The sequence below is a fragment of the Leucobacter chironomi DSM 19883 genome (genome assembly GCF_000421845.1).
Taxonomy (GTDB): domain Bacteria; phylum Actinomycetota; class Actinomycetes; order Actinomycetales; family Microbacteriaceae; genus Leucobacter; species Leucobacter chironomi.
Genome location: NZ_ATXU01000008.1, coordinates 56,725 through 114,089, shown reverse-complemented (window position 1 = coordinate 114,089; position 57,365 = coordinate 56,725). Strand labels below are relative to the sequence as shown.

Annotated in this window: 52 protein-coding genes (1 of these 52 running past the window's edge); 40 read left to right on the top strand and 12 right to left on the bottom strand. The window is 71.0% G+C overall.

Going from position 1 to position 57,365, the window contains the following annotated elements:
• The 3 genes from H629_RS0110300 to H629_RS0110290 all read right to left on the bottom strand — a co-directional run.
• Window positions 1-32, bottom strand: the beginning of a protein-coding gene (locus H629_RS0110300; protein ID WP_024357179.1) for a GNAT family N-acetyltransferase. The gene continues 493 nt to the left of window position 1, outside the view; 32 of the gene's 525 nt are visible here — the first part of the coding sequence; the start codon lies at window positions 30-32; its stop codon lies beyond the left edge, outside the window.
• 52 nt (window positions 33-84) lie between these two features.
• Window positions 85-372 carry a chorismate mutase gene (locus H629_RS0110295; protein ID WP_029746861.1) on the bottom strand — a complete coding sequence of 96 codons (288 nt, stop codon included), beginning with the start codon at window positions 370-372 and terminating at the stop codon, window positions 85-87.
• 76 nt (window positions 373-448) lie between these two features.
• Window positions 449-835, bottom strand: coding sequence for a hypothetical protein (locus H629_RS0110290; protein ID WP_024357178.1), 387 nt, complete (start codon window positions 833-835; stop codon window positions 449-451).
• 99 nt (window positions 836-934) lie between these two features.
• Between H629_RS0110290 and H629_RS0110285 the strand changes: the two genes are divergently transcribed.
• The 6 genes from H629_RS0110285 to ftsY all read left to right on the top strand — a co-directional run bounded on the left by H629_RS0110285 (window position 935) and on the right by ftsY (window position 7,993).
• Window positions 935-1,606 carry a DUF1345 domain-containing protein gene (locus H629_RS0110285; RefSeq protein WP_024357177.1) on the top strand — a complete coding sequence of 224 codons (672 nt, stop codon included), beginning with the start codon at window positions 935-937 and terminating at the stop codon, window positions 1,604-1,606.
• A gap of 78 nt (window positions 1,607-1,684) precedes the next feature.
• Window positions 1,685-2,254 (top strand): DUF6434 domain-containing protein, encoded by a 570-nt coding sequence (locus H629_RS0110280; RefSeq protein WP_024357176.1) that lies wholly within the window; start codon window positions 1,685-1,687, stop codon window positions 2,252-2,254.
• 9 nt (window positions 2,255-2,263) lie between these two features.
• Window positions 2,264-2,818, top strand: a complete 555-nt coding sequence (locus tag H629_RS0110275; RefSeq protein ID WP_024357175.1) for a hypothetical protein — start codon at window positions 2,264-2,266, stop codon at window positions 2,816-2,818.
• A 17-nt stretch (window positions 2,819-2,835) separates the two neighbouring features.
• A complete protein-coding gene (locus H629_RS0110270; RefSeq protein WP_029746859.1) occupies window positions 2,836-3,234 on the top strand; it encodes a DUF4260 family protein in 399 nt (132 codons plus the stop codon).
• A 128-nt stretch (window positions 3,235-3,362) separates the two neighbouring features.
• Window positions 3,363-7,079 carry a chromosome segregation protein SMC gene (smc, locus tag H629_RS0110265; RefSeq protein ID WP_024357173.1) on the top strand — a complete coding sequence of 1,239 codons (3,717 nt, stop codon included), beginning with the start codon at window positions 3,363-3,365 and terminating at the stop codon, window positions 7,077-7,079.
• 38 nt (window positions 7,080-7,117) lie between these two features.
• Window positions 7,118-7,993 carry a signal recognition particle-docking protein FtsY gene (ftsY, locus tag H629_RS0110260; RefSeq protein WP_024357172.1) on the top strand — a complete coding sequence of 292 codons (876 nt, stop codon included), beginning with the start codon at window positions 7,118-7,120 and terminating at the stop codon, window positions 7,991-7,993.
• 49 nt (window positions 7,994-8,042) lie between these two features.
• Here the strand turns inward: ftsY and H629_RS15735 are convergent, their stop codons facing one another.
• Entirely contained in the window at window positions 8,043-8,912 is an 870-nt protein-coding gene (locus H629_RS15735) for an O-acetyl-ADP-ribose deacetylase (RefSeq protein ID WP_024357171.1), read from the bottom strand.
• Window positions 8,913-9,057: 145 nt separating this feature from the next.
• Between H629_RS15735 and H629_RS0110250 the strand changes: the two genes are divergently transcribed.
• The 12 genes from H629_RS0110250 to H629_RS0110195 all read left to right on the top strand — a co-directional run bounded on the left by H629_RS0110250 (window position 9,058) and on the right by H629_RS0110195 (window position 20,254).
• Entirely contained in the window at window positions 9,058-9,912 is an 855-nt protein-coding gene (locus H629_RS0110250) for a 3-hydroxyacyl-CoA dehydrogenase (protein WP_017885025.1), read from the top strand.
• A 41-nt stretch (window positions 9,913-9,953) separates the two neighbouring features.
• Window positions 9,954-11,516: a signal recognition particle protein gene (gene ffh / locus H629_RS0110245; RefSeq protein WP_024357170.1), complete on the top strand. Its 1,563-nt coding sequence runs from the start codon at window positions 9,954-9,956 to the stop codon at window positions 11,514-11,516.
• Between the two features lie 446 nt (window positions 11,517-11,962).
• Window positions 11,963-12,568: a hypothetical protein gene (locus tag H629_RS0110240; RefSeq protein WP_024357169.1), complete on the top strand. Its 606-nt coding sequence runs from the start codon at window positions 11,963-11,965 to the stop codon at window positions 12,566-12,568.
• Between the two features lie 88 nt (window positions 12,569-12,656).
• Window positions 12,657-13,220: a CDP-alcohol phosphatidyltransferase family protein gene (locus H629_RS0110235; protein WP_024357168.1), complete on the top strand. Its 564-nt coding sequence runs from the start codon at window positions 12,657-12,659 to the stop codon at window positions 13,218-13,220.
• Window positions 13,221-13,290: 70 nt separating this feature from the next.
• A complete protein-coding gene (locus tag H629_RS0110230; protein WP_024357167.1) occupies window positions 13,291-14,589 on the top strand; it encodes an alpha/beta fold hydrolase in 1,299 nt (432 codons plus the stop codon).
• A gap of 269 nt (window positions 14,590-14,858) precedes the next feature.
• A complete protein-coding gene (gene rpsP / locus H629_RS0110225; RefSeq protein WP_017885030.1) occupies window positions 14,859-15,281 on the top strand; it encodes a 30S ribosomal protein S16 in 423 nt (140 codons plus the stop codon).
• 5 nt (window positions 15,282-15,286) lie between these two features.
• Complete coding sequence (locus H629_RS0110220; RefSeq protein WP_029746857.1) at window positions 15,287-15,583, top strand: RNA-binding protein; 297 nt, start codon at window positions 15,287-15,289, stop codon at window positions 15,581-15,583.
• Window positions 15,583-16,281 (top strand): ribosome maturation factor RimM, encoded by a 699-nt coding sequence (gene rimM, locus H629_RS0110215; RefSeq protein WP_051137877.1) that lies wholly within the window; start codon window positions 15,583-15,585, stop codon window positions 16,279-16,281. The genes H629_RS0110220 and rimM overlap by 1 nt, the downstream gene beginning before the upstream one ends.
• Window positions 16,278-17,075: a tRNA (guanosine(37)-N1)-methyltransferase TrmD gene (trmD, locus tag H629_RS0110210; RefSeq protein ID WP_024357164.1), complete on the top strand. Its 798-nt coding sequence runs from the start codon at window positions 16,278-16,280 to the stop codon at window positions 17,073-17,075. Before rimM ends, trmD begins: the two co-directional genes overlap by 4 nt.
• Window positions 17,076-17,107: 32 nt before the next feature.
• Window positions 17,108-18,478: a Mur ligase family protein gene (locus H629_RS0110205; RefSeq protein ID WP_024357163.1), complete on the top strand. Its 1,371-nt coding sequence runs from the start codon at window positions 17,108-17,110 to the stop codon at window positions 18,476-18,478.
• Window positions 18,479-18,534: 56 nt separating this feature from the next.
• Entirely contained in the window at window positions 18,535-19,263 is a 729-nt protein-coding gene (locus H629_RS0110200) for a type 1 glutamine amidotransferase (RefSeq protein ID WP_024357162.1), read from the top strand.
• A gap of 430 nt (window positions 19,264-19,693) precedes the next feature.
• Complete coding sequence (locus H629_RS0110195) at window positions 19,694-20,254, top strand: YceI family protein (protein ID WP_017885036.1); 561 nt, start codon at window positions 19,694-19,696, stop codon at window positions 20,252-20,254.
• A gap of 144 nt (window positions 20,255-20,398) precedes the next feature.
• On the opposite strand, the gene H629_RS0110190 is transcribed toward H629_RS0110195, so the two are convergent.
• A complete protein-coding gene (locus H629_RS0110190) occupies window positions 20,399-21,466 on the bottom strand; it encodes an FUSC family protein (protein ID WP_024357161.1) in 1,068 nt (355 codons plus the stop codon).
• A gap of 43 nt (window positions 21,467-21,509) precedes the next feature.
• The gene (locus H629_RS0110185) at window positions 21,510-22,562 is read right to left on the bottom strand and encodes an App1 family protein (protein ID WP_152424316.1); all 1,053 of its coding nucleotides are present in this window, start codon (window positions 22,560-22,562) and stop codon (window positions 21,510-21,512) included.
• Window positions 22,563-22,819: 257 nt separating this feature from the next.
• On the opposite strand from H629_RS0110185, the gene H629_RS0110180 reads away from it, so the two are divergent.
• The 4 genes from H629_RS0110180 to cydC all read left to right on the top strand — a co-directional run bounded on the left by H629_RS0110180 (window position 22,820) and on the right by cydC (window position 28,855).
• Complete coding sequence (locus H629_RS0110180) at window positions 22,820-24,271, top strand: cytochrome ubiquinol oxidase subunit I (RefSeq protein ID WP_017885039.1); 1,452 nt, start codon at window positions 22,820-22,822, stop codon at window positions 24,269-24,271.
• Window positions 24,272-24,284: 13 nt separating this feature from the next.
• The gene (gene cydB / locus H629_RS0110175; protein WP_024357160.1) at window positions 24,285-25,313 is read left to right on the top strand and encodes a cytochrome d ubiquinol oxidase subunit II; all 1,029 of its coding nucleotides are present in this window, start codon (window positions 24,285-24,287) and stop codon (window positions 25,311-25,313) included.
• A 189-nt stretch (window positions 25,314-25,502) separates the two neighbouring features.
• Complete coding sequence (cydD, locus tag H629_RS0110170; RefSeq protein ID WP_024357159.1) at window positions 25,503-27,191, top strand: thiol reductant ABC exporter subunit CydD; 1,689 nt, start codon at window positions 25,503-25,505, stop codon at window positions 27,189-27,191.
• Window positions 27,188-28,855 (top strand): thiol reductant ABC exporter subunit CydC, encoded by a 1,668-nt coding sequence (gene cydC / locus H629_RS0110165; protein ID WP_024357158.1) that lies wholly within the window; start codon window positions 27,188-27,190, stop codon window positions 28,853-28,855. Before cydD ends, cydC begins: the two co-directional genes overlap by 4 nt.
• Before the next feature lie 21 nt (window positions 28,856-28,876).
• On the opposite strand, the gene H629_RS0110160 is transcribed toward cydC, so the two are convergent.
• Window positions 28,877-29,683: an aminotransferase class IV gene (locus H629_RS0110160; RefSeq protein ID WP_024357157.1), complete on the bottom strand. Its 807-nt coding sequence runs from the start codon at window positions 29,681-29,683 to the stop codon at window positions 28,877-28,879.
• A 113-nt stretch (window positions 29,684-29,796) separates the two neighbouring features.
• On the opposite strand from H629_RS0110160, the gene H629_RS0110155 reads away from it, so the two are divergent.
• The 6 genes from H629_RS0110155 (at window position 29,797) to holA (ending at window position 39,579) form a co-directional block, all read left to right on the top strand.
• Complete coding sequence (locus tag H629_RS0110155; RefSeq protein WP_024357156.1) at window positions 29,797-31,242, top strand: anthranilate synthase component I family protein; 1,446 nt, start codon at window positions 29,797-29,799, stop codon at window positions 31,240-31,242.
• A gap of 71 nt (window positions 31,243-31,313) precedes the next feature.
• Window positions 31,314-33,911: a leucine--tRNA ligase gene (gene leuS / locus H629_RS0110150; RefSeq protein WP_024357155.1), complete on the top strand. Its 2,598-nt coding sequence runs from the start codon at window positions 31,314-31,316 to the stop codon at window positions 33,909-33,911.
• 943 nt (window positions 33,912-34,854) lie between these two features.
• Entirely contained in the window at window positions 34,855-35,433 is a 579-nt protein-coding gene (locus tag H629_RS15230; RefSeq protein ID WP_051137876.1) for an SLBB domain-containing protein, read from the top strand.
• Between the two features lie 3 nt (window positions 35,434-35,436).
• Window positions 35,437-35,550 carry a ComEA family DNA-binding protein gene (locus tag H629_RS15720; protein WP_276202541.1) on the top strand — a complete coding sequence of 38 codons (114 nt, stop codon included), beginning with the start codon at window positions 35,437-35,439 and terminating at the stop codon, window positions 35,548-35,550.
• Between the two features lie 221 nt (window positions 35,551-35,771).
• Window positions 35,772-38,255, top strand: coding sequence for a ComEC/Rec2 family competence protein (locus H629_RS0110140; protein WP_024357154.1), 2,484 nt, complete (start codon window positions 35,772-35,774; stop codon window positions 38,253-38,255).
• A gap of 316 nt (window positions 38,256-38,571) precedes the next feature.
• Window positions 38,572-39,579: a DNA polymerase III subunit delta gene (holA, locus tag H629_RS0110135; RefSeq protein ID WP_024357153.1), complete on the top strand. Its 1,008-nt coding sequence runs from the start codon at window positions 38,572-38,574 to the stop codon at window positions 39,577-39,579.
• Between the two features lie 203 nt (window positions 39,580-39,782).
• On the opposite strand, the gene rpsT is transcribed toward holA, so the two are convergent.
• The 4 genes from rpsT to H629_RS0110115 form a co-directional block, all read right to left on the bottom strand.
• Entirely contained in the window at window positions 39,783-40,043 is a 261-nt protein-coding gene (gene rpsT, locus H629_RS0110130; RefSeq protein WP_017885049.1) for a 30S ribosomal protein S20, read from the bottom strand.
• A 223-nt stretch (window positions 40,044-40,266) separates the two neighbouring features.
• Complete coding sequence (locus tag H629_RS0110125) at window positions 40,267-40,959, bottom strand: response regulator transcription factor (protein ID WP_024357152.1); 693 nt, start codon at window positions 40,957-40,959, stop codon at window positions 40,267-40,269.
• Window positions 40,956-42,050 (bottom strand): sensor histidine kinase, encoded by a 1,095-nt coding sequence (locus H629_RS0110120; protein ID WP_024357151.1) that lies wholly within the window; start codon window positions 42,048-42,050, stop codon window positions 40,956-40,958. Before H629_RS0110120 ends, H629_RS0110125 begins: the two co-directional genes overlap by 4 nt.
• 58 nt (window positions 42,051-42,108) lie before the next feature.
• Window positions 42,109-43,914: an APC family permease gene (locus tag H629_RS0110115; protein WP_024357150.1), complete on the bottom strand. Its 1,806-nt coding sequence runs from the start codon at window positions 43,912-43,914 to the stop codon at window positions 42,109-42,111.
• Between the two features lie 331 nt (window positions 43,915-44,245).
• Between H629_RS0110115 and lepA the strand changes: the two genes are divergently transcribed.
• From lepA to H629_RS0110055, 12 genes are all read left to right on the top strand, one after another.
• Window positions 44,246-46,099: a translation elongation factor 4 gene (gene lepA / locus H629_RS0110110; RefSeq protein ID WP_024357149.1), complete on the top strand. Its 1,854-nt coding sequence runs from the start codon at window positions 44,246-44,248 to the stop codon at window positions 46,097-46,099.
• Between the two features lie 10 nt (window positions 46,100-46,109).
• Window positions 46,110-46,943: a DUF1990 family protein gene (locus tag H629_RS0110105; RefSeq protein ID WP_024357148.1), complete on the top strand. Its 834-nt coding sequence runs from the start codon at window positions 46,110-46,112 to the stop codon at window positions 46,941-46,943.
• Window positions 46,924-48,162, top strand: a complete 1,239-nt coding sequence (gene hemW, locus H629_RS0110100) for a radical SAM family heme chaperone HemW (protein ID WP_024357147.1) — start codon at window positions 46,924-46,926, stop codon at window positions 48,160-48,162. The genes H629_RS0110105 and hemW overlap by 20 nt, the downstream gene beginning before the upstream one ends.
• Window positions 48,163-48,333: 171 nt before the next feature.
• Entirely contained in the window at window positions 48,334-49,371 is a 1,038-nt protein-coding gene (hrcA, locus tag H629_RS0110095) for a heat-inducible transcriptional repressor HrcA (RefSeq protein WP_024357146.1), read from the top strand.
• A gap of 69 nt (window positions 49,372-49,440) precedes the next feature.
• Complete coding sequence (gene dnaJ, locus H629_RS0110090; RefSeq protein ID WP_024357145.1) at window positions 49,441-50,541, top strand: molecular chaperone DnaJ; 1,101 nt, start codon at window positions 49,441-49,443, stop codon at window positions 50,539-50,541.
• A 5-nt stretch (window positions 50,542-50,546) separates the two neighbouring features.
• Window positions 50,547-51,323, top strand: coding sequence for a 16S rRNA (uracil(1498)-N(3))-methyltransferase (locus H629_RS0110085; RefSeq protein WP_024357144.1), 777 nt, complete (start codon window positions 50,547-50,549; stop codon window positions 51,321-51,323).
• 30 nt (window positions 51,324-51,353) lie between these two features.
• Window positions 51,354-51,704 (top strand): histidine triad nucleotide-binding protein, encoded by a 351-nt coding sequence (locus H629_RS0110080; RefSeq protein WP_024357143.1) that lies wholly within the window; start codon window positions 51,354-51,356, stop codon window positions 51,702-51,704.
• Between the two features lie 11 nt (window positions 51,705-51,715).
• On the top strand, window positions 51,716-52,741 hold the full coding sequence (locus H629_RS0110075) for a PhoH family protein (RefSeq protein WP_024357142.1): 1,026 nt from the start codon (window positions 51,716-51,718) through the stop codon (window positions 52,739-52,741).
• A complete protein-coding gene (ybeY, locus tag H629_RS0110070) occupies window positions 52,738-53,202 on the top strand; it encodes an rRNA maturation RNase YbeY (RefSeq protein ID WP_024357141.1) in 465 nt (154 codons plus the stop codon). The genes H629_RS0110075 and ybeY overlap by 4 nt, the downstream gene beginning before the upstream one ends.
• Window positions 53,199-54,095: a hemolysin family protein gene (locus H629_RS0110065; RefSeq protein ID WP_024357140.1), complete on the top strand. Its 897-nt coding sequence runs from the start codon at window positions 53,199-53,201 to the stop codon at window positions 54,093-54,095. The genes ybeY and H629_RS0110065 overlap by 4 nt, the downstream gene beginning before the upstream one ends.
• Window positions 54,092-55,063 carry a GTPase Era gene (gene era / locus H629_RS0110060; protein ID WP_240471091.1) on the top strand — a complete coding sequence of 324 codons (972 nt, stop codon included), beginning with the start codon at window positions 54,092-54,094 and terminating at the stop codon, window positions 55,061-55,063. Before H629_RS0110065 ends, era begins: the two co-directional genes overlap by 4 nt.
• 24 nt (window positions 55,064-55,087) lie before the next feature.
• Entirely contained in the window at window positions 55,088-55,474 is a 387-nt protein-coding gene (locus H629_RS0110055) for a DUF5684 domain-containing protein (RefSeq protein ID WP_024357138.1), read from the top strand.
• Between the two features lie 84 nt (window positions 55,475-55,558).
• Here H629_RS0110055 and H629_RS0110050 read toward each other — a convergent pair whose 3' ends face one another.
• Entirely contained in the window at window positions 55,559-57,364 is a 1,806-nt protein-coding gene (locus tag H629_RS0110050) for a DUF2207 domain-containing protein (RefSeq protein ID WP_024357137.1), read from the bottom strand.
• Window position 57,365 lies beyond the last annotated feature (1 nt).

The window sequence follows — 57,365 nt, the reverse complement described above, 5'->3', positions numbered from 1 at the left end:
CGAAGTTGCAGGCGCGGGGTTTCGAGACGCATCCGACCATTGTCGCAGGCGCCGGGTATGCCAGGGTTCGGGCCGCTAGCCTGCTCAGTGCTGCCGCAGTTCGAGATCGATGAAGGCTCCGCTGAGGGCACGGTACGCGGCCTCGACCACCTCGGGGGAGGCCCCGCGCTCCTCGGCGAGGCCCCGCGCCTTCTCGATGACCTGCTCCACCCTGGCGGGCGCCCGCACCTCGCCCTCGTTCTGCTTGAGGGAACCAGCCGTGAGCACCCACCGCTGCCGCTCGGCGATGAGTGAGACGATGCGCTGATCGATCGCGTCGATCTGCTCGCGCACATGGTCGAGGGTGAGGCTCTGAACCGGGTCGGTGCTCATCGCATCAATATAGTCGGGGTGCAGGTCTCGAGCCCCGGTCTCGGGGCAGGCCAGGCGCCTGCGCCGATACGTCGCGTCAGGCGGCGAACTGCAGGCGTCGCAGCGCGACGGCCTGGCTGGCGGCGAAGAGGGCGATATCGACGGCGATGGCGAGCACGGCGAGGGCGACCAGCACCGCGGCGCCCGTCGCCGAGACCGCAGCGACCGCGGCGGCGGCGAGCAGGTTCGCGATCATCACCAGCCGGAGCGCGGTGCGCAGCGGAAGTCTCGCGAGCATGAGCAGGATCAGGCCGGCCCAGACGACCACGGCGACGCCGACGGCGGCGACCAGCCATGCCGGCAGCGCGAGGGTGGGCGCGATCGCCGGGGCGGCGAGTGCGACGCCCGCGCCGAGCAACCCGCAGTACGCGGCATCGAGACGGAGGCTGAGGCGGCCGAGGCGTTCGCCGTTCCATGCGCGCATGACCTCATCCTACGCGGCACGACGCCGTTCCCCGGCCGGGGCAGCCACGAGCGCTGGCCCGCGCGTGTGCCGGCCGCCGCTTCGAAATAGACTGCGCGCATGGGCCCGAAAGTCTCCGCAGGCGCGCATGCGCACGCGCATCTGCGGCTGCGTTCCTGCGTCTCCATCCTGCTCGGCATCGGTGCGGGGGCCGTCGTGGCCCCCTCGCTCGGAGTCGCCGCGGGACTGCTCGCGGGCTGGGGGCTCGTGGCGCTCATCAACGTGGTCTGGGTGCTGCTGGTGGTCTGGCGGATGAACCCGCAGCAGACGAGGGCGCACGCGACCGCCGAGGATCCGGGGCGCGGGCTCGCGCGCGTGGTCGCCGTGGCCGGCAGCGTCGCGAGCCTCGTCGCCGTCGCGGTGGTCGCGGCGCAGGCGCAGCGAGCCGACGGGATCGAGGCATACCTGCTCGCGGGGATCGCGCTGCTCAGCGTTGCGAGCTCCTGGGCGCTGATCCACACCGACTACATGCTGCGGTATGCCGCGCTCTACTACGCGAGCGGCCCCGATGGCGCACCGCGGGGCGGTATCGACTTCAATCAGGCGGATCCGCCGCAGTACACCGACTTCGCCTACTTCTCGGTGGGGCTCGGCATGACCTATCAGGTGGCCGACACGAACGTGAGCAGTTCGGATCTGCGCCGGGTCGTGATCGCGCAGACGCTGCTCGGCTATCTCTTCGGCGTCGGCATCATCGCGAACGTCGTCAATCTCATCTCGGGTCTGGGATGACGGCCTGGGATGATGGCCCGGTGTGACCGCCCGGGCGCCGGTGCGAGCGCCGCGTGCGCCCATCGGTAGGGTGAGGGGATGACTCAGTCTTCGCCGGGCTCGGCCCGTCCAGCGCTCATCCCGGGGCTCTCCGGCGACGAGCTGCGACGCTGGTACTGGCTGAAAGACGAACTGAGCGACTTCGCGCGGTCGCTCGGCATCCGCGCCACCGGTGGCAAAGAACTGCTGACGGAGCGGATCGCTGCTCGCCTCGACGGCCGCGAGTTCGTCGAGCCGTCGCCGCGGAGGCGCACCGGTGGGCGTCAGCTCGCGGGTGAGCTGACGCCCGAGACCCTGATCCCGGAGGGTCAGCGGTGCAGCCAGACGGTGCGGGCGTGGATGGCTGAGCAGGCGGGGCCGGGTTTCCACTTCGACGCCGAGATGCGCGCCTTCTTCGCGGCCTCGGATGGCACGCAGACCCTGCAGCACGCCCTCGACCACTGGGTCGCGACGCGCGAGCAGGGGAAACGCGGCATCGACGCCCAGTTCGAGTACAACCGCTTCACCCGGGCCTGGCACACCGCCCACCCGGATGGCAGCCGCGAGGATCTGCTCGCCGCTTGGCGGGAGTACCGCGCACGCCCCGTCGACGAGCGCGGCCGAGCGTAGGGCGAGGGCATGGTCGACCTGCATCAGACCGAGCCCGGGCTGCCTCCGGATCACCCGTGGCTTCTGCTCTCGCGGTGGGGGATCGCGTGGCGCTCGGCGCTCGGGGCGATCGTCGCCGGGCTCTGCGTGGTGCTGGTGATCACGCTCTTCGGCCTGCTCGGTGACAGTCCCATGCCCCAGACCACGCTCAACCTGGTCTGGTTCGGAATCCCGCAGCTGCTCGTGATGATCGCGACCGCGGCGGTGCTCGGCCCCTGGCTGCGGCGCTTCTACCCGTTCGGGCAGGCGCTGCTGTTCAGCGGCATCGCGCTCGCCGCAGCGTTCGTGCTGGCGATCCTGGTCGAGGCGGCGAACCGGCTCCTCGACCCGAGCACGGGGGGAGTGGGGGTCTTCCTCGTGCTCTTCTTCGCGGGGTTCCCATACTTCCTGACCGGGGCGATCGGTTACGGCCTCGCGATCTGGTCGGTGACGCCGCGCGGCAGGCGGGTGTTCTGGACGCTACTGGCGGGGGTGATCCTGCTCTTCGCCGGGTGCTGGATCGCGGCCCAGCTGACCGCGGGGTGAGCAATAGCATTGACCCCATGAACTTCATGCGTGTGAGCTGGGGCATGAGCGCCCTCGTCTGGTTCGGTTTCATCGTGCTGGCGTGCGTGGCGCTCGGCTGGCCGGCCGTGGGGGTCACGGTGCTCTTCGCGGTGCTGCCCGATGCGTCGCTCATCGGCGGTTTCGCCGCGCAGGGTCGACTCAAGCCCGAGCGCGTGCGGCTCTACAACACCCTGCACTCGATGCCGGTGCCGCTCGCGATGCTCGCGCTCGGGGCGATCGCGTTCTTCGTCACGGGCGGCTTCGCAGGCGGCTTCTGGCCGCTCGCGCTCGCGGGCGCGGCCTGGTTCGTGCACATCGCGGCGGATCGCGCCTTCGGGTACGGCTTCCGCGACGCCGACGGCGACATCATCCCGGTGGGCAGCGTGCTGGGGTGAGCCCGGGGCGGACTTCGCCGCCGCGGTTCTCGTGCTCTCGCAATAGCGGGCAACCGGCCGTGGGCCGGGTACAGTCGTAGAGATCGACGGATCCCTGTCGGCCGAGCGAGAGACGGAAAGGCGGCGGCGTGCACCTCAAGAGCCTCACGCTCAAGGGCTTCAAGTCCTTCGCCCAGCCGACCACGTTCCAGTTCGAGCCCGGGGTCACCGCCATCGTCGGCCCGAACGGTTCGGGCAAGTCGAACGTGGTCGACGCCCTCGCCTGGGTGATGGGCGAGCAGGGCGCGAAGACGCTGCGCGGCGGCAAGATGGAGGACGTCATCTTCGCGGGCACCTCCACCCGCGGCCCGCTCGGCCGGGCGGAGGTGCGCCTCACGATCGATAACTCCGACGGAGCGCTGCCGATCGAGTACACCGAGGTGACGATCAGCCGCACCCTGTTCCGCAACGGGTCGAGCGAGTACGCGATCAACGGCGAGAGCTGCCGCCTGCTCGATGTGCAGGAGCTGCTGAGCGATTCGGGTCTGGGCCGCGAGATGCACGTGATCGTGGGCCAGGGGCAGCTCGACGCGGTGCTGCGCGCGACTCCGGAGGATCGCCGGGGCTTCATCGAGGAGGCCGCGGGCATTCTCAAGCATCGTCGTCGCAAGGAGCGCACGCTGCGCAAGCTCGACGCGATGGAGACGAACCTCACCCGGTTGAATGATCTCGCGGGTGAGATCCGCCGCCAATTGAAGCCGCTGGGGCGTCAGGCCGAGGTGGCGCGGCAGGCGCAGACGATCGCGGCGGAGGTGCGCGATGCGAAGGCGCGGCTGCTCGCCGACGATGTCGCGCGGCTGCGCGCCGAACTCGACGAGCTGGCGAAGGATGAGGCCGAGCGGCACTCGGAGCGGATCGTGCTGCAGGAGCAGGCGGAGCAGAAGCAGCTGCGCGTGCAGCGTCTGGAGCAGGAGCAGCAGAGCGACGAGCTCGATGCGGCGCGGCGCGTGACGATCGGCCTGGAGTCGGCGCAGTCGAAGCTGCGGGGCCTGTTCTCGCAGGCGCAGCAGCGGCTCACCTTCCTGGCGACCCAGGCGGAGGCCCCCGAGCAGGTGAACCGTGTGACGCGCGCGGCCGTTGAGGAGGCCGCCGAGGAGGTGCGCGCGCTGGAGACGCTGATTCCGGAGGCGGAGGCGGCGTGGCAGCAGGGCGGTGCGGTGACGCGGCAGGCGCAGCGCGCGCTCGACGCGATCGACGAGCACATCGCGGCGCAGAGCGCGCTCGTGTCGAGGCACGATCTGCAGCTGTCGCAGTTGCGGGGGCGGGCCGAGACAGCCGAGCAGAAGCGTGCGACCGTGGCGCAGGAGTTGGCGCGGCGGCAGCACGCGGTGGCGCAGGCCGAGGAGCGGGCTGAGGCTGCTCGCGGTGAGCTTGCGGGTTTCGAGGAGCGCGCGGAGGCTGAGGATCCGGGCGCGGCGACGGCCGGCGACGGCGACCGCATCGCCGACTGGGATGCCGCCTACCGTGCCGCGCAGGAGCGGCAGGGCGATGCGGAGCAGCGCCGCGATGAGGCGCGGGACCGGCTGCACGCCCTCGAGCAGGAACGGGCGGGCCTGGAGGCGCGGGTGAGCGCTCTCACCCGCTCGCTGGATCAGCGCGACGCGTCGGGGGCGCTGCTCGCCGATGCGCCGAACGGGATCGCGGGCCGCGTCTCCGACCATGTGCGGGTGCGCGAGGGAGCGGAGGCAGCGGTCGGTGCGGCGCTGGGCGTCTTCGGCGACGCGCTGCTCGCCGAATCGGCGGCGGCTGCGGGCCTCGCCGTTGCGGCGGCGCACGAGCGCGACCTCGGCCGGCTGCGGGCGGTGCTGGCTGGCGGTGCGCGGGGCGATGCGGATCCCGCTGCGGGTGCCGGTCCCGAGATCGACGGCGCGACCAGGGCCGTCGACGTGATCGTGGATGCGCCCGCCGGGGTGCGCGGTCTGCTGGCCCGCAGCTACATCGTGGAAGACCTGGCGTCGGCGATCCGCGTCTCCGATGCCCTGCGCGAGCGGTGGCCCGGTGGCGCCTACACCGTGGTCACCGGCGGGGGAGACGTGCTCACCGAGCACACGCTGAGCGGCGGATCGGGCCTGGCGCCGTCGCGCATCGAGCTCACCGCCGAGCTGGAGCAGGCGGAGCAGGCTCGCACCCGCGTGGCGGAGCGGATCGCCGAGACGGAGGCCGAGCTCGCTGAACTGCGTGAGGCGGCGGCGCGCGCCAAGACCGACGCCCAGCAGGCGTTCGCCGAGCTGCGTGCCGCCGACGCGCGTCTCGCGGAGGCCGCGAAGGAGCGCAATCGGCTCTCCACCCGGGCCGAGGCCGCGCAGGCCGAGACGGAGCGTGCCCGGCAGGCGCTCGTCGCCGTCGAGCAGTCAGTTGGCGAGGCCGCGGCGGAGGCGGATCGTGCGGCTCAGGCGTTCGAGGCGGCCGAGGCTGAGCCCCGGCCGATCCTCGATGCGAGTCAGCGCGACGAACTGCTCGCCGAGCTGGAGCGGGCGCGTTCGGCCGAGGTGGAACTGCGGCTCGCGCTCGAGACCGCCCGTGAGCGGGCGCGCGCCGCCGAGGCGCGCCGCAGCGCGCTCGCCGATCAGTTCGACGCGGAGCGGCAGGCCGCCGAGGAGGCTGCGCGCCGGGCCGTGCTGCGGTCGCGGCAGGTGGCGCAGGCCGAGCGGGTGGCCGAGTTGCTGCCCGCGATCCTCGACGCCTGCGACCGCTCGCTCACCGAGGCGCGGCTCGCTCAGCAGACCGCTGAGCAGCAGCGAGCGAAGCACAGTCAGGAGCTCACGCTGCTGCGCTCGGAGGAGTCGGAGCTGCGGCAGAAGCTGCAGACCCTCACCGAGCGCGTGCACGGCGCAGAGCTGAAGAGCTACGAGCGCAAACTGCAGCTCTCGGCGCTGCTGGAGCGCTCGGGCAACGAGCTGGGGCTCGTGGAGGATGTGCTCATCGCCGAGTACGGCCCCCTGGTGGGGATCCCGGCGCCGGCGCAGCACGACGACGAGCCCCGGGCCGCGGTGCAGCCGGATCCCGAACCCGCATACGCGAACGCGCTCGAGGCGGAGCTCGCGGCCGAGCTGGGGTTGCCCGGCGTGCAGCCCGCGGCGTCGGACGGGCCCGCAGCACCGGCGGATCCGCCCCCTGCGGCGAGCCCGCAACATGACACCGTGCCCTACGTGCGCGCGGAGCAGGAGCGGCGTCTCGCCAGGGCAGAGAAGCAGCTCGCGCAGCTCGGCCGCATCAATCCGCTCGCGCTCGAGGAGTTCGCGGCGCTGGAGCAGCGCCACCGCTTCCTCAGCGAGCAGCTGAAGGATCTCGCCAAGACCCGTTCCGACCTGCTGGCCATCATCGAAGAGCTCGACCGCAAGATGCAGGGCATCTTCGCGGCGGCCTTCGAGGACACGAAGGCGGCGTTCTCCGAGGTCTTCCCGATCCTCTTCCCCGGCGGCTCGGGCGAGATCGCGCTGAGCGACCCCGACGACCTGCTGAACACGGGCATCGACATGGCCGTGAAGCCGGCCGGCAAGAAGGTCGAGCGCCTGTCGCTGCTGTCGGGCGGCGAGCGCTCCCTCGCCGCGGTCGCCTGGCTCATCGCGATCTTCCAGGCGCGCCCCAGCCCGTTCTACATCGTCGACGAGGTCGAGGCCGCGCTCGACGATGCGAACCTCGGGCGCCTGCTGCAGGTCTTCGAGCGGCTGCGCGAGAACTCGCAGCTGATCGTGATCACTCACCAGAAGCGCACGATGGAGATCGCCGACGCGCTCTACGGCGTCTCGATGCGCCAGGACGGCATCAGCGCGGTCGTCGGTCAGCGCGTCGGCCGCGAGGAGTGACCGCGTGGCCGGTGGGCCGATCTCGATAGACTTGAGCAATGGCTGAGCGATCCTGGTCCTTCTCGAAAGCGTTCCGCACCCTGTTCACGGGCCCGGAGCTCATCACCGAAGAGACGTGGGACGATCTCGAGGCCGCGCTCATCACGGCCGATTTCGGCCCCGAGGTCACCGAGTCGATCCTCGACCAGCTGCGCGCCGACGTCGAACGCCACCGCGTCTCCGAGGTGAAGGACATGCGCCGCATGCTGCGCGACGCCATCGAGGAACGGCTCGCGGCCTACGACCCCACGCTGCACCTCTCGGAGCGGCCCGCGGTGATCCTCGTCGTCGGCGTCAACGGGGTGGGCAAGACGACCACCATCGGCAAGTTCGCGAAGTACCTCACCGCCTTCGACAAGAAGATCCTGGTGGGTGCCGCCGACACCTTCCGCGCCGCCGCGGTCGAGCAGCTCGGCACCTGGGCCGAGCGGGCCGGTGTCGACATCGTGAAGCCGCAGCAGCAGGGTCAGGATCCCGCGTCCGTCGCGTTCCAGACCGTCGAGCGGGCGAAGAACGAGAGCTACGACATCGCCATCATCGACACCGCCGGCCGCCTGCAGACCAAGGGCGGCCTCATGGACGAACTCGGCAAGGTGCGCCGCGTGATCGAGAAGCAGGCGCCCGTCGCCGAGGTGCTGCTCGTGCTCGACGCCACCACCGGGCAGAACGGGCTCGCGCAGGCCGAGGCCTTCATCGAGCACGCGGGGGTCACCGGCCTCGTGCTGACGAAGCTCGACGGCTCCGCGAAAGGCGGCTTCGTGCTCTCCGTGCAGCAGAAGACGGGCCTGCCGATCAAGCTCGTGGGGCAGGGCGAGGGCATCGGCGACCTCACCGGCTTCACCCCGCACGTCTTCGCTCAACAGCTGGTCGGCTGACGCCGCCCACGAGCTCAGCAGCTGGTCGGCTGACGCCGCCCGAGCAGGGTCAGCGGCGTGGGATCGCTGTAAGCAGCAGCGGCACACGCACCTCGCGCCACCAGCGGAGCGCGAGCATGCCCGCGGACATGCCATGGCCCGGGTTGAGCTCGGCCGCATGGGCGATGCCGTCGCCTTCGAGCCGGTCGAGCGAGACGCCGGCGATGCGTTCGATCTCGTGGTGCAGCGCCCGCCTGACCTCCACTAGCTCGAGGGAGGCGGGCGTATCAGCGAGGCGACCCCGCAGCAGTGCCTCCAGATAGATGTCGCCGCGATAGGGGCCCAGTTCCGAGCGCGGCGGATCCGTGCTCGGCGGCACCGCGTCGAAGAGGGCGCCGATCGATCCCTCTGCCGGGACGGGTGGGCGCAGGAGCCAGAGCATGGCCTGGAGTCGTGTGAGCATCGCTTCGTCAAACGCGATGAATCGAACCTCGTCGGCAGTGGTGAGGCCCGACTCCTCAGCCGAGATGACGGTGCGGATCGCCGTCTCGACCGCTTCCCCGAGCGGCCAGCCGTAGATGCCGGTGGAGAGCACGGGGAAGGCGATGCTGCGCGCGCCGAGACGCTCGGCGACTTCGAGGGACCGCCGGTAGCACGACGCCAGCGTCGACGCATCGCGCTCGCCGGCCCTGAAGTCCGGGCCGACCGTGTGCACGACCCACCGGGCGGGCAGCTCGCAGCCGGGCGTCCACCCGGCGTCGCCGGTGGCGAGGCCGTCGGGGAAGCGCTCGACGCACTCGCGCAGCAGCGACGGTCCCGCCGCCCGGTGGATCGCGCCGTCGACGCCGCCTCCGCCGCGCATGGCGCGATTGGCGGGGTTCACGATCGCGTCGACGCGCTGCCGGGTGATGTCGCCCAGTGCGATGGTGAGTGAGGTCATGGCCTCAATTATCACGCCCTGAGCGAAACTGACCGATCGGTGCAAAATAGGGGAGTAAGACTGAAGGTGAGGCCTGACGGCCGAGCCCCGCGCTGCGACCGCCGGACCGTATCACCGCCCACGAGGCGGATCATTCGAGAAAGGCATGACATTGCAGAACCTCACCGTACTCGGAACCGGCGTACTCGGATCCCAGATCATCTTCCAAGCCGCGTACTCCGGCAAGAACGTGGTCGCCTACGATCTGAGCGACGAGATCCTCGCGAAGCTGCCGGCCCGCTGGGAGTACCTGAAGCCGCTCTACCTGCGCGACCTGCCGGACGCGACGCCCGAGAAGCTCGACGCCGCCGTGGCGCGCATCCGCACGAGCTCCGACCTCGCAGACGCGGTGCGCGATGCCGACATCATCATCGAGGCCGTGCCCGAGCGTCTCGACATCAAGCAGCAGACCTGGGAGAAGGTCGCCGCGGTGGCCCCCGAGCGCACGATTTTCTGCACGAACTCCTCGACCCTGCTGCCGAGCGACATCGCTCCGTTCACGGGGCGGCCCGAGAAGTTTCTCGCGCTGCACTTCGCGAACGAGGTGTGGGCGAAGAACACGGGCGAGGTGATGGGGCACGCGGGCACCGACCCCGAGGCCTTCGAGGCCGTCGCCCAGTTCGCCGAGCAGATCGGCATGGTGCCGATCCGCATCCGCAAGGAGCAGCCGGGGTACGTGCTGAACTCGCTGCTCGTGCCCTTCCTGAATGCGGCCTCGCGGCTGCTGGTGCGCGGCGTGGCGACCCCCGAGGACATCGACCGCACCTGGAAGATCGCGACCGGGGCGCCGGCCGGGCCGTTCGAGATCTACGACGTCGTCGGCATGATGACCCCCTACAACCTGGGCAAGGACAGCGACGATCCCGAACAGCGCCAGTTCGCCGAGTACATCAAGCGCGAGTACATCGACAAGGGCTACCTGGGCAAGGGGTCGGGCCGGGGCTTCTACTCCTACGAGTGAGGTCCGAAGGCCGGGGGCGAGCCGGGTAGACTGAATCCGCTATGGCTACTTTCGGAAACCTGTCTGCTCGGCTCACCGAGACCTTCAAGAACCTCCGTGCGAAGGGCAAGCTGTCGGCCTCCGACGTCGACAGCACGGTGCGCGAGATCCGTCGCGCCCTGCTCGAGGCCGACGTCGCGCTCGACGTGGTCAAGGAGTTCACGGGCAAGGTGCGCGAGCGCGCGCTCGGCGACGAGGTCAACCAGGCGCTCAACCCGGCGCAGCAGGTGGTGCAGATCGTCAACGAGGAGCTCGTGGGCATCCTCGGCGGCGAGCAGCGCCGGCTGGAGTTCGCGAAGAACCCGCCCACGGTCATCATGCTCGCGGGCCTGCAGGGTGCGGGCAAGACGACGCTCGCCGGCAAGCTCGCGAAGTGGTTGAAGGATCAGGGCCACACGCCGATGCTCGTGGCCTGCGACCTGCAGCGCCCCAACGCGGTCACCCAGCTGAGCGTCGTCGCGGAGCAGGCGGGCGTCGCGATCTACGCGCCGGAGCCGGGCAACGGCGTCGGCGACCCGGTGAAGGTCGCCAAGAACGGCGTGGCCGAGGCGAAGTCGAAGCAGTACGACTTCGTCATCATTGACACCGCCGGCCGCCTGGGCGTCGACGCCGAGCTGATGCAGCAGGCCTCCGACATCCGCAAGGCCACCGAGCCCGACGAGGTGCTCTTCGTCATCGACGCCATGATCGGCCAGGACGCCGTCGCGACGGCGCAGGCCTTCCAGGAGGGCGTCGATTTCACGGGTGTCGTGCTGACGAAGCTCGACGGCGACGCCCGGGGCGGCGCCGCACTCTCGATCCGCAGCGTGACGGGCCGCCCGATCCTCTTCGCCTCCACCGGTGAGGGCCTCGGCGATTTCGAACCCTTCCACCCGGACCGCATGGCGAGCCGCATCCTCGACCTCGGCGACATCCTCACCCTCATCGAGCAGGCCCAGCAGGCTTTCGACGAAGACGAGGCCCGCAAGGTCGCGGAGAAGATCGCCTCCGACGCCTTCACCCTCGACGACTTCCTCGGCCAGATGCAGCAGCTGCGCAAGGCCGGCTCCCTGAAGAAGATGATGGGGATGCTGCCCGGCATGGGCAAGATGAAGGATCAGCTCGACAACTTCGACGAGCGCGAGATCGTGCGCACCGAGGCGATCATCCAGTCGATGACGAAGGCCGAGCGGCAGAACCCGAAGATCCTCAACGGCTCGCGCCGTCTGCGCATTGCGAAGGGTTCGGGCATGACGGTCACCGACGTGAACCAGCTCGTGCAGCGCTTCGAGCAGGCCGCGAAGATGATGAAGACGGTAGCCCGTGGCGGCGTGCCGCAGATCCCGGGCATGGGGCCGATGCCGGGCATGAGCCACGGCGGCAAGAAGAAGCAGCAGGCGAAGGGCAAGGGCAAGAAGCAGTCGGGCAACCCGGCCAAGCGCGCCCAGGAGGCCGCCGGCGTGGCCGCTCAGCAGGCTGCGGCTCCCGCGGGCTCCGGTTTCGGGCTCGGCGCGGCGGGCAAGGCTCAGCCGAGCGAGGAAGATCTCGCGAAGCTGCAGCAGATGCTCGGCAAGGGGCTGCGCTGAGGCGCGACCCCTCATCGTGCGCGGGGCGGGCGTGTAGGGCGGAGACGGCGAGGCCGATCCTGCGGCGCGCTTGGCGCTGTTCCGCTCCGAGTGGCCGCGTCGGGTGAGCTGGCGCGAGGTGCGGGCGGCGGATCCGACAGTGTTCCGCTCAGCCGCTCGGGGCGCCGTCGTGGTGATGACGGCGGTGCCTCTCACACTGCTCGCCTCGTGCCTCACGCTCGAAGTGCCGGTGGCGATCCCGTTGCCGGACTGGCTGGACTGGTCGCGCGGGCTGCTGATGATGGTGCTGATCTGGGCCTCGATCGGGTTCTGGATCTGGGGCCTCGTGCTGCTGTCGCTGCCGGCTGATACGCCTGCGAGACGCGGCCGCCGCCGATCCTGCGGCCGCTTCGCTCTTCAGCGCGGACTTCGCGATCTGGCGCAGCGAAGCGGGCCGGGGGCGGCCCGTGGCGAGGCGTCCCGCTTTCCAGATCGCGGTGGCGCGCTACACGGGCGGCAAGAGCGACCCGAAGGGGCCGCGTTCCGCGTTCCGCGTGCTGGAGATGCCGCTGCCGCGCGTGCTGCCGCACCTCATGATCGACTCGCGCCGCAACGACCGTCTGCGGTCGTTCCTGCCGGGTGTGCAGCGCCTCTCGCTCGAAGGCGACTTCGACCGTTACTTCGCGGTGTACGCGCCGGAGGGGTACGCGCGCGACGCGCTGGAGCTGCTCACCCCCGACGTCATGGTCTGCCTCCTCGATCACGGTCGTCGCTGGGACATCGAGGTGGTCGAGGACCGGCTCGTGGTCGCCTCCCACCGATTCCGCGCCGCCTCCGACCGTGCGGAGGTCACGGCGATGCTGCTCTTCTCGGAACTGGTCGCGCGGGAGCTCGGCCATCAGGCCGGTCACTACACGGATCCGCGGGCGGATCGGCCGCGCACGCAGGTCGCGGCGGCGGGACGGCGGCTGCGGCGGCGTTCGGCGGCCTGGTCGACGGCGGCGCTCGCGCTGGCGGTCGCGGTGATGCTCGGCTTCCCGCATCTGCTCGGCTGGTGGCTCGACCGCAGCTGACGGGCGGCGCGGCGCCCGCAGTTCGCGCGGGCCGCCGGTGCCATACTCGCCCGCGTAGACTGCTTCCGAGACGCAAGGGGAGGGGCGCATGACGGGCGAGAGATCCTGGGCGACACTGCCCAACGCGATCACGCTGCTGCGGCTGCTGCTGGTGGTGCCGATCGTGGTGCTGCTAGTCGAAGGGGAGCAGCCGGTGCTCACCGTGGTGCTGCTCGTGATCTTCGGCGCGAGCGACTGGATCGACGGCACGCTCGCGCGGCTGCTGGGCCAGGTGTCGAGCTTCGGCAAGCTGTTCGATCCGCTCGCGGACCGGGTCGGGGTGGTGGCGATCGTGCTCGCGATGATCGTGGCGGGCCTGCTGCCGACGTGGACGGCGATCGCGATCCCCGGGGTCGAGCTGGTGCTGCTGGTGGTCTACGCCGTGGCGCGCCCGGCGCGCATTCCCGAGGCCAGTCTGCTGGGCAAGGCGCGCACCGCGGTCATGATGACGGGGATCGCGGCGGTGGTGTTCGGGATCCTGCCGGGGCTCGGGTGGCTCGGCGACATCGGGCGGTGGATCACGGCCGTCGGTGTGGTGATGCACGTCGTGGTGGGTGTCGACTACTTCCGGTTGATGGTCGCGGGGCCGAGGCGGCCGCGTCCTCGTCCGTGAATCCGGTGGCCCGGATGCCGGCTGCGTCGGCGGGTGCCGTGCGGCTGCGGCTGGCAATAGGGTGGATCGCATGAGCAGCAGCCCCGAGTATTGGATCGGTACGGACATCGTGGCCCGGGACGTGTGGACGACGGTGCCGCTCGACTGGTCGGATCCTGACGGTGAGACGATTCGGGTCTTCGCCCGTGAGCTGGTGGCCGCCGAGAAGCGGAACGAGGATCTTCCGCTGCTCGTGCATCTGCAGGGCGGGCCGGGCGGCAAGGGCACGCGTCCGCTGGGCCGTTCGGGCTGGGTGGGGGCCGCGCTCGATCGCTTCCGTCTGGTGATTCCGGATCAGCGGGGCACCGGCCGTTCGACGCCGGTGAGCGGTGGCGAGTTCGGAGCGATGCCCGCCGACGAGGCGGCCCGTCGTCTGTCGCTGCACCGCGCCGACTCGATCGTGCGCGATTTCGAGGCGGTACGGAAGACGCACTACGAGGGGCGCCAGTGGTGGACCATCGGGCAGAGCTATGGCGGCTTCCTCACGCTGCACTATCTCTCGGCGGCGCCGGAGGCGATCGTCGGCTCGGCGGTGACGGGCGGTCTTGCGGGTCTCGAAGCGGATCCTGCGGAGGTCTACCGCCGCACCTTCCCTCGCGTCGTCGAGAAGAATCGAACGTTTCGCGAGCGCGTGCCGCATCTGGCGGAGCGGATCTCGCGGGTGGCCGAGGTGCTCGCTTCGGAGGATGTGCGCATGGCGGACGGCGATCGTCTCACCGTGCGGCGGTTGCAGACCCTCGGCTTCGGCTTCGGGGTGGCGCCCGGCTTCGATCGGGTGCACTGGCTGTTCGACGAGGCGTTCGCCGATGCCGCGGAGACGCGCCTGAGCGACACCTTCGTGGAAGCGGTCGGGGCTGCCACGGGGTTCGCAGGGCAGCCGCTGTACGCGGCGCTGCAGGAGGCGATCTACGGGCCGGGCCCGTCGGCGTGGGCAGCGCAGCGCGAGCGGGATCGGCGGCCGGAGTTCGCGGAGTCGTCGCGGCCGCTACTCTTCACTGGTGAGATGGTGTTCCCGTGGATGTTCGAGGAGATCCGTTCGCTGCACGGCTTCCGTGCCGGCGTGGAGCGGCTTGCCGAGGGGGAGTGGCCGATCGCGCTCTACGACGCCGAGCGGCTCGCCGCGAACGAGACGCCGGTCGAGGCCGCCGTCTACTTCGATGACATGTACGTCGATGCGCAGCTCTCGCTCGACACCGCCGCACGGGTGGGGTCGGTCAATGCGTGGGTGACGAACGAGTACGAGCATGACGGCGTGCACCACGACGGGGTGGCCGAGCGGCTGTTCTCGGCGCTCGAGCGCCGCCTGGGCGGCACCCGATCGTCGCGCTGACTCAGCTGCGGTGCCCTGGTGCGCTGCGCGACTGGGCGGAGCGCCGGGCTGCGATTGCGCAGCCGGCGATGAGATCGATCGTCCCGTGACGGGCGACGTTCATGGCCTAGCGCCTGAAAGAGGTGCAAAACCCCTGATCGTGACAAAAATTGCATCTGAGGCTGAAATGTGTGAGGATTGATGGGTTCGCGCAATCCTGCGCGCCCAGGCTTCCGCTCCCGTTCGAATCGCGAGGCGCGGCGTCGTTCCACTCGATTCAAGGAGTCATCATGGCTGTCAAGATCCGTCTCAAGCGCCTCGGCAAGATCCGCGCCCCCTACTACCGCATCGTCGTCGCCGACTCGCGCACCAAGCGCGACGGTCGCGTGATCGAGGAGATCGGCAAGTACCACCCGACCGAGCAGCCCTCGTTCATCGAGGTCGACTCGGAGCGCGCGCAGTACTGGCTGAGCGTGGGCGCCCAGCCCACCGAGCAGGTCGCGGCGATCCTCAAGCTCACCGGCGACTGGGGCAAGTTCACCGGCGAGGGCAGCACCGAGTCGCAGGTCAAGCCTGTCGAGCCCAAGCCCGTCTTCGAGGTCGACGCGGCCAAGAAGCCCGTGCTGCGCCCCAAGGCTGAGAAGCCGGCGGCGAAGGACGAGGCTGCCGAGGCTCCGGCCGAGGAGGCCGCTGCCGAGACCACCGAGGCCTAATCCTCTTGGTTGAGCAGGCGCTGGCCGAAGCGCTCGACCACCTGGTGCGCGGGATCGTCGACCACCCCGAACGGGTGCGCGTCGATGCTCGCGAGACCCCGCGCGGCGAGGTGCTCGAGGTGCGGGTGCACCCGAGCGACCTCGGCCGGGTGATCGGCCGCGGCGGTCGCACGGCGTCGTCGCTGCGCACCGTCGTGTCGGCGCTGGCCGACGGCGGGCGCGTGCGCGTCGACGTGATCGACACCGACCAGCACGACCTCGGCGACGAGGTCGGCTCGGCCGACGCGGAGGGCGCCGTCTGATGGCCGACGCTCACGGGCGTGTGCGAGCTCCCCGTCCCGCAAGCGGGGCGGGGAGTTTGCGCGTCGGGCGCCTCACCAAACCTCACGGGCTGAAGGGCGGCGTCAAGCTCGAGCTCTTCACCGACAATCCCGAGCTGCGCTTCACGCCCGGCGCGGTGTTCCACCTGCAGGTGCCGGAGGAATCGCCGTGGTTCGGCCGCACCATCACCATGCGCGAACTGCGCTGGTTCAACGAGTCGCCGGTCGGCTTCTTCCAGGAGCTGCCCGACCGCACCGCGGTCGAGGGGATCGTGCGCGCGATCCTGTGGATCGACGAGCAGGCCGTGGCCGAAGGCGAGGAAGACAACGCCTGGTACGACCACCAGCTCGTAGGGCTCGACGTCGTGCGTGGAGCCGAGGATGGGGCGAGCCACGTGAAGCTCGGCACCGTCGCAGAGGTGCAGCACTTCCCGGCGCAGGATCTGCTCGTCGTGACCACCGACGGCGGCACCGTGCTGGTGCCCTTCGTCGAGGCCATCGTGCCGAGCGTCGACATCGAAGCGGGCATCGTGCGCGTGACCCCGCCCGCGGGCCTCTTCGAGGAGCTCGCCGACGACGCCGCCGAGGATCCCGCGATCACCGCCGGCGAGACTGACGCCGACACCGAGATCGACGGTGCCGAGATCGGCGACGCCGACCGGAACGGCCCCGCCGCATGAGGATCGACGTCGTCTCGATCTTCCCCGGCTATTTCGACGCGCTGGAGCTGTCGCTGCTCGGCAAGGCGAAGCAGCGGGGCCTCATCGACGTGCGCGTGCACGATCTGCGAGACGCCGCGCACGACAAGCACCGCACCGTCGACGACACGCCCACGGGCGGCGGAGCCGGCATGGTGATGAAGCCCGAGCCCTGGGGCGAGGTGCTCGACGGCATCCTGGCCGAGGCTGGAGCTGCTGCGGGATCAGGCACCGCGTCCGAGGCGTCCCCTGCGGTTGACGCCGAGCCCGGCACGGCCGGCGATCCGCTCATCATCTTCCCCTCGCCCGCCGGTGAGGTCTTCACGCAGCGCATGGCCCGCGAGCTCGCCCACGAGCAGCACCTCGTCTTCGGGTGCGGTCGCTACGAGGGCATCGACCAGCGCGTGTTCGACGAGTACGCCGCACGCGGCCGGGTGCGCCTCGTGAGCATCGGCGACTACGTGCTCAATGGCGGGGAGGTCGCCACGATCGCGATGATCGAGGCGATCGGGCGGTTGCTGCCGGGTGTGGTGGGCAACCCCGAGAGCCTCGTCGAGGAGTCGCACGAGGACGACGGCCTGCTGGAGTACCCCAGCTACACCAAGCCCGCCGAGTGGCGCGACCGTGCGGTGCCGCCGGTGCTGCTGAGCGGCAACCACGCCGCCATCGAGGCCTGGCGGCGGGAGCAGCGCATCGAGCGCACGCGGCGGGTGCGACCCGAGCTGCTGCCGCGCGAACTGCGCGGCGAGTCGCGCGGCCGTCACGCCGCCGAATGACGTCGGTGTCGCAGAACCTCTAGGCTTGATCCATGCGTGATGTTCTCTCCGCCGTCATCGGCAAGACGGTGCGGCAGGCGGCGCGGCTGCGTGGCGGCGGATCCGCCCTGCCCGGCCTCGTCGTCGAAAAGTTCGACCCGGGGTTCATGGCTCGGGTGCTCGGGCGACTGCCCTACGGGGTGATCGCGGTCAGCGGCACCAACGGCAAGACCACCACCACGAAGATGATCGTCGAGATGCTGCAGGCCCGCGGGCTGCGCGTCTTCACGAACAAGACGGGGTCGAACTTCTCGCGCGGCGTCGTCGCGGCCGCGATCCAGGAGTGCTCGCTCGGCGGCAGGCTCGACGCCGATGTCGCGGTGCTCGAGCTCGATGAGGCGCACGCGATGTACTTCATCGACCGGGTGCAGCCCCGCTTCACGCTGCTGCTCAACGTGCTGCGCGATCAGCTCGACCGCTTCGGCGAGATCGACACCACGGCGAAGCTGCTGCAGCGCATCGCCGACGCCACCACCGAGGGTGTGGTGGTCAACCGTGAGGATCGGCTGGTGGCCGCGATCGGCGAGCGCACGCGCGAGCGCGGCGGATCCGGCCATGCTGCCGGCAAGCCCGCCGTGCGCGAGTTCGGCCTCTCCTCGGCGCTGCTCTCCACCTTCCCGAGCGACGACGACTTCCACGCGACGCCCCTCGCCGGCGCCGCGGCCGATGACGCGCCGGAGCGCCCCGACGCCGACGTCACCCTCGTCGAACTCGGCGACCACGAAGCCGTCTTCCGCATCGCGGGCGACGATCACCGCACCGCGCTCAAGCTCGAGGGCCTGTACAACACCTTCAATGCGGCCGCGGCGCTCGCGACCGTGCGCATGGTGCTCGACGCCGGCCCGCTGCCCGGGCACCCGGCCCCGGACCGCACAGCCGACACCGACGCGGCGCTCGTCGCCGCGCTCGCCCAGGTGCGGCCCGCGTTCGGGCGCGGCGAGCAGCTGCTGCTCGACGGGCAGCCGCTCGAACTCGTGCTCGTGAAGAACCCCGCGGGCTTCCGGCTCGGGCTCGCCTCGTTCGATGCCCGCGGCGTCGACGTGATGATCGCGATCAACGACCAGTACGCCGATGGCCGCGACATGTCGTGGTTGTGGGATGTCGACTTCGGCTCGCTCGCCGATGAGGGCGTCGACACGGTCTCGGGTACGCGGGCGTGGGACATGGCGCTGCGACTCGAGCACGACGATGTGCCGGTGGGGCAGGTCGAGGAGGATCTGGGCCGCGCCCTCGCGTCGTTCCGCGAGCGCACACTGCGCGGCGGTGCGGGCGCCCGCCCGCGGCGCATCTACTGCACCTACACCGCCATGCTCGAACTGCGACGGGCACTGGCCGAGCTGACCGACGTGGAGGACATCTGGTGAGCACGTTCGAGAGCACGGATGCAGGCGCCGGCGAGAGCGCCGGCGAGCGGTCCGGAATGAGCGCTGCCGAGCGCGAGCTCGTCATCGTGTCGCTGTATCCGCGCGATATGAACATCTACGGCGATCGCGGCAACGTGCTGTCGCTCGCGCGTCGCGCGAAAGCCCACGGCTTCGCGCCGCGCATCGTCGAGGTCAACCCCGGCGATCCGCTGCCCGAGCACGTCGACATCGTCGTGGGCGGCGGCGGGCAGGACTCGGGACAGGGGCGCGTCGCGCAGGATCTCGCCGCACGGGCCGACGAGATCCGCGCCCTCGCAGGCGACGGCGTTCCCATGCTCATGGTGTGCGGGCTGTACCAGCTCTTCGGGCACCGCTTCGTCACGCACACGGGCGACGAGTTGGTGGGCATCGGCGTGCTCGATGTCGAGACGCGCGGCGGCGAGGTGCGCATGATCGGCAACATCGTGCTCGACTCCGACGAGTTCGGCGAGATCATCGGCTACGAGAACCACAGCGGCGACACACGACTGGGGCCCGGTTCGCGGCCGCTGGGGCGCGTGACGCAGGGCGCCGGCAACAACCCCGATGACGGTTTCGAGGGCGCCCGTACCGGCAATGTGATCGGCAGCTACCTGCACGGCTCGCTGCTGCCGAAGAACCCGGCGCTCAGCGACTTCCTGATCGGCGAGGCGGCTCGGCGCCGCTATGGCGCATTCGAACCCGCGGCGGGCGTCGACGAGACCGTGCAGCGGGCGCGCGAGAGCGCGAAGCGCCGCCCGCGGTAGGGCTGCGGCCGACGGCCTGCGGCTGACGGCCAGCAGCTGCCGCTGGCGGCCTGCGGCCGTGACGGCGTGCGTCCGGGCCTGTGGCGGCCGTCATTTGACGTCCCAGCCGTCCTTTGGGACCTGCAGCCGTAAATCGGGGTCACTTTTTGCCGTGTCATCGCGCGACACGCGGCAAAAAGTGGCCTCGATTTCGTGGGGGGCCGGTGTGGTGAGGAAGCCCGGCGGTGCGAAGCGGAAGACGGGCGGGAAGCAGGCGGGGAAGGTCAGTAGGCCTGCAACCCGCGGGCATGCGCCAGGCGCTGTGAAGGGCGGCACCCCGCGATCCGGAACTCTCGCAAGAAAATTTATATGCACGGGAATATAGTTCTGGATGGGGCCGTTGTTCCCTCGTGAAGCCGCCGCGAGCGGCCCCACGACAGAAAGGCACACCATGACCATCACCGCTGATCAGATCCCCGGTTACCGCGTCGGCACCTGGCAGGTCGACCCCACCCACTCCGAGGTCGGCTTCTCCGTGCGCCACCTCGCGATCAGCAAGGTGAAGGGCAAGTTCGAGCAGTTCGAGGCGACCTTCGTCACCGCCGAGAACCCCCTCGACACCACCGTGACCGCCAGCGCCGAGGTCGCGTCTATCAACACCAACGAGAAGAATCGCGACGGCCACCTGCGCACCGGCGACTTCTTCGCAGCCGACGAGTTCCCCCAGCTCACCTTCGTCTCGACCGGTGTGCGCGAGGAGAACGGCGAGTTCAAGGTCGACGGCGACCTCACCATGCGCGGCGTGACGAAGCCCGTCACCTTCGACTTCGAGTTCGGCGGCTTCGGCGAGGACGCCTACGGCAACTACAAGGCCGGCTTCACCGCCACCACGGTCGTCAAGCGCGAAGACTTCGGCCTCACCTGGAACGCCCCGCTCGAGAAGGGCGGCCTGCTGCTCGGCTCCGACGTCACCATCACCCTCGACATCCAGGCGGCGCTCGCCGGCGAGTAAGCCCGCGCGCGGCGCATCCAGCGCTCAACCGTGCCCCGCTGACGGCGCCCTCCGGCCTCCGGAGGGGGCGCCGTCGTTGACGGGGGCGCTGGCACCGGGCAGCTGTGCGAGTGCCGCGAAACTGCGGCTCGGGGTGGTGGCGCCTCAGTCGAGTTCGCCCACGATCCGCCCCCGCACCCGTCGCAGATCCTCCATCAGGGAGCCGATGAGCACCCAGTGATCGGGGTGGGGCTGCGGAATCGTGTACGGCTGCGTCAGCGCCGGCGGTTCGACCGCGTTCCCCTCGTCGCCGGAGAGCGACACCAGGCGCTCAAGATCGTGCGCGGCACGGCGCATCTCCTCGACCAGGCCCACCACTGACGGGTCGGTGACGAGGTCCGGCTCGTAGAGGTCGTACACGGCGCGCGACATGCCGCCGATCTGCGTGACGATCGGTTGCAACCGCTGGAACAGCGCGTCATCCTCGGCGAGACCCCGCCGGTACCGCCGACTGCGCGGGTTCAGCCGCAGACTCTCCCGCGCCTGCCGCAGCAGCCCGTGCACGCGCGTGCGCTCGCTCTGCAGCGCACGCGCTTCGACGTGCATCTGCTCGAGCCAGGCGTCATCTCGCGGGGCGTCGAGGGCGTCGGCGATCCGCCGCAGGGACGCCGCGGCATCGGCCGTGAGCGACACGATCGCCTCGTGCACCGGCAGCGTGCGCACCGGGGCCGCGACGAGCGCGTTGATCGCGACGCCGATGAGCGCGCCGATCAGCGTCTCCACCAGCCGCTCCACGCCGTAGTGCAGGTCGAGCCCGCCGAGCGCGATCATCAGCAGCGCGCTCACCACGATCTGATTCGCGGCGCTCGGCGTCATGCGCAGCACCCAGCCGAGCGCGAGGCCCGCCACGAGGGCCGCGATGAACAGCCACGAGTGCTGGCCCAGCACCTCGCCCGTGAGCAGCGCCACGGTCACGCCGAGCAGCACGCCCACCACGCGCTCCACGCCCTTGCTCAGCGACTGGTCGACGTTGTCCTGCACCACCAGCAGCGCGGCGATCGCCCCGAAGATGGGCAACTGCTCGGGGAAGATGAGCAGACAGGTGAACCAGGCGAGCACCATCGCCACCAGCGTCTTCACCACCTGGATCAGCGGTGTGCGGCGCTCCGCGATGAACCGCCCGGTCAACTGCTGCGGTGCACGCCGCCAGCCCGCAGGGGAGAGGCCGGTCACAGCCGCCCCCGCTCCCGGGGCCGGCCTGCGCCGCAGCCCGCATTCATCGCAGCAGCTCCAGCTTGCGCAGTTCGTCGCGCAGGGTCGCTCCATCCGGTCCGTACACCCAGGGCACGCCGCTCGTGCTGCGGTGCAGGCGGGCCTTCGAGCGGCCGCCCGCGAGCACGGCTTCGCCGACGGAGAGCTGCCGGATCGCGACCGCGGCGACGTTGTTCGGATGCTCGGTCGCGAACTCGTGGTAGAGCTCTTCGTCGTGCTGGCCGTCGTCGCCGAAGAGCACCCAGCGAGTGTCGGGGAACTCCTGGGCGATGCGCTGCAGCTCGCGGCGCTTGTGCTCCTTGCCGCTGCGGAACCAGCGGTCGTGCGTGGGACCCCAGTCGGTGAGCAGCAGCGGCCCCATCGGATAGAGATTGCGGGCCAGGAAACGGCTGAGCGCCGGCGCGGCGTTCCAAGCGCCGGTGGAGAGGTAGATGACGGGCGCGCCGGGGTTCGATGCGACGAGGTGGTCGAGCATCACGTTCATGCCGGGGGTGGCGGATCGCGCGTGCTCGTCGAGCACGAAACTGTTCCACGCGGCTACGAAAGGGCGGGGCAGCGCGGTGATGAGGATCGTGTCGTCGACGTCGGAGATGACGCCCGTCTTCGCGTCGGGATCGACCACGACCACGGGCGCGTCGGCGGGCTCGCTGGCGCCGGCCTGCAGGGTGATGGTGTGCCAGCCGGGGGTGAGCGCGACGGGCACCATCGCGTCGATCACGCCGCCGCGATCCGCCGTGATCTCGGTGACGAACTCGCCGTCGATGGAGACCCGCACCTGCTGGTAGGGCACGTTGAGGCTGGTGAAGGTGCGCCAGCCGCGCACGCGCGACACGGCGGCCACGTCGGGGCGCAGGCGCGTGTGCTCGCGGCTCTCGGGTTTGAGGAACAGCACCCGGCCCAGCACGCGCACCCAGCCGTCGCCGCCGTACCCGATGTAGGGGATCACCGACGGCACCTTGCCGCGCGCGACCGCTCGGCGGGCCCGCCGGCCGTGCACCCAGTCTTCGAGGCGCGCCGCGAAGCGAGGTCGGCTGTCTGGCGGAGCGTTCAGGGTCACCCGACCAGTCTAGGGGGCGTGGTGCGGGTGGAGCCCTGCCGGGGCGCCTCTCTCGACGTCGAAAGAAAAGCGTTTCGACGTCGAGCGAAAACTGTCTCGACGTCAAAATTGACTCGCAGCAAACTCACAGAAAGAGTAGAATCGGGAGTGGCCGGTCGCCGACCGGCAGCTCCGGCGAGAATGACATCTCGTGGCGGATCTCACTACGGGAGTGCGCTCCTCGGTGAGGTGCGGCCTCCTTCGTTCAGGAGCGATACATGAACGAATTCTTCGACGCGTTGACGCTCGCCCGATGGCAGTTCGGGCTCACGACGCTCTACCACTTCATCTTCGTGCCCCTCACGATCGGCATGAGCCTGCTGGTCGCCATTCTGCAGACCGTCTGGGTGCGCACCGGCAAGGTGAAGTACCTGCGTCTCACGCGCCTCTTCGGAAAGATCTTCCTCATCAACTTCGCGATGGGCGTCGTCACCGGCATCGTGCAGGAGTTCCAGTTCGGCATGAACTGGTCGAACTACTCCCGCTTCGTGGGTGATATCTTCGGCGCGCCGCTCGCCATGGAGGGGCTCATCGCCTTCTTCTTCGAGGCGACCTTCATCGGTCTCTGGATCTTCGGCTGGGACAAGCTGCCGAAGAAGATCCACGTGCTCACCATCTGGTTCGTGTGGATCGGCACCGTGTTCTCGGCCTACTTCATTCTCGCGGCCAACGCGTTCATGCAGAACCCGGTCGGTTTCGAGATCAACGAGGAGCGCGGCCGCGCTGAGCTCGACAGCATCGGCAGCGTGCTGCTGAACCCCGTCGCGCTCACGCAGTTCCCGCACACCATCTTCGCGTCGATCATGTTCGCAGGCGTCGTGATGGTCGCCGTGGCGGCGTGGCACCTGCAGCGCGGCCAGTTCGTCGACGAGATGCGCACGACGCTGCGATTCGGCGCGTGGACGAACATCATCGCCTTCCTCGGCGTCGGTCTGACCGGCCACGAGCTCGGCATGGTGATGACCCAGACCCAGCCTATGAAGATGGCCGCGGCCGAGGCCCTCTACAACACCGCGAGCGGCGCCGACGCCTCGTTCTCGATCTTCAGCTGGGGCACGCCGGATGGGATGCACGAGATCTTCTCGATCCGCATCCCCTACCTGCTCTCCTTCCTCTCCAACGGCACCTTCGACGGCACCGTCGAGGGCATCCGGGACCTGCAGGCCGAGTACGAGCTCGCCTTCTGCGGCGCCGACAGCGCGCTGACCTGCCCGAGCGACGGCAACTTCGTGCCCATCGTGTGGGTCACCTACTGGGCGTTCCGCTGGATGATCGGTCTCGGCGCCTTCGCCGCGCTCGTGTCGGCCGTCGGCCTCTGGATCACGCGCAAGAACGCCGATCTGCCCAAGTGGGTGTGGAAGGTCGCGATCTGGACCGCCCCGATCCCGATGCTCGCCTCGCTCGTGGGCTGGATCTTCACCGAGATGGGCCGTCAGCCCTGGATCGTGTTCGGCGTGATGACCACCGAGCAGGGCGTCTCGCCCGGCGTGCCCGGCTGGGCCGTGCTCGTGTCGCTCATCGTGTTCACGCTCGTCTACGGCGGTCTCGCGGTGCTCGAGTTCAAGCTCATCACCCGGGCCGCGAAGGACGGGCCGCCCGAGATTGAGATGAGCGGCGGCACCGACGGCGAAGGCGAACCCGACCAGCAGAAGCTGGCGACGGTCTACTAGGAGGAACGGAAACATGGAACTCACCACACTCTGGTTCCTCATCGTCGGCGTCATGCTCATCGGGTACTTCGTGCTCGACGGCTTCGACTTCGGCGTGGGCATGGCCCTGCCATTCCTCGGCAAGGACAACACGGATCGCCGACTCATCATCAACACGATCGGCCCGGTCTGGGACCTCAACGAGACCTGGCTCATCGTGGCCGGCGCCTCGCTGTTCGCCGCGTTCCCGGAGTGGTACGCGACGATGTTCTCGGGCTTCTACCTGGCCCTGCTGCTGATCCTGGTCGCCCTGATCCTGCGCGGCGTCTCCTTCGAGTACCGGCATCAGGGCAAGGGCGAGCAGTGGACGCGCTGGTTCGACCAGTTCATCGTCTGGGGCTCCGTCGTGCCGCCGCTGCTCTGGGGCGTCGCGTTCGCGAACCTCGTGCAGGGCCTGCCGATCGGCCTGCTGCCCAACGGCGGCTGGATCTACGAGGGCACGCTGCTCACGCTGCTCAACCCCTACGGGCTGCTCGGCGGCGTCGTCATGGTGCTCGTCACGTTCACGCACGGTCTCGTCTTCATCTCGTTGAAGACCACGGGCGACATGCGCGAGCGGGCGCGTGCGCTCGCAACGAAGGTGGGGATCGGCGCGATCCTCGCCGGCGCCGTGTTCCTCGTGTGGACCATCGTGATGCACCTCGACCACGAGCTGCTCTGGCTCATCGTCACCTGCGCCGCGATCGCCGCACTCGCCCTCATCGGCGGCTTCGTAGCGAACCTCGCCGGTCGCGAGGGGTGGGCGTTCACGGGCAACGCGGTCGGCATCGCGTTCGCGCTGCTGACCATCTTCTCCGCCCTCTACCCGTACCTCATGTACTCGACGATCGATCCCGCGTTCTCGATGTCGATCGAGGGGGCGGCGAGCTCGCACAAGACGCTCGAGCTGATGACCTGGGTGGCGGTGTTCACCCTGCCGCTCGTGCTCGCCTACCAGGCGTGGACGTACTGGGTGTTCCGCAAGCGGCTCACCCGGGAGACGATCACCGCGGGCGCGCACTGACCCGCACCGGTTCGGCAGAGCGGCGGGCGTCGTGTCGCTTCGGCGATGCGGCGCCCGCCGTCGCACACGGCGTCTGAATCGCTCATCAGATGTGAGGCGCCGAACTGCCCTAGACTGCCGTTGGCGACCCGGAGACCGCTCGCCGCCGCCCCGCCCGAACGAACCCACGAACGAACCCACAGGAACCCCGTGAAACCACTCGATCCGAGGCTGCTCCGCCACGCCCGCGCCGCCCGCGGCGTGCTGCTGATCGGGGCGGGGCTGGGCGCTCTCCGCACGCTCGCGATCCTCGCCTGGAGCTGGCTACTGGCCCAGGCGCTCGCCGTGGCGGTGCTGCCGGTGCTGGGCGGTCTCGGCGGGGCAGCCGGCCGCGTATCGGAGGGCGCGCTGCCGCCCGAGCAACTGCCGCGGCTGCTGCTCGGCGCGCTGGCCGCGCTCTGCATCCGGTCCGCCGCGTCGTGGGGCATGGATGCGGTGGCGGCCCGCGGAGCCGTGCAGGTCAAGTCGCAGCTGCGCGCGGCAGCCCTCGACGCGCTCGACGCGTCGTCGCCGTTGCGCGAGGGTCCCTCCGACGCCGAGCAGGCGACCGTGCTGGGGCGCGGCCTCGACGCACTCGACGGCTACTTCTCGGCGTACGTGCCCCAGCTCATCCTCACCGCGGTCGCGACGCCGCTGCTGGTGCTCGCGGTGCTGCTCGCCGATCCGGTGAGCGGTGTCGTCGTGCTCATCGTCTTCCCGGTGATCCCCGTCTTCATGATCCTCATCGGGCTCGCCACGCAGGCCGTGCAGGATCGTCAGTGGGCGCAGCTGCAGCGGCTGTCGAGCTCGTTCCTCGACGCGGTGTCGGGGCTTGCGACGCTCAAGATCTTCGGTCGCGAGGGGCGCCAGTCGGCCCGCATCGCCCGCGAGACCGACGAGTACCGCTCGCGCACCATGAAGGTGCTGCGCGTCACGTTCCTGTCGGGCTTCGTGCTCGACCTTGCCGGTACCTTCTCCATCGCGCTCGTCGCGGTGACGGTGGGCACCCGCCTCGTCGACGGCGCCTTCCCGCTCGCGCTCGGCCTGTTCGTGCTGCTGCTGCTGCCCGAGGTGTTCATCCCCATCCGACAGGTGGGCGCCGCCTTCCATGCTTCGACCGAGGGGCTCGCCGCCTCGACCCAGGTGTTCGACCTCATCGAGCGCGGCGCAGACGCCCGGGTGTCCGCCGTCGACGCGGGGGAGGGGGTGCTCGTCGACGCCGTGGTGCTCTCCCGCGGCGGGCGTCGCGTTGCGGGGCCGGTGACCCTGAGCGCGGCCCCAGGCGAAGTGGTGGGGATCGCGGGGCCCTCGGGCGCCGGGAAATCGACGCTGATCGCGGCCCTGCTCGGCTTCATCGCTCCCGAGGAGGGGCGGATCGCGCGGCCGGCCGAGGTCGCCTGGTCGGGGCAGCGGCCCGGCCTGCTGCAGGGCAGCCTCTCCGAGAATGTGGCCCTGGGGGACTCTCTCCCCGATGCGGCGCTCGTGCAGCGCGCTCTCGCGGCGGTCGGCCTCGCCGGCCTCGACCCGGAAACCCAGCTCGGGGCCACCGGTGCCGGGCTCTCCGGCGGGCAGGCGCAGCGCGTCGCGATCGCCCGCTGCCTCTACCGCGCCTGGAGCCGCGACGCTGCGCTGCTGCTGCTCGACGAGCCGACATCGGCGCTCGACGCCGAGAACGAGGCACTCGTCTGCCGCGCGCTGCGCGAAGAAGCACAGGCCGGCCGCGCCGTGCTCGTGGTGAGCCACCGGCCCGCCGTGCTCGCGGCGGCCGACCGGGTGGTGCGCGTCGAACCCGCCGCCGCGCTCGGCGCGTCGGGCGCTGTCGGCGGCACCACCGCGACCGGGCAGGAGGAGGGCGCATGATCCGCCGCACCGCCGCGAGCGAGACGCCGCGCCGAGCCGTGCTCGCGCGCGCGATGCCGGCGCCCCGCCGCCGAACCCCCGGCACCCTGCTGGGCGTGCTCGCCGACGCCTGCGTCGTCGGCCTGCTCGGCCTCAGCATGTGGCTGATCGTGCGGGCGGGCGAGCAACCGCCCATCCTGCATCTCACCTTCGCGATCGTGGGCGTGCGCGCGCTCGCGATCGGACGCGCCGCCTTTCGGTACACCGAGCGGCTCTTCAGCCACGACGCGGCGTTGACGCAGCTCGCGACGCTGCGCGCGCAGACCTTCGACGCGCTCGTGCCCCGCGTGCCGGGCGCCATCGAGTCGCATCGGCGCGGCGAGGTGCTCGCCGCGTTCGTCGACGACGTGGATCAGCTGCAGGACGAGCCGCTGCGCGTGCGCCAGCCGCTCATGGTGAGCGGGGTCGTGGTGCTGCTCAGCCTGCTGTTCATCGCCTTCGTCTCGCCTGTCGCGGCGCTGATTCTCTGCGCGGTGCTGCTCATCGCGGGCGCCCTCGCGGCGTACCTCGGGGAACGGTTCGCGGGGGCCGACGACCGCGAGCTCAGCGCCGCCCGCGCCGGCCTCGTCGATGCGCTGCTCGAACGCTTCGCCTCGGCCGAGGTGCTCGCCGCCTTCAGCGCGACCGGCATGCAGCGCGAGCGCATCGCCGCGGCGGAGGCGCGCCTGTCGCGCGTGCAGCTGCGCCGGGCGCGCGCCGCCGGCCTCACCGGCGGGCTGCTGTCGCTCGGGGCGGGCCTCGCGTCGCTGCTGCTGCTCGTCGCGCTGCTGCCCGCGCTCGGTTCGGAGCTGACGGCCCCGCTCTTCGCCGCCGTGGTCGTGGTGCCGGCGGCCGTCTTCGAGGTCTTCGCGCAGGTGCCTGCCGCGCTCGCTGCCCGCCGGGCGGTGCGGGCGAGCGCCGACCGGGTCGCCGTGCTCACCGAGACGGCGCTGCCCGCGGAGATCCCCGTCGATGCTGCTTCTGCTCGTGTGCCCGAGCCGGTGCCGGCCGCCCCCCTCATCGCAGTGCGCGACCTCGCCGTGCGGCATCCCGGTGCCGCGCGCGACGCGGTCGCCGGTGTCGGCTTCGAACTGCACGCCGGCGAGACGCTCGTGGTGACCGGCGAGAGCGGCGCAGGCAAGAGCACGCTCGCCCTCGCGCTCGTGCGCTTCCTCGAGTACCGCGGCGGCTACCGGCTGCGCGGCGTCGAGGCGCGGGAGCTGCCGATCGCCGAGGTGCGCCGCACGGTCGGCCTCTGCGAGCAGACCCCGCACCTCTTCGATGCCGATCTGCGGCAGAACCTGAAGTTCGCCCGCGACACCGCGAGCGACGACGAGATCATGACCGCGCTCGACCGGGTGGGCCTCGGAGCCTGGGCGCGGGAGCGGGGCGGGCTCGACGCCGCGGTGGGCGAGCACGGTGCGCTCGTGTCGGGCGGGCAGGCGCAGCGGATCGCGCTCGCGCGAGCGATCCTGGCCGACTTCCCCGTGGTGGTGCTCGACGAACCCACTGCCGGGGTGGACCGCGAGCTCGCGGATCGGCTCCTGACCGAGCTGCTGGGCGCGGTGCCCGCCGACCGGGCCGTGGTCCTCATCACCCACACCGAACTGCCCGCGGGTGTCGCGGCACGCCGACTCGCCCTCTGAGCTGGCGACCCGGCCCCGGGGTCAACCCAGCGGGTGCCAGCAGCGGTTGAGGGCCTCGCGGAACCAGCGCAGGCGGCGCTCCTCGGGCGCGGCCTGCGGCACACCGTCGATGCTCGTGACGACGCGGATGCCGTGCAGCGCGTTCACCGCCCAGACCTCGGCGCCCGCGAGTTCCGCCACCGTCGGCGTGGCCGGCGACAGGGAGCCGCTCTGTCGCTCAGGCTTGCGCCTCACGAGACGCGCGTCGGCGGCCCGCCGCAGCAGGCCCTCGGTCACGGACGGCACCCGGTTCGCGCGCCCCTTCGCCCGCGCGTCGGCGACGAAGCGGCCGGAGGAGTCGCCGGCGTCGCCCCACCAGATCAGGCTCGTCGTCGCGCCCTCGACGACCGCGCGTCCCGCCCCGTCGAGCAGCAGCGCCTCTGCGCCGAGCCGGCGGTTCAGCTCGGCGAGGCGCGAGATGTTCGGGCCTTTGCGCTCGGGGTGATCGAGGAGCACACCCGGGGCCGACCGCAGCTCGATCGTGTCGCGCAGCTCGGGCAGCGGCCGCAGCGAGAGCGAGAGTTCCGCGTCGCCGCCGGCGTGCTCGGCCTCCCAGAGTTCGAGGCGGGGGAAACCCTCGCCGTACTCCGCGATGCGGTCGACCGCCTCATCGAGGAAGACGTCGATGCGCGCCCGTGTGTCTGCACCGGGCAGCTGCCCGAGCGCCGAGAATCGGAACCGGCGGAGGTGATCGGCCAGCCCGCGCACCTCGGCGGCAGCCGTGCGCGGGTTCGCGCGCACTCGGAAGGAGTCGGCGACGATGAGCCGTCGGGTCGATGCTGCGCTCACGCGCCCACCCTACCCGCCGGTGATCCGCCAACCGCCGATCCGCCAACCGCCGATCCGTTGGCGCGTCGTCGGTCGCAGCCTGATCCGCTGTCCTTGCTCGGTAGGGTGGTCGGGTGACGGGGAGACAGGCCTGGCCGAGCGACGCGGCGGAGATCGCGCGCGTGCTCGCCGCGAGCGGCCGGCCCTGGGCCTGGTTCGACGGGGCGGCTGCGGCCCCGGGAGAACCCCGGGTGAGCTATCTCGGGGTGGCGTCCGAGATGCGGATCGCCGAGACCGGTCTGGAACGCGAGTTCCTGGCCGGGCTGCGAGCCGCACCGGGGGTCGCTGCGGTGCCCGGCCTGCAATCCGGCTGGGCCGTGGCGCTGAGCTACGAGTTCGGTGTGGCGCTGCTCGACGCCGACGTCGGATCTCTCCGGTGTTTCGGAGCAGAAAGCGCTGATCGCTCCGAAACATCGACGAGGTCCGCAGAGACGACGGCGCCCGCCTTCGCGCTGCGTCTCGACGGCGTGCTGGAGATCGACCATGATCGCGGCACCTCGCGACTGAGGGGCGACGCGGCCGAGCTCGCCGCGCTGCTCGATCCGCATCTCGGATCCATCCAGTCGTTCGGAGCCGAAGCCCCCGATCTCTCCGCAACACCGGGGAACCCCGATGCAGCGACGGCGCTGGCTGGCAGGCGCTCGGCTGAGCGCGCCGGGCCTTCCCCTGCGGGTGCCGGCGCGCCGGCGTGGCGACGCACCGACGCCGACTACGCCGCGGAGGTCGAGGCGTGCCGATCCGCCATCCGCGACGGCGATGCCTACGTGCTGTGCCTCACCGACACCGCTCAGGCGCGCGGCGAATTCGACCCGTTCGACCTCTACCTGCGGCTGCGGCAGGGCGGCGGCGCAGTGCGCGGCGGGGTCATCGTCGCGGGGGAGCGGGCACTCGTGAGCGCGAGCCCCGAACGCTTCCTGAGCGCGCGGGCGCGACGCATCGTCACCCACCCGATCAAGGGCACCCGGCCTCGCGGCGCGACGCCCGAGGCCGACACCGCCCTCGCCGCGCAGCTCGCGAACGACCCGAAGGAGCGGGCCGAGAACCTCATGATCGTCGACCTCATGCGCAACGACCTCAGCCGGGTGTGCGAGCTCGGATCGGTGGGGGTCGAGGGCTTCCTGCGGGTCGAAACCCACCCGCACGTGCACCAGCTCGTGAGCACGGTCGGCGGCCGACTGCGCGCCGACCGCGACATCTTCGACGCGGTCGAGGCCTGCTTCCCGGGCGGATCGATGACGGGTGCGCCGAAGCGGCGCGCGGTCGAGATCCTGCGCGCGCTCGAAGGGGCGCCGCGCGGGCTCTACTCGGGCTGCTTCGGGTGGGTCGACGATGGCGGGGACGCCGAGCTCGCCATGACGATCCGCAGCGTCGAGCTGCGCGGCGGCGCGGGCACGTGCGTGGCGCTCGTGGGCGCGGGCGGCGGGATCACCGCCGACTCCGATCCGCAGCGCGAGACCGCCGAGAAGCACCTCAAAGCGGCCCCGATCCTCGCCGCGCTCGCCTCCTGCGCCGCCGCCTAGCGGGCGCGCAGGAGCCCGGCCCGCAGGATCACCCGCAGGATCGCGCGCCGCATCCGCGGTAGTCTTGAGGAATGTGTGCGAGCCCGCGGCAGCGGGCGATCCCGAACGAGATCGAGGTGTGTGTGAGCGAGCGGCAAGCGAGCAGCCAGGTGGGCGCAGTCGAGCAGCAGGCGCGAGAGGCCGAGGGCTACGACTTCCAGGCGATCCAGGACCGGTGGCTGCCGGTCTGGGACCAGCTGAAGCCCTTCGAGGTGAGCGGCGACAGCGGTCGCCCCGCCAAGTACGTGCTCGACATGTTCCCCTACCCCTCGGGCGACCTGCACATGGGGCACGCCGAGGCGTTCTGCTTCGGCGACGTGCTCGCCCGCTACTGGCGCGGCCGCGGCTACGACGTGCTGCACCCCATCGGCTGGGACTCCTTCGGCCTGCCCGCCGAGAACGCCGCCATCAAGCGCGGCGTCGACCCGCGCGAGTGGACCTACGCCAACATCGACCAGCAGAAGGCGTCGTTCCGCACCTACGCACCGTCGTTCGACTGGAGCCGGGTGCTGCACACGAGCGACCCCCAGTACTACAAGTGGAACCAGTGGCTGTTCCTCAAGATGTACGAGAAGGGCCTCGCGTACCGCAAGGCGAGCTGGGTCAACTGGGATCCGGTGGATCAGACCGTGCTCGCCAACGAGCAGGTGCTCGCAGACGGCACCTCCGAGCGCTCCGGCGCGATCGTGGTCAAGAAGAAGCTCACCCAGTGGTACTTCCGCATCACGGACTACGCGGATCGCCTGCTCGACGACCTCGATCAGCTCGAGGGGCAGTGGCCGGCCAAGGTGCTCAACATGCAGCGCAACTGGATCGGCCGCTCGCGCGGCGCCGAGGTCGAGTTCGAGATCGAGGGCCGCGCTGAGAAGGTGCCCGTCTTCACGACCCGCCCCGACACCCTCCACGGCGCGACCTTCATGGTCGTGGCACCAGATTCCGACCTCGCCGCCGAACTGGCCGCGGGCGCCTCGCCCGAGGCGCGTATGCACTTCCAGGCATACCTCGAGCAGACGCAGAAGCAGACCGAGATCGAGCGTCAGAGCACGGATCGTGAGAAGACCGGCGTCTTCCTCGACCACTTCGCCGTCAACCCGGTGAACGGCGAGCGGATCCCCGTCTGGGCCTCCGACTACGTGCTCGCCGACTACGGCCACGGTGCGATCATGGCCGTGCCCGCGCACGATCAGCGCGACCTCGACTTCGCCCGCAAGTTCGAACTGCCCGTGCGGGTCGTGCTCGACGTGCGCGACGCAGATGGTGCGCAGCTGCCCGACCCGGCTGAGAGCGGTGTCGCGCTCGTCGGCGATGGCACCCTCGTCAACTCCGCCGAGCTCGACGGCCTCGGGAAGGCCGAGGCGATCGCGAAGTCGATCGAGGTGCTTGAGGGGCGCGGCACCGGCCGTGCCGCCACCACCTACCGCCTGCGCGACTGGCTGATCTCGCGCCAGCGCTACTGGGGCACGCCGATCCCGATCCTGCACGGCGCCGACGGCGAGATGAAGCCCGTCGAGCAGTCCGCGCTGCCCGTCGAACTGCCGTCGTCGGAGGGCCTCGACCTCAAGCCGAAGGGCTCGTCGCCGCTGGGCGCCGCGACCGAGTGGGCGACCGTCGTGGACCCCGAGACCGGTGAGAGCTGGACGCGCGACCCCGACACCATGGACACCTTTGTCGACAGCTCCTGGTACTACCTGCGGTTCCTCTCGGCGAACGACGACACCCAGGCGTTCGACCCGGCAGCGGCGAAGCGCTGGGGCCCGATCGACCAGTACGCGGGCGGCGTCGAGCACGCCATCCTGCACCTGCTTTACTCGCGCTTCATCACCAAGGTGCTGCACGACCTCGGCTACCTCGACTTCGAGGAGCCCTTCACCGCGCTGCTCAACCAAGGCATGGTGCTGCTCGACGGCGCCAAGATGTCGAAGTCGAAGGGCAACCTCGTCGAGTTCGCCTCGGAGCTGAAGGAGCACGGCGCCGACGCGCTGCGTGTCACCCTCGCCTTCGCGGGCCCTCCCGAGGACGACATCGACTGGGCCGACGTGTCGGTGCAGGGCTCGGCGAAGTTCCTCGCCCGTGCCTGGCGGATCGCCGACGACATCGAGACGTCCGGCGCGCCCGCCGGTGCGTCCTTCTCCGACGGCGACGCTGCGCTGCGCAAGCACACCCACCACCTGCTCGCCGACGCCCCGGGTCTCGTCGAGGCATACAAGTTCAACGTGGTCGTCGCCAGGCTCATGGAGCAGGTCAACGTCACCCGCAAGGCCATCGACTCCGGCTGCGGGGTCGCGGACCCCGCAGTGCGCGAGTCGGCCGAGGCAATCGCGGTGATCCTCTCGCTCTTCGCACCCTACGCCGCCGAGGACATGTGGGCGAAGCTCGGTCACCAGCCCACTGTGGCACTCGTCGAGTGGCCGGCAGCAGAGGCGTCGCTGCTCGTCGAGGCCGAGGTCACGATGGTCGTTCAGGTCGACGGCAAGGTGCGGGATCGCCTCACCCTGCCCGCCTCCGTCACCGAGGCCGAGGCCGAGGCCGCCGCGCGTGCATCGGCCGCCGTGCAGCGCGCCATCGGCGACCGCGAGATCGTGAACGTGGTGGTGCGCGTGCCGAAGATCGTGAGCATCGCCACGAAGTAGGGTTCGGCTGCTCGGCTTGGCTGTCTGGTTCTGGCCGTGCGCGTCGAGCCCTGCGTTTCGGGCCGCCGCCTTGGCGGTTCGGTTCGAACTGTTATCGCGCCTGGTGCACTATCCCTGGGATAGTGCACCAGGCGCGATGCGTTTTCGGGTGTTGGGGCTGGGCTGGGTTGTGGGTGACCTCGCTCACAGGCGGCGCGAATCCGGGGTGAGCGCCGACTTCTCCACAGATGCTGGCGCTCGACCGATCGGGGTGCCTCCGCTCGCCTAGCGTGGGCGCATGAATCAACTGCAGGCGAGCGAATCACGGCAGCCGCGGGCCGGCGCGCGGCACGGCCGATGGCCGGTGCCCGAGGCCCCGGGAGGCTTGGACCCGGCTCAGGAGCCTGCGGTGCGCGGAGTGCCGGAGGCGCCCGGCGCCCTGGTAGCGCGTGAGACTGCGCGTGAGTTTGCGCCTGAGTTTGCGAGTCCGGGAGCCGGAGGCGACGGCCACGTGAGCTGGCCCAGCGCTGCGTCTGGCGACCGTGTTCAGAACACCCGACGTGATCGGATGGCCGGGTCCGGATCGGTCATCGGCGATGTGCCGCGGCCTGCAGACGGGCCGACAGGGGAGAGTTCGGGGGAGCCGTGGAATGCCTCGAAGCTCTCGGGTTCGAGTGCGGATGAGACCGCGGGTGGCGACGTCCTGGATCCCTTCCTCGCGGCCGGTCTCGGGCCGCACTTCCCGGATTCATCCGGGGGCCGATCCGCAGCTCCGCCCGGAGACGGGCGCGCGGCAGGGCCCGAAGGTGGACCCACGGGGTCGAGCGAGCGGTGGACTTCCGAGGCCGTGCTGGACCGGGGCCTATGGCGCGAGCGGCCGCCCGAGCCGTGGGCGTCACGGGGTGCACCCGCGGCGCTCGAACGCGAGGACGCGCCGAGACTGGGGCTCCGTATCAAGCGCGCGGTGGCGGTGCCGGTTCTGGCAGGCGCGGTGGTGCTGGTGGCTGCCGTACTGATCGCGATCGCCGTCGCAGCGCTGCAGCCGGGAGGCGCGGGGATGGAACTCGCCCACGCGCCGGGAGCCGAGGGGCACGGCGGCGATGCGTCGGAGGGCGGATCCGGGGCGGCGGCAAGCGGGTCGCCGAACGCCGGCGGCGGCTCGGATGGCGTTGCGGGCAGTGGCGCGGATGATGTTGCGGGCGGGGCGGAGGTGCAGCGGATTCTCGTGCACGTCGTGGGCGAGGTGGCCCGTCCGGGGGTGATCGAGGTGGTGAACGGCGCGCGAGTGTCCGAGGCCATCGAGGCCGCCGGGGGCGCATCGGAGGCGGCTGTGCTGTCTGCGGTGAATCTCGCGCGCGCTGTCGTCGACGGTGAGCAGATCGTGGTGCCGAACGCGCAGCAGGTGCAGGAGGGGGCGGTGCCGGGAGCGGTGGCGGGCGGCGGGGCGTCGGCCACGGCTGGCGCGCCCGCGGTGATCGATCTCAACACGGCCGATGCCGGCGCCCTCGAAACGCTGCCGAGGGTCGGGCCGGCGCTCGCGTAGCGCATCCTCGACTGGCGGGCCGCGAACGGCCGATTCGCGACGGTCGATCAGCTGCTCGAGGTGCCGGGCATCGGTGCGAAGATCCTCGACGGGATGCGAGAGCGGGTGCGGGTGTGAGCGACGAACCGAGGTCTCCTGCGGGCGGTGAACGTCTCCCGTTCCCTGCGGATTTCTGGGCGCCCCGCGGTGCACCGCATCGCGAGTCCGCCTCGCCGAGCACCGCAGCGGCCTGTGAAGCGGTGCTGCCGACCGCCTGTGCGGCTGATGGAGGGGCGCCATCGCATCTCGGAGCCGTCGGCAGAACTGCGTCGCCAGACATCTGCGCGGTCGATGACGCAGTGCCACCGCAGGCCGGCGAGCGCATGCGCTCCCCGCCGGGCACCTGGCGCCTGTTCGCGCCCGCCCTGCTGGTCTGGGCCATGGCGGCTCTGGTAATCGGGCACCCCGGTACCGGGCCCGTGATCACCCTGGCCGCGGGCGGGATCGGGGTGCTCATGCTCGTGCTCGCAGCGACAGGTCGCAGGCTCGCCGGGCGGATCAGTCGGATCGGACGGGCTGGCCTCGGCTACGGGGCCGTGTGCTGCGCCGCGATGGTGCTCCTGGGTACCGGTATCGAGGTGGGCGAGCGCGCGCGTGCTGACCCGCGACTTGCTGCGGCTGCGGAGAACGGGGCGGCCGTCGATATCGACGTGGTGCTGCGTGGGTTCCCGCACACTCGACCTGCCGGGTCTGTCGGGTCTGCTGAGACGTCGGGCTGGGTCTCTGCCGGTGCGCGTGTTTCTGGCGGGGAGGTCCCGGTGGTGCTCTGGTTGCAGGGCGCCTCTCCTGGTGACGGCGAACGGTGGGCTCCCGGTAAGGGCCTCGCCGTGCACGGGGTGCCGGTCTCCCTCGGGCCGAGCTCGGCGGCAGCGTATGGCATCCGGGTGCGCGATGTGAGCCCGGCACCCGCGATGAACGGCCCCGCGCGAGCCGTGGAGGCCGCGGGCCGGGTGGCCGCCGAGTTTCGAAACGGATTGCGCGAGGCCGCGGCGGCGGTGCCGGGGGCGGCGCTGGTGCCCGGGCTGACGGTGGGCGACACGTCCCTCGTCGACGAATCCCTCGAGTCGCGCATGCAGCGCACCTCCCTCACGCACCTCGTCGCAGTATCGGGCGCGAACTGCGCGCTCGTCACCGGTGCGGTGGTGTGGTGCGCGGCACTGCTGGGTGCGGGGCGTCGGGTGCGGATCGTGGTCGCGGGTGCCGCGCTGGTGGGCTTCGTGTTCGTCGTCGGCCCCGATGCGAGCGTGCAGCGCGCCGCGCTCATGGCATCGGTCGTGCTGGTCTCCGGCTTCGGCGGGAAGCAGGCCGTCGCGCTGCCGGCGCTGGGCGCGGCGATGCTCGTAATGCTGCTCTCGAACCCTTGGCAGGCCCTGCAGCCCGGCTTCGCGCTGTCGGTCGCGGCCACGGCCGGGATCCTGCTGCTGGTGCCGGGCCTCGAGCGCGGGCTGCGACGGCTCGTGCCGATCCCGCGCTGGATCGTGCTCCCGATCGCGGTGGCGCTGTCGGCACAGCTCGCCTGCGGTCCGCTGCTGCTGCTCCTGCAACCCGGAATTCCCGCGGTGGGAGTGCTCGCCAATGTGATCGCCGGGCCCGCGGCTCCGCTCGGCACCGGTCTCGGCTTGCTCGCTCTGCTGCTGCTGCCGTGGTGGCCGACCGCGGGAGCGGCGGCGGTGCTGCTCGCGAGCCTGCCCGCGCGGTGGATCGCCGCCACCGCCGAGGTCGCCGAAGGGCTGCCGTTCGCGCGGTGGCCCTGGCCCGAGGGCTGGTCCGGAGCGCTGCTGCTCGCGGCGATCGAGGGGGTGGTGCTGCTCGCGTGGGCGCTCGCGACCCGGAGGCTCGCGCTTCCCGAGGATCGGAAATCCGGCCGCCGGCCGTGGCTGCAGCGGCGACGGCTCTCGGTGCGCGCACGGGCCCTCGTGGCGGTGCTGCTCTGTGCCTCCGCGGGGACCTTCGCGGGCCCCGTGCTGGTCGCCCCCGCGATCGAGAGGATCGGCGTGCCGCACGACTGGTTCGTGGTCGCCTGCGATGTCGACCAGGGGGACGCGATCCTGCTGCGCGACCCCGCCCGCCCCGGCGCCGTGATGCTCGTCGACACCGGCGACGAGCCCGCGCTGCTGCGGGCCTGCCTCGACCGCTTCGGAGTGTCCCGCATCGCGCTGCTCGTACTCACCCACGACGACCGCGACCACGTCGGCGCCCTGAACGAGGTGATCGGGGATACCGAGGCCGCGCTCGTGGCGCCGCACAATCGAGAGGACGGCGAGAGCCGGCCCCTGCTCGCTCGCCTGAGCACGGCGGGCGTCCCGCATCGCGTGGGTGCAGCCGGGCAGAGCGGCGGCGACGGCTTCGCCTGGGAGGTGCTCGCACCGCGGCCGGACCGCACACCCGACGACACCAACGCCGCCAGTCTGGTGCTGCGGGTGCGCGCGGGGGAGTCGACGGTGCTCCTTCTCGCCGACACCGGAGCGGAGGAGCAGCAGGCGCTGCGGGCGAGCGGCGCCGAACTGCGAGCGGCGGTCGTGAAGGTGGCGCACCACGGCAGCCGGGATCAGGATCCGGCGCTGGCCGACACCGTCGGAGCCGAACTGGCGCTCGTGTCGGTCGGGGCGGGCAACGGCTACGGGCATCCGGTGGCCGAGACGCTCGACGCCTTCACCCGTGCCGGGGCCCGCCCGCTGCGCACCGACACGCACGGCTCCATCGCTGTCAGCGGCGAGCCCGGCAGCCTCCGCGTCTGGGCGGAGCGCGCCGCGCCAGCTTCGCCCGCCGCCGCCCGACGCTGACACCCGGGTCACCGGGCGGATGCGGGGCACGCCTCTGCGCTCGCCCGAGCCCGCCCGGGCTTCACCCGCCGCAGCCTGGCTCTGACGCCCCGGAAGCCGGACGAAGGCGGGCGCCCTTCTGCGCTCGCCATCCCTCCGCAGCCGTCGAGGTCGCCCGTGCGGTCCCTATCCCGATGCTCGCAGGACCAGCCGGGCGACCTCGACGAGGTGGGGCGAGAAGGAAAGAGGTTGGTGCGGGGGTAGGGGAGAGGAGCGGAGGGAAGGGGCGAGGGAGATGTGGGAGGGGTCGGGGCGACCGGGCGAGTAGGGTTGAGGGGTGGCAGCAGCACGTGGAGCGAAGAGCAAGATCCCGCAGCTCGACTGGACGGAGGCGCGCCCCGCGCCGGTGGTGCTGGTGAGCGGGCCGGAGGCCTTCCTCGCCGACCGTGCGGGCCAGGCGATCCGAGCCGCCCTCCTCGACGCGAACCGCGAGCTCGAGGTGCACGACGTCGACGCCGCTTCGTACACCGCGGGCGAGCTGTTCACGATCGCGAGCCCGTCGCTGTTCGCCGAGCCGAGGTTGATCCGAGTGGAGGGCGTCGAGAAGTGCTCCGACGCGTTCATCGAGGATGCGAAGCGCTACATCGCCGATCCCGCCGATGACACCACGCTCGTGCTGCGGCACGCGGGCGGGCAGCGCGGCAAGGCGCTGCTCGACGCGGTGCGCGGGGGAGCTGTCGGCGGTATCGAGGTCGTCTGCGCCGAGGTGAAGAAGGATCAGGATCGCCTGACGTTCGCGCAGGCCGAGTTCCGCCGCCTGGGTGCTCAGATCACGCCCGGCGCATTGCGCATGATCGTGGGAGCCTACTCGGGCGGCATCGGCGAGCTCGCGGGCGCCTGCGCCCAGCTCGTCTCGGATGCGGGTTCGCGCCTCACCGAGGAAGAAGTGAACCGTGCCACGGAGGGGCGGGTCGAGACCAACGCCTTCAAGGTGGCCGACGCGGCGACGGCGGGACGGGCCGCCGATGCGCTCGTGCTGCTGCGCCAGGCGCTGTCGACCGGCACTGATCCCATCCCGATGCTCGCGGCGCTCAACATGAAGGTGCGGGCGATGGCGCGGGTGTACGGCGCCGTCGGCTCGGGCGGTCAGCTGGCGAAGGAGCTCGGCATGGCGCCGTGGCAGGTGGATCGCGCGCTTCGCGAGGTGCACGGCTGGCGCGAGGAGGATCTCGCGCGCTGCATCGACCTCGCCGCCGAGACCGAGTGGCTGCTGAAGGGCGGCAGCCGCGACCCCGAGTTCGCGCTGGAGAAGTACCTGCTCTTCGTCGCGAAGCGCGGCCGCTGACTCGCACTCACCCGTCGAGACGGCCTACTTCTACCGAGTCGGCCTGCTTCTCGCGCGAATAGTGGGCCGACTCGGTACGAATGTGTCGACTCGGTGAGTGCGAACGCGTGCGACCGCGTGCGGGCGAGCGCGAAGCCGCCCGGGACGCGAAAAGACCCCGCCTCGGCGGGGTCTTTTCGTGAAACTGCGGAAGAACCGGTCGCTTAGAGCGCGGCCACCTGGGTGGCGAGCTTCGACTTGCGGTTCGCGGCCTGGTTCTTGTGGATGACGCCCTTCGAGACGGCCTTGTCCAGCTTCTTGCTGGCGAGGGCGAGCTTCTGCTCGGCCACGGCCTTGTCGCCGGCAGCGATGGCCTCGCGGGTCGCACGCACGACGGTGCGGAGCTCGCTCTTGTAGGCCTTGTTGCGCTCGGTCGCCTTGAGGTTGGTCTTGATGCGCTTGATCTGCGACTTGATGTTTGCCACGTTGAATAGTGTCCTTCTGCATACAGGTTGACGGTTGTTCCGCGCGGTGAGAGAGGGCACCTTGCGGGTTGTGTGGATGTCACCACACGCAAGCCAAGAATCAACTCTAGCAGATCGGCTTCGGAGAAGGCCCCGCGGGGGCGGCCCGTGTCACGGCGGATCACGCCGGATCGCAGCGGATCACGGTCCGCCACCATCCCACTGCGCCGAGGCGCCGCACCGATCATCCGGCGTCGAGCTGCAGCCGGTACCCCATGCCGGGCTCGGTGAGCAGGTATCGCGGGCTCGACGGGTCGGGTTCGAGCTTCTTGCGCAGTTGCGACAGGTAGAGCCGCAGGTAGCCGGTGTCGCGGGCGTGCTCGGTGCCCCAGATCCTGCTGAGCAGCATCTGCCGTGTGACGAGCTTTCCCGCGTTGCGGATGAGCAGTTCCATGATCTGCCACTCGGTGGGGGTGAGGCGGATCCGCCGCTCGCCGCCCGCGGCGGCCTCGACCGCGGTGTGAGCTGCGAGGTCGATCGTGACGGCGCCGAAGCGCACCACCGGGGCGGTCTCCTGCCCGGCCTGGCGGCGGGTGAGCGCACGGATTCGCGCGAGCAGTTCCTCGATCGAGAAGGGTTTCACGACGTAGTCGTCGGCGCCGGCGTCGAGCGCCTCCACCTTGTCGCCGGCGCCCGCTCGACCGGAGACGACGAGGATCGGCGTGTCCGACCAGCCGCGGATGGCTTGGATCACCTCGACGCCGTCGAGTCGTGGCATGCCGAGGTCGAGCAGCACGAGTTCGGGGCGGTGGTCGGCGGCCAGCGACACGGCTTCGGCGCCGTCGGCGGCGGTGAGCACTTCGTAGCCCTTGGCGGTGAGCGTGATGCGCAGTGCACGGAGCAGCTGCGGGTCGTCGTCGGCGATGAGGATCTTCACGGCGCTCCCTCCTGCTGCCCCGCCGCGTCGGCGGCGGGGAGCGTGACGATCATGGTGAGGCCGGTGGTCGGCGTCTGCTCGGGCCGCAGCTCGCCCCGCATCGCTTCGACGAATCCTCGCGAGAGGGCGAGGCCGAGGCCGAGGCCGGTGGTGTTGTCGGTGTCGCCGAGTCGCTGGAACGGGAGGAACACCCGGTCGACGCGGTCTGCGGGGATGCCGGGGCCCTCGTCGATGATGCGGATGTCGATGCGGCCGTCGAGCGACGCGGTCTCGATGAGCACGGGGCTGCCGGCGGGGGCGTAGCGTGCCGCGTTGGTGATCAGGTTGACGAGGGCGCGCTGCAGCAGCACCGGATCGCAGCGCACGAGGGCGTCGCCGTGCCCGAGGGCCAGCCGCACCTGTCCGGGGCCGAGGTCGAGCTCGTCGAGTGCGGGGAGGATCACCTCGGCCGGGTCGGTCGCGATCTCCGCGACCGCGAGCACGCCGGACTGCAGCCGACTCGCGTCGAGCAGGTCGGTGATGAGCGCGCTGAGCGCTGCGAGGCTTTCGTCGGCGGTTTCGAGGAGCGCCGCGCGATCCTCGTCGGAGAGCGCGGATCCTGCGGTGCGCAGGCCCCCGACCGCGGCGGTGGCGGAGGCGAGTGGGCGGCGCAGGTCGTGGCTGAGAGCGGAGAGCAGCGCGCCGCGCAGGCGGTCGGATCCGGTGACGGTCTCGATCTCGTCGACGGTCTCCTCCAGCCGTCGCCGGGTGCGGGCGCCGCGGCCCACGACGAAGCTCACGAGCACCGCGATGGCGACGTGCATGAGCAGCACGAGCAGGTGGATCGGGTCGGCGATGGTGATCTCGCGGTACGGCGCGATGAACGCGAGGTCGAGCACCACGCCGGAGAACGCGGCGGCGGCGAGCGCGGGCCAGATGCCGCCGACGAGCGCGACCGCGACGACGAGCAGCTGGTAGCTCAGCACCTCGACGGTGATCGTCTCGGGGCCGTGCAGCGATCTGAGGGGGAGCAGCAGCAGCAGCCCGCCGCCGATCGCGAGCGCGAAGCCGCCGAGCTGGCGCCGCACGCTCAGTCCCCGCTGCACGCTCATCCGGTCCCCGCTTCCGTCGTCCGCTTCCACTGTATGCCGTGCCGGGGCGGGCGGCGGGTCACGCGGCGTGCACCCACGGCCGCCTGGTGACATCCGGCTCGGCTTCGCGCACCACCTCGCGGGTCATCGGCGCGATCTCGCCGTCTCCGAAGAGCAGGAAGCGGATCAGGTGGTGCAGCGGGTGGCCTTCGGTCCAGCGGAAGTAGACGTGCGGGGTGCAGCCGACCTCTCGGCGCAGGTGCAGCGCGATCGCGGCGATCGCGTTGGGCACGGTGCTGCCGCGGGCGGTGAGCACCCGGTAGCCGTGGCGTTCGACGCCTTCCACGAGCAGTTCGCCCTCGAAGTCGGAGCTGTCGGCGATCTCGATCTCGATGAAGAGCACGTCGTCGTCGGGCAGGCCGTGGGCGATCCGCGCGTGCTCCAGCTTCGCCCGGTAGCGCTTCGCGCTGACGTCGTTCGGTGTGTGGGCGATGAGCCGGAGCGCGCCCTGCGGGCAGTCCTCGACGAAGGCGGTCGCTGCGGTGTCGAGCCGCACGGAGGTGGCGCGCAGCTCGGTGGAGCGGGCGACGCGCGACACGAAGCTCACGACCACGATCCCCACGATGAAGCAGAGGGCGATCTTGATGCCGTCGGGGCGCTCGATGATGTTCGCGATCGTGGTGTACAGGAATACCGCGGTCACGATGCCGAAGCCGACGGTGGCTGCGCGTTGTCTCCTGCGGCGGGCCACGAGGGTGACCGCGGCGGCCGCGGAGGTGATGAGCACGAGCACGCCGGTCGCGTAGGCGCCGCCCTGCGCGTTGACGTCGGCCTGGAAGATCACAGTGATGAGCACTGCGATCGCGGTGAAGACGAGCACGAGCGGGCGGGTGGCCCGCGTCCACGCGGGGGCCATGCCGTAGTGGGGGAGGTAGCGCGGCACGAGGTTCAGCAGGCCGGCCATCGCCGAGGCGCCGGCGAACCAGAGGATCGCGATCGTCACGAGGTCGTAGGCGGTGCCGAAGCCCTCGCCGAGGTAGGCGTGCGCGAGATAGGCGAGGGCGCGCCCGTTGGCGGATCCGCCCTCCTGGAACTCTGCGGCCGGGATGAGTGCGACCGTGGTCACCGAGGAGGCGATGAGGAACCCGCTCATGATGAGCGCGGAGGTGGTGAGGAGCCGGCGGGCGCCGCGGATCCGCACTTCCGGGTGCGCCTCGGTGTCGCTCGCGTCGCCCTTGATCTGGGGCATGACGGCGACGCCGGTCTCGAAGCCGGAGAGGCCGAGGGCGAGCTTCGGGAAGACGAGGAGTGCGACGGCGACGACGAGCATCGGGTTGCCGTGCTGCGTGGTGAGGGTGGTCCACCAGTCGCCGATCACGACGGGGTTCGACACGAGGTGCGCGACGGCGACCGCGAGCACGACGAAGTTGAGGGCGAGGAACACGGCCACGAGCGCGGTGGCCAGGCGGATCGCCTCGCGGAAGCCGCGGAGGAACACGGCGCCGAGGGCGGCGAGCAGCAGCAGGGTGACGAGCACCTGCTGCCCGTGCAGGGCGGCCGGGGCGAAGGGGTTCTCGATGAGGTGCGCGGTGGCGTCGGCGGTGGAGAGGGTGATGGTGATGATGAAGTCGGTCGCCGCGAAGCCCAGCAGCACGAGCACGACGAGTTTGCCGCGCCAGCGGGGCAGCAGTTTCGCGAGGATCGAGATCGATCCGGTGCCGTGCGGGCTCTCCTTCGCCACGCGCCGGTAGACGGGCAGTGCGCCGAGCAGTGTGACGAGCACGAGTACGACGGTCGCGATCGGTGCGACGGCGCCGGCGGCGAGCGCCGCGATCGCGGGCTGGTAGCCGAGGGTGGAGAAGTAGTCGACGCCGGTGAGGCACATCACTCGCAGCCAGTGGGCGCGGCGGTGCTCTTCGGGCTGGCCGTGGGGACCGGTCTGGCGGCCGGGGGACTCTGCGGTGCCGGCGAGCAGCCAGCGGCGGATCGGCCCGGCGCCGGGCTGGGGCGGCGGGTCGTCGGTGCCGGTCCATTCGAGGGACGAGGTGGTCGAGAGTCGGTTCACCCTCTCATCGAACCGCGGCGGGCGGCGGGCGGCGGCGATCCTCACGGTTTCCATACGGGGGCGGCGACGGCCCGTGCGGAATCCTCGCATCCGGGGCGTCGCAACGATTCGCGGAGGAGGGAGCGGCTGCGCTGTGGGATAATGGCGGGCAATGTCTCCTCGCAGTGTGAACCCCCCAGTGCCGGCGTCGACCGACCCCGCGCAGATCCGCAATTTCTGCATCATCGCGCACATCGACCACGGCAAGTCGACCCTCGCCGATCGCATGCTGCAGATCACGGGCACCGTCTCGGATCGCGACATGCGCGCGCAGTACCTCGACAACATGGACATCGAGCGCGAGCGCGGCATCACGATCAAGTCGCAGGCGGTGCGGATGCACTGGTCGCTCGGCGGCGGCGAGTACGCCCTGAACATGATCGACACCCCCGGTCACGTCGACTTCAGCTACGAGGTGTCGCGCTCGCTTGCAGCGTGCGAGGGGGCGATCCTGCTGGTCGACGCCGCGCAGGGCATCGAGGCGCAGACGCTCGCCAACCTGTACCTGGCGATGGAGAACGATCTCGAGATCATCCCGGTGCTCAACAAGATCGACCTGCCCGCGGCCGACCCTGAGCGGGTGGCGCGCGAGATCGCGGATCTCATCGGCGGCGACCCGGCCGACATCCTGAAGGTGTCGGGCAAGACGGGTGCCGGGGTCGAGGAGCTGCTGGATCGCGTGGTCGAGCGCATCCCGGCGCCGGTGGGCGCGATCGACGCGCCCGCCCGCGCCATGATCTTCGACTCCGTCTACGATCCCTACCGCGGCGTGGTCACCTACGTACGCATGATCGACGGGCGGCTCACCCCGCGCGAGAAGATCCTCATGATGTCGACGAAGGCCGAGCACGAGGCGCTGGAGATCGGCGTCTCGTCGCCCGGCCCGACGCCCACGAAGGGTCTTGCGGTGGGCGAGGTCGGCTACCTCATCACCGGCGTGAAGGATGTGCGCCAGTCGAAGGTGGGCGACACGGTCACCACCAAGCTGAAGTCGGCGCAGGATCCGCTGCCGGGCTACACCGACCCGAAACCGATGGTGTTCTCGGGCCTGTACCCGCTCGACGGCAGCGACTACCCGATCCTGCGCGAGGCCCTCGACAAGCTGAAGCTGTCGGATGCGGCCCTGCAGTACGAGCCCGAGACGTCGGTGGCGCTGGGCTTCGGTTTCCGCTGCGGCTTCCTCGGCCTGCTGCATCTCGAGATCATCTCGGAGCGCCTGCGCCGCGAGTTCGACCTCGATCTCATCGCCACCGCGCCGAGCGTGATCTATCAGGTCACCACCGACGACGGCAAAGAGGTCACGGTCACGAACCCGTCGGAGTACCCCGACGGCAAGATCGCGAGCGTGCGCGAGCCGGTCGTGAAGACCGCGATCCTCGCCCCGAAGGACTACGTCGGCGCCATCATGGAGCTCTGCCAGAGCCGGCGTGGCAGCCTCCTGGGAATGGAGTATCTCGGCGAGCGCGTCGAGCTGCGCTACAGCATGCCGCTCGGCGAGATCGTGTTCGACTTCTTCGACCACCTGAAGAGCCGCACCCAGGGGTACGCGAGCCTCGACTACGAGCCGATGGGCGAGCAGGAGGCCGACCTCGTGAAGGTCGACATCCTGCTGCAGGGCGACAAGGTCGACGCGTTCAGCGCGATCGTGCACCGCGACAACGCCTACCACTACGGCACGATGATGGCCGAGCGGCTGCGCAAGCTGATTCCGCGCCAGCAGTTCGAGGTGCCCATCCAGGCCGCGATCGGCGCGCGCGTCATCGCCCGCGAGACCATCCGCGCGATCCGGAAGGACGTGCTCGCCAAGTGCTACGGCGGCGACATCAGCCGCAAGCGCAAGCTGCTCGAGAAGCAGAAGGAGGGCAAGAAGCGCATGAAGATGGTGGGCCGCGTCGAAGTGCCGCAGGAGGCCTTCATCGCCGCGCTCTCGGGCGATGTCGACGGCAAGGAAACCGCGAAGAAGTAAGGGGCGGACGATGAGCAACGAGCAGCCCGCGCGGCGCAGCAGCCACATCGAGATGCCGGTCGCCTACGCGGCGGTGGGGGCTTCGAAGGCCCCCGATCTGCTGCGCTTCCCGCCGGAGGGCACCACGCCCTACGAGGAGTCGCTGCGCCTGGGCAGCGGGCAGGAGCGCTACCTGCTGGCGTCGAGCCTGCTGATGACCTGGGGCGCGCAGCGCGGCAGCGGCGTCGCCGTCGCCGATGTGGTGCGCGGTTCGGGTGCGCGCTACGCCGGGGTGAGCTTCGACGACGGCGGCCAACCGCAGGCCGCCGGCGAGGTCGAGGAGCAGTTCGGCCCCGACGGAGAGCCGTACCTGGTGGCCGGCACCACGGCCGTGCTGCACGCGCCGGGGCAGGATCCGCGCAGCGTGCTCATCGTCTACACCGTCGATGAGGAGCGGCGCTCGGGCTTCGCCTGGGGCACCTGCGATGAGGCGGGCGCCGTGGGCGAGCAGCTCTTCACGATCGAGCATCGTGACGACGACACCGTCTGGGCGGTGGCGCGCGGTTTCCTCGCAGCTCCGAAGAGCGGCCTGCTCGGTCTCAAGGCGCGCGCCGATCTGCGCGTCGCCGTCGAGGCCGTGAAGGCGCAGCTCGCGGCGCTCGCACCGGGTGCGGCGCCGGTCGCGGATCTCGCCGGGCCCGCCGCCATCGCAGCGGATCCGGGCACTCCGGCCGATCCCGCCGGCGAGCCCGAGCCCGACGCCGAAGCCTCTGACTCCGCCGCCGACGCCACGGCCGCCGTCGACCCCGAGGTCGCGGACCGAGACAGCGCGGATGCGGGTGACGATGCCGAGCATTCTGCCTGAGGGCGATCCCGCCCCGGCTGACGGTTCGCTGCCCTCCGGCGTCGCCGACGGCGCCGAAGAGCGGCGCTTCGGCGTCTACGTGCACGTGCCCTACTGCCGGGTGCGCTGCGGGTACTGCGACTTCAACACCTACACGGCGAGCGAGCTCGGCGGCACCCGCCGCGACGACTACGCCGGCCAGGTGCAGCGCGAACTGGCCTTCGGCGCGGAGGTGCTGCGGCGGACGGGGGTGCCGGATCGCCGGGCGTCCACGGTCTTCTTCGGCGGGGGCACGCCCACGCTGCTGCCCGCGAGCGACCTCGCGGCGATGCTCGGCCGGATCCGCGATGAGTGGGGTCTCGAGCCCGGGGCCGAGGTGACGACCGAGGCGAACCCCGATTCGGTCGACGCGGCCTACCTCGCGACCCTCGCGGAGGCGGGGTTCACCCGCGTCAGCTTCGGCATGCAGTCGGCGGTGCCGCACGTGCTCGCCACGCTCGACCGCACGCACACGCCCGCGCGGATCCCGCTCGTGACGCGGTGGGCGCGCGAGGCGGGACTGCAGGTGAGCGTCGATCTGATCTACGGCACGCCGGGGGAGTCGCTCGCCGACTGGGAGCGCTCGATCGACGCGGCGCTCGCGACCGACCCCGATCACATCTCGGCCTACGCCCTGATCGTGGAGGCGGGCACGAAGCTCGCGGCGCAGATCCGGCGCGGCGAGGTGCCGGAGCCCGACGAGGACCTGCACGCCGAGATGTACGAGCTCGCCGACGCCCGCTTCGCCGCCGCGGGCTTCTCCTGGTACGAGATCAGCAACTGGTCGCGCACCCCGCAGACCCGCTCGCGGCACAACCTCTCGTACTGGACGGGCGAGGACTGGTGGGCGGCCGGCCCTGGCGCCCACAGCCACATCGGCGGCGTGCGCTGGTGGAACGTGAAGCACCCCGGTGCCTACGCCCAGCGCATCGAGGCGGGGATCTCGCCGGCGCACGCGCGCGAGACGCTGAGCGAGGACGCGCGCCGCGAGGAGCGCGTGCTGCTGGAGACGCGGATCGCCGACGGTCTGCCCGCCGAGGTGCTGCGGCCCGATGAGCGCCGCGCGATCCCGCAGCTCATCGCCGACGGGCTCATCGACGGCCGGGCCGCGATCGCCGGGCCGGGGCGGATCGCGCGCGTGGTGCCCACGCTGCGCGGTCGCCTGCTCGCCGACACTGTCGTGCACCGCCTCCTCGGCTGACGGTCCTGAACGGCTTCCGGCGGCTCGGCGGTCCCTGCCGGTCCCTGCCGCTTCCCGCCGCACCCGCGTGCTGGGTTTCGCCGACGGCGTGATTCGCTGCCGGCAGCGCGGTGCGGCCTGCGATAGACTTGGCACTCTGAGTTGGCGAGTGCCAAGAAGGAGAGGCGTCACATGGTGTCGGAGCGCAGCCTGGCGGTGCTGCACGCGATCGTGAGCGACTACGTCTCCTCCAATGAGCCCGTCGGATCCAAGGCGATCGTCGACCGCCACAGCTTCGGCGTCTCCGCCGCCACGATCCGCAACGACATGGCGCTGCTCGAAGAGGACGAGCTGATCGCCCAGCCCCACACCTCCTCCGGGCGCGTGCCCACCGACAAAGGCTACCGGCTCTACGTCGACACGCTCGCGACGATCCGCCCGGTCAGCGCGGCGCAGCGATCCGCCATCGAGCGCTTCCTGGGCGAGTCGAGCGACCTCGACGACGTGATGGCCCGCACCGTGCGGCTGCTCGCGCAGCTCACCAACCAGGTGGCCGTCGCCCAGTACCCGTCGCTGCGGCGCACAGTGGTGCGTCACATCGATCTCGTCGCGGTCGGCGAGGACCGGGTGCTGTGCGTGCTCATCCTCGGCAGCGGCGTCGTCGAGCAGCAGGTGGCGTGGCTGCCGGCCTCGCAGGTGACCGAGGCCTGGGTGCACGGTCTCAGGCAGCGGATCGCCGAGGCCGCGGTGGGATCCGACGTGGAGACGGCCGTCGCCGCCGTGACGGGCCTCGTCGAAGGCGTCGACGGCTGGGCGCAGCCCGCCGAGGCGGAGCTGGTGCGCCGGGTGCTCTCGGTGGTGGCCAGCCAGCTGCAGGCCAACCGCAGCGAGCGCATCGCCGTGGCCGGAGCGGCCAACCTGTCGCGGCCAGGCGAGTTCGCGGGCTCGCTGCCCGCGGTGCTGGAGGCGATCGAGGAGCAGGTGGTGCTGCTGCGGCTGTTCGGCGAACTCGCCCGTGACGGCCGCGACGTCGCCGCGTCGATCGGCCGCGAGAACGCCCCCTACGGGCTCTCCGCGACCTCGGTGATCGCCTCCAGCTACGAGCAGGAGGTCGACTCGGTCTCCCGGCTCGGCGTGCTCGGGCCCCTGCGCATGGACTACGCGGGCAACATCGCGGCCGTGCGGGCCGTGGCGCGCTATCTCAACCGCTTCCTGGGCGAGGAGCAGTAGCTCCGCGGGGCGTCGTGCCCCGCAGCCCGGTCATCCGTTTCAACGAACAACACCCCTGAGGAGCACAACGTGGCCGACCACTACGAGACCCTCGGCGTGTCGCGCGAGGCGACGCCCGAAGAGATCAAGAAGGCCTACCGCCGGCTCGCGCGCGAGCTGCACCCCGACGTGAACCCGAGCGAGGAAGCCTCAGAGCGCTTCAAGAGCGTCACGCACGCCTACGACGTGCTGAGCGATCCGGAGCAGCGTCAGCGCTACGACATGGGCGGCGGCCAGGGCGGTGCCGCCGGCTTCGGCGACATCTTCGAGACCTTCTTCGGCGGCGGAGGCTTCGGCGGCGGTCAGCGCGGCCCGCGCTCGCGCACCGAGCGCGGCGACGACGCCATGATCCGCGTCGACGTCTCGCTCGAAGACGTCATCTTCGGCGTGCAGCGCGACATCACCGTGAACACCGCGGTGCTGTGCGGCGTGTGCCAGGGCAGCTGCTGCCAGCCCGGCACGCACCCCGTCACCTGCGACGTCTGCGGCGGCCAGGGTCAGGTGCAGCGGCAGGTGCGCTCGCTGTTCGGCAACGTGGTCACGATGCATCCCTGCGGCAGCTGCCACGGCTACGGCACGGTCATCGAGCACCCGTGCGTGGAGTGCGCCGGCAAGGGGCGGGTGCGCGAGCGTCGCACGATCCCCGTCGACATCCCCTCGGGCATCGACACCGGCACGCGCCTGCAGATGCGGGGCGGCGGCGAGGTCGGCCCCGGCGGTGGCCCGAACGGCGACCTCTTCATCGAGTTCCGCGTGATGCACCACGACGTGTTCAGCCGCGACGGCAACGACCTGCTCTGCACCATGCAGGTCTCGATGACCGACGCCGTGCTCGGGGCCGCGGCGAAGCTGCAGGCGCTCGACGGCGAGGTGGAGGTCGAGGTGACCGCCGGCACGCAGTCGGGCGACGTGCTCACAGTGCGCGGCCGCGGCATCCAGGGGCTGCGCAGCACCACCCGCGGCGATCTGAAGATCGCGGTGCAGGTGAACACGCCGACGAAGCTCTCGAAGCGGGAGCAGGATCTCGTGCGCCAGCTCGCGTCGCTGCGCAGCGACGAGCCGCCGCACCTCGGCGAGTTCCAGCAGGGCTTCTTCGGCAAGCTGCGCGACCGCTTCTTCCGTCAGGGCTAGCGGCGATGGCGAACCTCTACTACCGCGAAGACCTCGCCGCCGGGGCGCTCGTGCCCGGCGCGCTCGTCGAGGTGACCGGCGACGAGGCGCGCCACGCGGTGCGGGTGAGCCGGCTGCGCCAGGGGGAGCGGATCCTCGTGGGCGACGGCGCCGGGGCGCTCGGCGAGGGAGCGGCCGAGGAGGTTGCGAAGGATCGCTTCGCCGTGCGCATCGACCAGGTCACGACGGTGCCAGCGCCCGAGCAGCGCCTCGTGCTGGTGCAGGCGCTCGCGAAGGGCGACCGCGACGAGCGGGCCGTCGAGCAGGCGACCGAGTTCGGCGTCGACGCCATCGTGCCCTGGCAGGCTGCGCGCTCGGTGTCGCGCTGGGACGCGGGTGGCGCCGGATCCGCCTCGGACAAGGCCGCGAAGGGCGTCGCGAAGTGGGCGAGGATCGCGCGCGAGGCATCGAAGCAGTCGCTCCGTGCGCGGGTGCCCGAGGTCGGCGAGCCCCTGACCACCGCCGAGCTCTGCCGCCTCGCCGGCCTGCCCGGCGTCGAGGTCGTGGCGCTGCACCCCCGCAGCGGGCGACGCCTCGTGGAGTGGGCCGGTCGAGACGAGACCCGCGCGGCCGGGCAGATCATGCTCGTCGTCGGCCCCGAGGGCGGTTTCGAAGACGGCGAGCTCGACGCGCTCGAGGCCGCCGGCGCCTCCGTGCTCGTGCTCGGCGGCACCGTGCTGCGCACCTCGTCGGCCGGCCCGGCCGCGCTCGCCTTGCTCGGCGCCGCGCTCGGCCGCTGGTAGGCGTGCGCGGCGCGGCAGTAGACTGAAACCATGGCACAGGACACCATCTTCGGCAAGATCGCCTCGGGCGAGATCCCCGTCGAGATTCTCGCGGAGACCGAGCGCGTCATCGCGTTCCCCGACATCGCGCCGCAGGCGCCGATGCACATCCTCGTGATCCCCAAGACGGCGCAGTACGAGAACGTCGCCGAGCTCGCCGCTGGCGATCCCGAGCTGCTCGCCGAGATGATCGCCGTCGCCAAGCGCCTCGCCGATGAGCGGGCGAACGGCGAGTTCCGCATCATCTTCAACAACGGCGCGAGCGCGGGTCAGACCGTCTTCCACGTGCACGCGCACGTGCTCGCCGGTGAGCTCGAGGAGCGCTCGCTCGTTGGATCCTAGAGAGGGAGCCCGTGAACCCGACTGACGCGCGAACCGGCGGCGATGCCCCGCAGGAGGGCTCCGAACCCGAGCTGCAGCGCACGGTGCTGCTCGCCGGCGTCGATCTCGCGTCTTTCCTCGGGCACCGCGATCAGCTCATCGCCGACCTCGAAGCGCAGCACCCGCGGGTCGTGTTCCACGCCCGCGACCAGGTGCTGACGATGCGCGGCCCGGCCCCCGAGGTGCGCGCCGCCGAGCAGGTGGTGCACGAGATCCTGCAGATCGCGAAGCTCAGCGGCGCGGTCTCCCGTCACGATGTGAAAGAGGTCACCCGAATGGTGCACGAGGGCAACGGCCCCACCGCGGCGCAGGTGCTCAGCGAACCGATCCTCACGGTTCGGGGCCACGCCGTGCGCCCCCAGACCCGCGGGCAGCGGGCCTACGTCGACGCGATCGACGAGCACACGATCGTGTTCGGCATCGGGCCCGCGGGCACCGGCAAGACCTACCTCGCGATGGCGAAGGCCGTGCAGGCGCTGCAGCGACGCGAGGTCGCGAAGATCATCCTCACCCGGCCGGCGGTCGAGGCCGGCGAACGGCTGGGCTACCTGCCGGGCACGCTCGAGGACAAGATCGACCCCTACCTGCGCCCGCTGTTCGACGCGGTCGGATCGATGATGGATCCCGACATCGTGCCCAAGCTGCTCGCGAGCGGCACCATCGAGGTGGCGCCGCTCGCGTACATGCGCGGGCGCACCCTCAACGAGTCGTTCGTGATCCTCGACGAGGCGCAGAACACCACGCCCGAGCAGATGAAGATGTTCCTCACCCGTCTCGGCTACGGCTCGAAGATGGTGGTGACCGGCGACATCACCCAGATCGACCTGCCGATCGCCGCGAGCGGCTTGAGAGTGGTGAACCGCATCCTGCGCGGCGTCGAGGACATCCACTTCGCGGAGCTCGGCTCCGACGACATCGTGCGCCACAACCTCGTGAGCCGCATCGTCGACGCCTACTCCGCCTACGACCAGAAGCAGCAGAAGGGAGACGCCCAGTGAGCGTCGAGATCAACAACGAGTCGGGCGTCGAGGTCGAGGAGTCCCGGCTGCAGCGGCTCGCGGCCTTCGTGCTCGAATCGCTGCACGTGCACCCCGACACCGAGCTCGGCGTGATGATGGTCGACGAGGCCGCGATCGAGCAGCTGCACGTGCAGTGGATGGACGAGCCCGGCCCCACCGACGTGCTGAGCTTCCCCATGGATGAACTGCGGCCCGGCCGCGTCGACGCGCGCACCCCCGCCGGGCTGCTGGGCGACGTGGTGATCTGCCCCCAGGTCGCCGAGACGCAGGCGGAGGCCGCAGGGCACGACCTGCAGCAGGAGATGGCGGTGCTGCTCACCCACGGGATGCTGCACCTGCTCGGCTTCGATCACGCCGTGCCCGACGAGGAGGCCGAGATGTTCGGTCTGCAGCGCGATCTGCTGCTCTCCTTCGCGATGCGAGAACGGGGCCGCAAGTGAGCGTCGACCCCCCGACGGGCTCCGTCCCGCTGCCGCGCCGCCTCTCGGCAACCGCGAAGCGCATCGGCACGCTCGTCGCGCTCGGCCGCGGTCGGGTGCGCGATGAGGAGCAGCTGCTGTCGATCGTGGATCAGGCGGCGGATCAGGATCTGCTCGACGACGACGACCGCGATGTGATCCACTCCGTCGTCGAGTTCGGTGACACCCTCGTGCGCGAGCTCATGGTGCCCCGCACCGATATGAGCACCGTCGACGCGACGCAGACCGTGCGGGAGGCGCTGGAGGCGCTGCTGACCTCGCGCCACTCGCGCATGCCGGTGGTCACTGGCGGCCCCGACGACGTGGCGGGCGTCGCCTATCTGCGCGACGCGAGCAGATTCGTGCTGCGCCGGCCCGAGGAGGCCGAGACCGAATCCGTCACCCGCATCATGAAGCCGGCGATGTTCGTGCCCGAGCTGCAGCCCGCCGACAAGCTGCTGCGTCAGATGCAGCGCGAGTCGAACCACCTGGCGCTCGTGGTGGACGAGTACGGCGGAATCTCGGGCCTCGTGACCCTCGAAGATCTCATCGAGGAACTACTCGGCGACATCGCCGACGAGCACGACCGCGAAGTGCCCGAAGTCGCTCAGCGCGAGGACGGGTCGTTCCTCGTGAACGCTCGCCTCCCGGTCGACGACCTGGGCGAGCTCTTCGGCATCGAACTCGACGACGACGACGTCGACACCGTGAGCGGGCTGGTGGCGAAGCACCTCGGCCGCCTGCCGGAGACCGGCGATACCGTGACCGTGGAAGGCATCGAGCTCACCGCGGCCGACACCGAGCGCAAGCGGCAGCGACTGCTGACCGTCGTGGCCCGCTGGGTCGGGCCCGAAGAGGAAGAGGAAGACGAATGAGCGAGCAGCGCGCTGACGGCGCCGAGCAGGGCCCCGGCGGGGCCGAGGCGCCCGTGCCGGGGGTGACCCCCGAGTTCCGGGCGGGCTTCGTGTCCTTCGTCGGGCGGCCGAACGTCGGCAAGTCAACGCTCACCAACGCCCTCGTGGGCGAGAAGATCGCGATCACGAGCCCGAAGCCCCAGACCACGCGCCGCGCGATCCGCGGCATCGTGCACCGGCCCGACGGCCAGCTCATCATCGTCGACACTCCGGGCATCCACCGGCCCCGAACGCTGCTGGGCGAGCGTCTGAACGCCCTCGTCGAGGCCACCCTCGGCGACGTCGACGTGATCGGCTTCTGCGTGCCCGCGAACGAGAAGCTGGGCCCGGGCGACCGCTTCATCAACGATCGCCTCGACGACTTCCCGCGCGCGAAGAAGGTGGCGATCCTCACCAAGGTCGACGAGGCCTCGAAGGGCGAGATCATCGATCAGCTCACGCGCCTCGGCTCGCTGCGCGAGTGGGACGCCGTCATTCCGATCTCGTCGGTGACCCGGGAGCAGCTCGACGTGCTGAGCGACGTGCTGCTCGGCCTGATGCCGGCCTCGCCTCCGCTCTACGAGGATGAGACGACCACCGACGAGGGCGAGGACGACCGCATCGCGGAGCTGATCCGCGAGGCCGCGCTCGAGGGCGCCCGCGAGGAGCTGCCGCACTCGCTCGCCGCGACCGTCGACGACCGCGAGGTGCGCGAAGGCGTCGACGGGGCGCCCGGTCTCATCGAGATCTACGCCTCCATCTACGTCGAGCGCGACAGTCAGAAGGGGATCGTGATCGGCAAGGGCGGATCCCGGCTGCGCGACGTGGGGGAGCGGGCGCGCCGGGAGATCGAGGCGCTGCTCGGGCAGCGGGTGTATCTCTCGTTGCGAGTGAAGGTGCTCAAGGAGTGGCAGCGGGATCCGAAGGCACTCGGAAGGCTCGGATTCTGACCGGAATCCAGTATTGTCTGGAGTATGCACCTCACTGAATCCATCACCGATCAGGCCCAGATCACCGCGCTTTCGTCGCAGTACGGCGTCTTCGCGATCGTCTGGTACGTCATCGTCGCGATCGCGCTCTGGCGGGTCTTCTCGAAGGCCGGGTACCCCGGGGTGCTCGCGCTCATCCCCATCGTCAACGTGTTCATCCTCGTCAAGGTGGCGGGGTATTCCGCGTGGGCGACCCTGCTCTACCTGATCCCGATCGTCAACATCGTCTTCGGCATCCTCGTGGCGCTCCGTCTGGGCGAGCGCTTCGGCAAGGGCGGGGTGTTCTCGTTCTTCCTGCTCTGGCTGTTCTCGGTGATCGGCTACCTCATCATCGGCTTCGGCAGCGCGCAGTACAGCGAGCGTCGCGTCTGAGCGATCTTCCGTGCCGGGGCGACTCGGCGCGGTCGGGGACGGTCCGGTGATTCCGGGCCGTCCCTTTCTTCGTGGCGGAGCCGCTCAGCGGCCGCCGCTGAAACCGCCGCCCCCGCCGCCGCCGCTGAAGCCGCCGCCGCTCGAACCGCCGGAACTGCTCGACGTGTAGCTCACCGACGAGTTCAGCGAGCTCGTGAACTGCGAGATCGTGCTGTCGAAGGCGCCGAGACCGTGCACGGCGACGGCCGGGTACCAGTACGGCACGTAGCCGGGGCTCTGCTCGTAGCGCACGGCGAGCGCCCGGGTCCACTGCTTCTCGAGCCCGAAGAGCATCGCGTAGGGCAGCAGCTTCTCGTAGACGTGGATCACGTCGACGGAGCCGTCCTGCAGACGCTCCGCCCCCGTATAGGACTGCAGCATCCGGATGCGATCGGCCTCGGCGACCCGGATGAACTCGCGCACCCCCTCGAGGTACTCCCGCGTCTCCGCCCCGGCGGTCGTGTGCACGCGGTGCGGGCAGACCGCGATGATCGAGAGCACCACGCCTGCGGCGGCGGCGATGAGGCCGACGACCCCGGCTCCGCTGCCGCGCTGGGCGATGGCGGTCAGAGACAGCGCGAGCAGTCCGACGGAGAGCACGATGCCGACGATGCCGAGCACGCGCCCCGCAGGGCTGTGCGCCCGGCGGAAGTAGCCGCGAGCACGCGCCTGCTCGGCGCCGCTCGACTGCAGCTTGCTCATCTTCGAGGCGAACGACTCGCTCTGCTTCGGGATCGTGAACGCCTCGCCCGGCGTCGCGTGCGGGAACACCTGCTGCACGGTCTCGCGGTCGAGCGGATCTCCGACCCGCTCGGGATCGAGCAGCCGCAGCACCGGCTGCGCCTGCTTCGGCCCGAAGAGGCCCTGCTCGGGGACGCCGTCCTCGATGCGGAGGGCGCCGTTCACGGCGAGGTGCACGAGCTGCGCCGACGCCGGGTTCGAGGATCCGCCGACGATCGGGGCGGCCACGAGCGGCGGCAGCGAGCCGGGAACGTCGTACTGCGCCACGATCACACCGCGCGCGGTGCGGCTCCGGCGTCGCAGCGCGAGCACCGGGATCAGGCCGGCGACCCCGACGCCGAGCGCCGCGGCCGCGCCCGCGAAGGGCAGTGCGTCGAGCGCGAAGTTCGGCAGGCGCGCCGGCGGCTGCACCACGCTGCCCGCTGCGAGGCCGATCGCGACCGTGGCGCCCTCCCGCGGGCCGAGGGCGAGCCCCGACACGGCGAACACGCCGTCGGTCTCGGTGATGGTGCACTCCTGGGTGGAGCGGGGTTCTCCGGAGTAGCACCGGGCTTCGCCGTTCAGCCGTTCGGCGAGCTCGGGGGAGAAGGAGATCCGCGCCGAGAAGTCGTCGATGGGCTGCTGGTGCTCGAAGTCGGTGAGATCCCAGTAGAACTCGTCGGCCTTGCCGTCGTCGCGGGCGAGCACCACGTCGCTCAGCGTGTACTCGATCACGTAGATCTGCACGCCGTGCACGTAGCGATCGTCGCCCGTGAGCACCGCGACGAAACCGTCGTCGTGCTCCAGCTCGAAGGGCACCGGATCACCGGCTGCGTCGGACACCGAGAAGTCGCGGGGATCGGTCGACGCCCCCTGGTAGTCGATCGGCAACCCGCGCACGAGGCCCCGGTTCTGGTCGAAGTCGGGGAATCGGGCGGTCAGGGTCTCGGTGACGTGCGCGATGGCGCGCCCTTCCTCGTCCGTGCCGACCTCGTACTCGACCTGCCAGCTGTCGTAGCTGAAGTCCTCGGTGCCCGCATGCGCAACCGGGATCGGCGCGGCGACCGCTGTCGCGCCGACCCCGAGCAGTGCGACCGCGATCCCGAGCAGCGTTCTCCGCATCGTCCTCATG

Coding starts and splice junctions, on each gene's coding strand:
- H629_RS0110295 (WP_029746861.1), bottom strand. CDS start 372: ATGAGCACCGACCCGGTTCAGAGCCTCACCCTCGACCATGTGCGCGAG.
- H629_RS0110290 (WP_024357178.1), bottom strand. CDS start 835: ATGCGCGCATGGAACGGCGAACGCCTCGGCCGCCTCAGCCTCCGTCTC.
- H629_RS0110285 (WP_024357177.1), top strand. CDS start 935: ATGGGCCCGAAAGTCTCCGCAGGCGCGCATGCGCACGCGCATCTGCGG.
- H629_RS0110280 (WP_024357176.1), top strand. CDS start 1,685: ATGACTCAGTCTTCGCCGGGCTCGGCCCGTCCAGCGCTCATCCCGGGG.
- H629_RS0110275 (WP_024357175.1), top strand. CDS start 2,264: ATGGTCGACCTGCATCAGACCGAGCCCGGGCTGCCTCCGGATCACCCG.
- H629_RS0110270 (WP_029746859.1), top strand. CDS start 2,836: ATGAACTTCATGCGTGTGAGCTGGGGCATGAGCGCCCTCGTCTGGTTC.
- ftsY (WP_024357172.1), top strand. CDS start 7,118: ATGGCTGAGCGATCCTGGTCCTTCTCGAAAGCGTTCCGCACCCTGTTC.
- H629_RS15735 (WP_024357171.1), bottom strand. CDS start 8,912: ATGACCTCACTCACCATCGCACTGGGCGACATCACCCGGCAGCGCGTC.
- H629_RS0110250 (WP_017885025.1), top strand. CDS start 9,058: ATGACATTGCAGAACCTCACCGTACTCGGAACCGGCGTACTCGGATCC.
- ffh (WP_024357170.1), top strand. CDS start 9,954: ATGGCTACTTTCGGAAACCTGTCTGCTCGGCTCACCGAGACCTTCAAG.
- H629_RS0110235 (WP_024357168.1), top strand. CDS start 12,657: ATGACGGGCGAGAGATCCTGGGCGACACTGCCCAACGCGATCACGCTG.
- H629_RS0110230 (WP_024357167.1), top strand. CDS start 13,291: ATGAGCAGCAGCCCCGAGTATTGGATCGGTACGGACATCGTGGCCCGG.
- rpsP (WP_017885030.1), top strand. CDS start 14,859: ATGGCTGTCAAGATCCGTCTCAAGCGCCTCGGCAAGATCCGCGCCCCC.
- rimM (WP_051137877.1), top strand. CDS start 15,583: ATGGCCGACGCTCACGGGCGTGTGCGAGCTCCCCGTCCCGCAAGCGGG.
- trmD (WP_024357164.1), top strand. CDS start 16,278: ATGAGGATCGACGTCGTCTCGATCTTCCCCGGCTATTTCGACGCGCTG.
- H629_RS0110205 (WP_024357163.1), top strand. CDS start 17,108: ATGCGTGATGTTCTCTCCGCCGTCATCGGCAAGACGGTGCGGCAGGCG.
- H629_RS0110200 (WP_024357162.1), top strand. CDS start 18,535: ATGAGCGCTGCCGAGCGCGAGCTCGTCATCGTGTCGCTGTATCCGCGC.
- H629_RS0110195 (WP_017885036.1), top strand. CDS start 19,694: ATGACCATCACCGCTGATCAGATCCCCGGTTACCGCGTCGGCACCTGG.
- H629_RS0110180 (WP_017885039.1), top strand. CDS start 22,820: ATGAACGAATTCTTCGACGCGTTGACGCTCGCCCGATGGCAGTTCGGG.
- cydB (WP_024357160.1), top strand. CDS start 24,285: ATGGAACTCACCACACTCTGGTTCCTCATCGTCGGCGTCATGCTCATC.
- cydC (WP_024357158.1), top strand. CDS start 27,188: ATGATCCGCCGCACCGCCGCGAGCGAGACGCCGCGCCGAGCCGTGCTC.
- leuS (WP_024357155.1), top strand. CDS start 31,314: ATGTGTGCGAGCCCGCGGCAGCGGGCGATCCCGAACGAGATCGAGGTG.
- H629_RS0110120 (WP_024357151.1), bottom strand. CDS start 42,050: ATGAGCGTGCAGCGGGGACTGAGCGTGCGGCGCCAGCTCGGCGGCTTC.
- H629_RS0110115 (WP_024357150.1), bottom strand. CDS start 43,914: ATGTGCCTCACCGGCGTCGACTACTTCTCCACCCTCGGCTACCAGCCC.
- lepA (WP_024357149.1), top strand. CDS start 44,246: ATGTCTCCTCGCAGTGTGAACCCCCCAGTGCCGGCGTCGACCGACCCC.
- H629_RS0110105 (WP_024357148.1), top strand. CDS start 46,110: ATGAGCAACGAGCAGCCCGCGCGGCGCAGCAGCCACATCGAGATGCCG.
- hemW (WP_024357147.1), top strand. CDS start 46,924: ATGCCGAGCATTCTGCCTGAGGGCGATCCCGCCCCGGCTGACGGTTCG.
- hrcA (WP_024357146.1), top strand. CDS start 48,334: ATGGTGTCGGAGCGCAGCCTGGCGGTGCTGCACGCGATCGTGAGCGAC.
- H629_RS0110085 (WP_024357144.1), top strand. CDS start 50,547: ATGGCGAACCTCTACTACCGCGAAGACCTCGCCGCCGGGGCGCTCGTG.
- H629_RS0110080 (WP_024357143.1), top strand. CDS start 51,354: ATGGCACAGGACACCATCTTCGGCAAGATCGCCTCGGGCGAGATCCCC.
- era (WP_240471091.1), top strand. CDS start 54,092: ATGAGCGAGCAGCGCGCTGACGGCGCCGAGCAGGGCCCCGGCGGGGCC.
- H629_RS0110055 (WP_024357138.1), top strand. CDS start 55,088: ATGCACCTCACTGAATCCATCACCGATCAGGCCCAGATCACCGCGCTT.
- H629_RS0110050 (WP_024357137.1), bottom strand. CDS start 57,364: ATGAGGACGATGCGGAGAACGCTGCTCGGGATCGCGGTCGCACTGCTC.